General features: G+C 73.1%; 50 protein-coding genes and 2 tRNA genes. 16 read left to right on the top strand and 36 right to left on the bottom strand.

All coding sequences use genetic code 11. The features are described 5' to 3' along the window. The first annotated feature begins 218 nt into the window (after positions 1 to 218). The 3 genes from ACZ6SQ_RS33975 to pgfA all read left to right on the top strand — a co-directional run bounded on the left by ACZ6SQ_RS33975 (position 219) and on the right by pgfA (position 3,139). A complete protein-coding gene (locus tag ACZ6SQ_RS33975; protein WP_469569042.1) occupies positions 219 to 569 on the top strand; it encodes a cupin domain-containing protein in 351 nt (116 codons plus the stop codon). Between the two features lie 125 nt (positions 570 to 694). Further along, on the top strand, positions 695 to 1,855 hold the full coding sequence (locus ACZ6SQ_RS33970) for a Gfo/Idh/MocA family protein (protein ID WP_469569053.1): 1,161 nt from the start codon (positions 695 to 697) through the stop codon (positions 1,853 to 1,855). 297 nt (positions 1,856 to 2,152) lie between these two features. Continuing rightward, the gene (pgfA, locus tag ACZ6SQ_RS33965; protein WP_469569040.1) at positions 2,153 to 3,139 is read left to right on the top strand and encodes a cell envelope lipid trafficking protein PgfA; all 987 of its coding nucleotides are present in this window, start codon (positions 2,153 to 2,155) and stop codon (positions 3,137 to 3,139) included. A gap of 274 nt (positions 3,140 to 3,413) precedes the next feature. Here the strand turns inward: pgfA and ACZ6SQ_RS33960 are convergent, their stop codons facing one another. From ACZ6SQ_RS33960 to ACZ6SQ_RS33930, 7 genes are all read right to left on the bottom strand, one after another. Beyond that, positions 3,414 to 4,277 (bottom strand): ATP-binding cassette domain-containing protein, encoded by an 864-nt coding sequence (locus ACZ6SQ_RS33960; RefSeq protein WP_469569038.1) that lies wholly within the window; start codon positions 4,275 to 4,277, stop codon positions 3,414 to 3,416. Between the two features lie 19 nt (positions 4,278 to 4,296). Further along, positions 4,297 to 5,376: an ABC transporter permease gene (locus tag ACZ6SQ_RS33955; protein WP_469569036.1), complete on the bottom strand. Its 1,080-nt coding sequence runs from the start codon at positions 5,374 to 5,376 to the stop codon at positions 4,297 to 4,299. Further along, positions 5,376 to 6,410 (bottom strand): sugar ABC transporter substrate-binding protein, encoded by a 1,035-nt coding sequence (locus tag ACZ6SQ_RS33950; RefSeq protein WP_469569034.1) that lies wholly within the window; start codon positions 6,408 to 6,410, stop codon positions 5,376 to 5,378. Before ACZ6SQ_RS33950 ends, ACZ6SQ_RS33955 begins: the two co-directional genes overlap by 1 nt. A gap of 124 nt (positions 6,411 to 6,534) precedes the next feature. After that, positions 6,535 to 7,197 (bottom strand): NUDIX domain-containing protein, encoded by a 663-nt coding sequence (locus tag ACZ6SQ_RS33945; RefSeq protein ID WP_469569032.1) that lies wholly within the window; start codon positions 7,195 to 7,197, stop codon positions 6,535 to 6,537. Positions 7,198 to 7,291: 94 nt separating this feature from the next. Further along, positions 7,292 to 8,242 (bottom strand): UDP-glucuronic acid decarboxylase family protein, encoded by a 951-nt coding sequence (locus ACZ6SQ_RS33940; RefSeq protein WP_469569029.1) that lies wholly within the window; start codon positions 8,240 to 8,242, stop codon positions 7,292 to 7,294. A 17-nt stretch (positions 8,243 to 8,259) separates the two neighbouring features. After that, positions 8,260 to 9,561, bottom strand: coding sequence for a UDP-glucose dehydrogenase family protein (locus tag ACZ6SQ_RS33935; RefSeq protein ID WP_469569027.1), 1,302 nt, complete (start codon positions 9,559 to 9,561; stop codon positions 8,260 to 8,262). A gap of 17 nt (positions 9,562 to 9,578) precedes the next feature. Beyond that, positions 9,579 to 10,820, bottom strand: coding sequence for a glycosyltransferase family 4 protein (locus ACZ6SQ_RS33930; RefSeq protein ID WP_469569024.1), 1,242 nt, complete (start codon positions 10,818 to 10,820; stop codon positions 9,579 to 9,581). Positions 10,821 to 10,940: 120 nt separating this feature from the next. Here ACZ6SQ_RS33930 and ACZ6SQ_RS33925 point away from each other — a divergent pair, with 120 nt between their 5' ends. Further along, complete coding sequence (locus ACZ6SQ_RS33925) at positions 10,941 to 11,876, top strand: class I SAM-dependent methyltransferase (RefSeq protein ID WP_469569022.1); 936 nt, start codon at positions 10,941 to 10,943, stop codon at positions 11,874 to 11,876. Here ACZ6SQ_RS33925 and ACZ6SQ_RS33920 read toward each other — a convergent pair. The 9 genes from ACZ6SQ_RS33920 to ACZ6SQ_RS33880 form a co-directional block, all read right to left on the bottom strand. Next, positions 11,848 to 12,822 carry an NAD-dependent epimerase/dehydratase family protein gene (locus ACZ6SQ_RS33920; RefSeq protein WP_469569020.1) on the bottom strand — a complete coding sequence of 325 codons (975 nt, stop codon included), beginning with the start codon at positions 12,820 to 12,822 and terminating at the stop codon, positions 11,848 to 11,850. The two genes, ACZ6SQ_RS33925 and ACZ6SQ_RS33920, sit on opposite strands and share 29 nt — an antisense overlap. Next, entirely contained in the window at positions 12,822 to 13,496 is a 675-nt protein-coding gene (locus ACZ6SQ_RS33915) for a sugar transferase (protein WP_469569018.1), read from the bottom strand. The genes ACZ6SQ_RS33920 and ACZ6SQ_RS33915 overlap by 1 nt, the downstream gene beginning before the upstream one ends. Before the next feature lie 63 nt (positions 13,497 to 13,559). Further along, the gene (locus ACZ6SQ_RS33910; protein ID WP_469569015.1) at positions 13,560 to 14,558 is read right to left on the bottom strand and encodes a glycosyltransferase family 2 protein; all 999 of its coding nucleotides are present in this window, start codon (positions 14,556 to 14,558) and stop codon (positions 13,560 to 13,562) included. Continuing rightward, positions 14,555 to 15,619 (bottom strand): glycosyltransferase, encoded by a 1,065-nt coding sequence (locus tag ACZ6SQ_RS33905; protein WP_469569013.1) that lies wholly within the window; start codon positions 15,617 to 15,619, stop codon positions 14,555 to 14,557. The genes ACZ6SQ_RS33910 and ACZ6SQ_RS33905 overlap by 4 nt, the downstream gene beginning before the upstream one ends. A 5-nt stretch (positions 15,620 to 15,624) precedes the next feature. Next, positions 15,625 to 16,914: an O-antigen ligase family protein gene (locus tag ACZ6SQ_RS33900; protein ID WP_469569011.1), complete on the bottom strand. Its 1,290-nt coding sequence runs from the start codon at positions 16,912 to 16,914 to the stop codon at positions 15,625 to 15,627. Between the two features lie 39 nt (positions 16,915 to 16,953). Then, a complete protein-coding gene (locus ACZ6SQ_RS33895; RefSeq protein ID WP_469569009.1) occupies positions 16,954 to 18,426 on the bottom strand; it encodes a Wzz/FepE/Etk N-terminal domain-containing protein in 1,473 nt (490 codons plus the stop codon). Next, on the bottom strand, positions 18,417 to 19,568 hold the full coding sequence (locus ACZ6SQ_RS33890) for a hypothetical protein (RefSeq protein WP_469569007.1): 1,152 nt from the start codon (positions 19,566 to 19,568) through the stop codon (positions 18,417 to 18,419). The genes ACZ6SQ_RS33895 and ACZ6SQ_RS33890 overlap by 10 nt, the downstream gene beginning before the upstream one ends. Before the next feature lie 3 nt (positions 19,569 to 19,571). Then, positions 19,572 to 20,597, bottom strand: a complete 1,026-nt coding sequence (locus ACZ6SQ_RS33885; RefSeq protein WP_469569005.1) for an LCP family protein — start codon at positions 20,595 to 20,597, stop codon at positions 19,572 to 19,574. After that, entirely contained in the window at positions 20,597 to 23,203 is a 2,607-nt protein-coding gene (locus ACZ6SQ_RS33880) for a DegT/DnrJ/EryC1/StrS family aminotransferase (protein ID WP_469569003.1), read from the bottom strand. The genes ACZ6SQ_RS33885 and ACZ6SQ_RS33880 overlap by 1 nt, the downstream gene beginning before the upstream one ends. 131 nt (positions 23,204 to 23,334) lie before the next feature. Here ACZ6SQ_RS33880 and ACZ6SQ_RS33875 point away from each other — a divergent pair, with 131 nt between their 5' ends. The 3 genes from ACZ6SQ_RS33875 (at position 23,335) to ACZ6SQ_RS33865 (ending at position 28,183) form a co-directional block, all read left to right on the top strand. Then, positions 23,335 to 24,051: a TetR/AcrR family transcriptional regulator gene (locus tag ACZ6SQ_RS33875; protein ID WP_469569001.1), complete on the top strand. Its 717-nt coding sequence runs from the start codon at positions 23,335 to 23,337 to the stop codon at positions 24,049 to 24,051. A 753-nt stretch (positions 24,052 to 24,804) separates the two neighbouring features. Then, a complete protein-coding gene (locus tag ACZ6SQ_RS33870) occupies positions 24,805 to 26,961 on the top strand; it encodes an RICIN domain-containing protein (protein WP_469569050.1) in 2,157 nt (718 codons plus the stop codon). 106 nt (positions 26,962 to 27,067) lie between these two features. Beyond that, entirely contained in the window at positions 27,068 to 28,183 is a 1,116-nt protein-coding gene (locus ACZ6SQ_RS33865) for a glycoside hydrolase family 19 protein (protein WP_469568999.1), read from the top strand. 66 nt (positions 28,184 to 28,249) lie between these two features. Here the strand turns inward: ACZ6SQ_RS33865 and ACZ6SQ_RS33860 are convergent. Then, a tRNA-Pro gene (locus ACZ6SQ_RS33860) sits at positions 28,250 to 28,323 on the bottom strand. A gap of 102 nt (positions 28,324 to 28,425) precedes the next feature. Here ACZ6SQ_RS33860 and ACZ6SQ_RS33855 point away from each other — a divergent pair. From ACZ6SQ_RS33855 to ACZ6SQ_RS33845, 3 genes are all read left to right on the top strand, one after another. Continuing rightward, complete coding sequence (locus tag ACZ6SQ_RS33855; protein WP_469568997.1) at positions 28,426 to 28,941, top strand: DUF309 domain-containing protein; 516 nt, start codon at positions 28,426 to 28,428, stop codon at positions 28,939 to 28,941. Between the two features lie 58 nt (positions 28,942 to 28,999). Continuing rightward, complete coding sequence (gene cobF, locus ACZ6SQ_RS33850) at positions 29,000 to 29,773, top strand: precorrin-6A synthase (deacetylating) (protein ID WP_469568995.1); 774 nt, start codon at positions 29,000 to 29,002, stop codon at positions 29,771 to 29,773. A gap of 133 nt (positions 29,774 to 29,906) precedes the next feature. Next, positions 29,907 to 31,976, top strand: a complete 2,070-nt coding sequence (locus tag ACZ6SQ_RS33845) for an MDR family MFS transporter (protein WP_469568993.1) — start codon at positions 29,907 to 29,909, stop codon at positions 31,974 to 31,976. A gap of 7 nt (positions 31,977 to 31,983) precedes the next feature. Here the strand turns inward: ACZ6SQ_RS33845 and ACZ6SQ_RS33840 are convergent, their stop codons facing one another. The 3 genes from ACZ6SQ_RS33840 to ACZ6SQ_RS33830 form a co-directional block, all read right to left on the bottom strand. Then, the gene (locus tag ACZ6SQ_RS33840; protein WP_386378253.1) at positions 31,984 to 32,718 is read right to left on the bottom strand and encodes a cobalt-precorrin-6A reductase; all 735 of its coding nucleotides are present in this window, start codon (positions 32,716 to 32,718) and stop codon (positions 31,984 to 31,986) included. Between the two features lie 324 nt (positions 32,719 to 33,042). Then, complete coding sequence (locus tag ACZ6SQ_RS33835; protein ID WP_469568989.1) at positions 33,043 to 33,816, bottom strand: sulfite exporter TauE/SafE family protein; 774 nt, start codon at positions 33,814 to 33,816, stop codon at positions 33,043 to 33,045. Between the two features lie 398 nt (positions 33,817 to 34,214). After that, positions 34,215 to 35,402, bottom strand: coding sequence for a thiolase family protein (locus ACZ6SQ_RS33830; protein ID WP_469568986.1), 1,188 nt, complete (start codon positions 35,400 to 35,402; stop codon positions 34,215 to 34,217). 271 nt (positions 35,403 to 35,673) lie between these two features. On the opposite strand from ACZ6SQ_RS33830, the gene ACZ6SQ_RS33825 reads away from it, so the two are divergent. Continuing rightward, positions 35,674 to 36,486: an SAM-dependent methyltransferase gene (locus tag ACZ6SQ_RS33825; RefSeq protein WP_469568982.1), complete on the top strand. Its 813-nt coding sequence runs from the start codon at positions 35,674 to 35,676 to the stop codon at positions 36,484 to 36,486. A 76-nt stretch (positions 36,487 to 36,562) separates the two neighbouring features. Here ACZ6SQ_RS33825 and ACZ6SQ_RS33820 read toward each other — a convergent pair whose 3' ends face one another. Together ACZ6SQ_RS33820 and ACZ6SQ_RS33815 are read right to left on the bottom strand one after the other, a co-directional pair. Beyond that, a complete protein-coding gene (locus ACZ6SQ_RS33820; protein WP_469568980.1) occupies positions 36,563 to 37,810 on the bottom strand; it encodes an amidohydrolase in 1,248 nt (415 codons plus the stop codon). Between the two features lie 126 nt (positions 37,811 to 37,936). Beyond that, positions 37,937 to 38,836, bottom strand: a complete 900-nt coding sequence (locus tag ACZ6SQ_RS33815) for a Cof-type HAD-IIB family hydrolase (RefSeq protein WP_469568977.1) — start codon at positions 38,834 to 38,836, stop codon at positions 37,937 to 37,939. A 175-nt stretch (positions 38,837 to 39,011) separates the two neighbouring features. On the opposite strand from ACZ6SQ_RS33815, the gene ACZ6SQ_RS33810 reads away from it, so the two are divergent. The 5 genes from ACZ6SQ_RS33810 (at position 39,012) to ACZ6SQ_RS33790 (ending at position 43,387) form a co-directional block, all read left to right on the top strand. Then, positions 39,012 to 39,821, top strand: a complete 810-nt coding sequence (locus ACZ6SQ_RS33810) for an SAM-dependent methyltransferase (RefSeq protein ID WP_469568974.1) — start codon at positions 39,012 to 39,014, stop codon at positions 39,819 to 39,821. A gap of 74 nt (positions 39,822 to 39,895) precedes the next feature. Beyond that, the gene (locus ACZ6SQ_RS33805; RefSeq protein ID WP_469568971.1) at positions 39,896 to 41,299 is read left to right on the top strand and encodes a type I glutamate--ammonia ligase; all 1,404 of its coding nucleotides are present in this window, start codon (positions 39,896 to 39,898) and stop codon (positions 41,297 to 41,299) included. A gap of 1 nt (position 41,300) precedes the next feature. Next, on the top strand, positions 41,301 to 42,437 hold the full coding sequence (locus ACZ6SQ_RS33800; protein ID WP_469568968.1) for an amidohydrolase family protein: 1,137 nt from the start codon (positions 41,301 to 41,303) through the stop codon (positions 42,435 to 42,437). 15 nt (positions 42,438 to 42,452) lie between these two features. After that, positions 42,453 to 42,989 carry an NUDIX hydrolase family protein gene (locus tag ACZ6SQ_RS33795; protein WP_386378263.1) on the top strand — a complete coding sequence of 179 codons (537 nt, stop codon included), beginning with the start codon at positions 42,453 to 42,455 and terminating at the stop codon, positions 42,987 to 42,989. Beyond that, a complete protein-coding gene (locus tag ACZ6SQ_RS33790) occupies positions 42,986 to 43,387 on the top strand; it encodes a (2Fe-2S) ferredoxin domain-containing protein (protein WP_469568963.1) in 402 nt (133 codons plus the stop codon). Before ACZ6SQ_RS33795 ends, ACZ6SQ_RS33790 begins: the two co-directional genes overlap by 4 nt. 6 nt (positions 43,388 to 43,393) lie before the next feature. Here ACZ6SQ_RS33790 and ACZ6SQ_RS33785 read toward each other — a convergent pair whose 3' ends face one another. The 14 genes from ACZ6SQ_RS33785 to ACZ6SQ_RS33720 form a co-directional block, all read right to left on the bottom strand. Beyond that, positions 43,394 to 44,716 carry a cytochrome P450 gene (locus tag ACZ6SQ_RS33785; RefSeq protein ID WP_469568960.1) on the bottom strand — a complete coding sequence of 441 codons (1,323 nt, stop codon included), beginning with the start codon at positions 44,714 to 44,716 and terminating at the stop codon, positions 43,394 to 43,396. Positions 44,717 to 45,003: 287 nt separating this feature from the next. Beyond that, a tRNA-Pro gene (locus ACZ6SQ_RS33780) sits at positions 45,004 to 45,080 on the bottom strand. A gap of 107 nt (positions 45,081 to 45,187) precedes the next feature. After that, positions 45,188 to 46,543, bottom strand: a complete 1,356-nt coding sequence (locus ACZ6SQ_RS33775) for an MFS transporter (protein ID WP_469568957.1) — start codon at positions 46,541 to 46,543, stop codon at positions 45,188 to 45,190. 139 nt (positions 46,544 to 46,682) lie between these two features. Continuing rightward, a complete protein-coding gene (locus ACZ6SQ_RS33770) occupies positions 46,683 to 47,042 on the bottom strand; it encodes an MmcQ/YjbR family DNA-binding protein (protein ID WP_469568953.1) in 360 nt (119 codons plus the stop codon). Between the two features lie 30 nt (positions 47,043 to 47,072). Then, the gene (locus ACZ6SQ_RS33765) at positions 47,073 to 47,603 is read right to left on the bottom strand and encodes a GNAT family N-acetyltransferase (RefSeq protein WP_469568950.1); all 531 of its coding nucleotides are present in this window, start codon (positions 47,601 to 47,603) and stop codon (positions 47,073 to 47,075) included. Next, the gene (locus ACZ6SQ_RS33760; protein WP_469568947.1) at positions 47,600 to 48,178 is read right to left on the bottom strand and encodes a helix-turn-helix domain-containing protein; all 579 of its coding nucleotides are present in this window, start codon (positions 48,176 to 48,178) and stop codon (positions 47,600 to 47,602) included. The genes ACZ6SQ_RS33765 and ACZ6SQ_RS33760 overlap by 4 nt, the downstream gene beginning before the upstream one ends. Positions 48,179 to 48,323: 145 nt before the next feature. Then, positions 48,324 to 49,226 (bottom strand): LysR family transcriptional regulator, encoded by a 903-nt coding sequence (locus tag ACZ6SQ_RS33755; RefSeq protein ID WP_469568944.1) that lies wholly within the window; start codon positions 49,224 to 49,226, stop codon positions 48,324 to 48,326. Positions 49,227 to 49,384: 158 nt separating this feature from the next. Continuing rightward, a complete protein-coding gene (locus ACZ6SQ_RS33750) occupies positions 49,385 to 50,584 on the bottom strand; it encodes a glycine C-acetyltransferase (protein ID WP_469568941.1) in 1,200 nt (399 codons plus the stop codon). A gap of 33 nt (positions 50,585 to 50,617) precedes the next feature. Then, a complete protein-coding gene (gene tdh, locus ACZ6SQ_RS33745; protein ID WP_469568938.1) occupies positions 50,618 to 51,646 on the bottom strand; it encodes an L-threonine 3-dehydrogenase in 1,029 nt (342 codons plus the stop codon). 289 nt (positions 51,647 to 51,935) lie between these two features. Then, on the bottom strand, positions 51,936 to 52,511 hold the full coding sequence (locus ACZ6SQ_RS33740) for a GAF domain-containing protein (RefSeq protein WP_469568935.1): 576 nt from the start codon (positions 52,509 to 52,511) through the stop codon (positions 51,936 to 51,938). Positions 52,512 to 52,571: 60 nt separating this feature from the next. Beyond that, positions 52,572 to 53,192 carry a GTP-binding protein gene (locus tag ACZ6SQ_RS33735; RefSeq protein ID WP_469568932.1) on the bottom strand — a complete coding sequence of 207 codons (621 nt, stop codon included), beginning with the start codon at positions 53,190 to 53,192 and terminating at the stop codon, positions 52,572 to 52,574. After that, complete coding sequence (locus ACZ6SQ_RS33730; protein WP_386378383.1) at positions 53,170 to 53,541, bottom strand: DUF742 domain-containing protein; 372 nt, start codon at positions 53,539 to 53,541, stop codon at positions 53,170 to 53,172. The genes ACZ6SQ_RS33735 and ACZ6SQ_RS33730 overlap by 23 nt, the downstream gene beginning before the upstream one ends. Before the next feature lie 2 nt (positions 53,542 to 53,543). Continuing rightward, complete coding sequence (locus ACZ6SQ_RS33725; protein WP_389322838.1) at positions 53,544 to 53,978, bottom strand: roadblock/LC7 domain-containing protein; 435 nt, start codon at positions 53,976 to 53,978, stop codon at positions 53,544 to 53,546. An 83-nt stretch (positions 53,979 to 54,061) separates the two neighbouring features. Beyond that, positions 54,062 to 55,624 carry a sensor histidine kinase gene (locus tag ACZ6SQ_RS33720; protein WP_469568929.1) on the bottom strand — a complete coding sequence of 521 codons (1,563 nt, stop codon included), beginning with the start codon at positions 55,622 to 55,624 and terminating at the stop codon, positions 54,062 to 54,064. Between the last annotated feature and the right edge of the window lie 223 nt (positions 55,625 to 55,847).

Below are 55,847 nucleotides of genomic sequence, written 5' to 3'. Positions count from 1 at the left end.
GCCGAGCCGGCGCGACTCCGTCATGGTCACCGCCGCCCCTGTCCTGCCCTGCCGTGTCCTGCACAACACTGCACGCACTGTCCTCCACGATCGCCCGGACCGCCCGGCCCCGCCACCTCGGTCACCCGATCCGACGCGACGGACTGTCCTGTCGGCGGGGGTGACACCCCACACTCTGTCGGCGCCGGACGACCCCCTCCGGTGGCTAGGGTCGCCGCATGACGCACAGCGACAGCTTCGCCATCCACATCCCCGACGCCGAGCTCGAACCGGAGCCGCTCGACCCGGCGCAGATCGTCTCCGGCACGCCCGAGGTGACCGGGAAGGTGGTCTGGGAGTCGGCGGACGGCAGGCAGGTCCGGGGCGTCTGGCAGATCACCCCCGGCGTGGTGACCGACACCGAGGCGGACGAGCTGTTCGTGGTGATCAGCGGCTCGGCGACGATCGAGGTCGAGGGCGGGCCCACGCTGCGGGTGGGGCCCGGCGACCTGGCCGTGCTGCGCGAGGGCGACCGTACGACGTGGACGGTCCACGAGACGCTGCGCAAGGCGTACGCGATCAACCTCTGAGGCGGGGTGCCCGGGCGGCCGGGCGGCACGGATTGACACCTGTGAACACGGGCGCCCACGGTGGTCGGGGGCGGTTCGCCCCGGTCCGAAGAGGCGTCCGAGGACACAGAGGAGAGCTGGGCATGATGGTGCGCGCGCTCGGTGTCGCCGTCGTCGGGTTCGGCTGGATGGGCAGGGTGCACACCCGGGCGTACGCCCGGCTGCCACACCACTATCCGCTGCTCGGGCTGCGGCCCGAGCTGGTGACGGTCGCCGAGGAGGTGCCGGGGCGGGCCGAGCGGGCGGCCGGGCAGTTCGGGTTCGCGTCGGCGACACGGGACTGGCGCGAGGTGGCGGCCGACCCCCGCGTCGAGGCCGTCAGCGTCACCGCGCCGAACTTCCTGCACCGCGCGATCGGCACGGCGATGGCCGAGGCGGGCAAGCACCTCTGGATCGAGAAGCCGGTCGGCCTGACCGCCGCGGACGCCCGTGCCGTGGCCGACGCGGTCGCCGGTGCGGGTGTGCAGGGCGCGGTCGGCTTCAACTACCGCAACGCGCCCGCCGTCGAGACGGCACGCGCGCTGATCGCCGACGGGGAGATCGGCCGGGTCACCCATGCCCGCGTCCGGCTGTTCAGCGACTACGCCGCCCATCCCGACGCCGCGCTGACCTGGCGCTACGAGCGGGAGCGCGGGGGCAGCGGAGTGCTGGGCGATCTGGCCTCGCACGGCGTGGACCTGGCCCGGTATCTGCTGGGCGAGCCGGCCGAACTGACCGCCGACACGGCCGTGTTCGTGCCCGAGCGGCCCCGCCCGACGGCCGCCACGGCCGGTCACACCCGCGCGGCCGGCGGCGCGCCCGGGCCCGTCGGGAACGCGGACTACGTCAGCTGTCTGGTGCGCTTCGCCTCCGGCGCGCGGGGTGTCCTGGAGGCCTGCCGGGTGTCGGTCGGCGAGCAGAACGCGTACGGCTTCGAGGTGCACGGGACCCGGGGTGCGCTGTTCTGGGACTTCCGCCGGATGAACGAGCTCGGGGTCGGCCGTGGCTCCGCCTGTCAGGACCAGCCCGTGAGCACGGTGTACGTGGGTCCCGGTGACGGTGAGTTCGGGGCCTTCCAGCCGGGGGCGGCCAATGCCATGGGCTACGACGATCTGAAGGTCGTCGAGGCGTACCGGTTCCTGCGCTCGATCGAGGAGGGGCGGCCGTACGGGGCGACCCTCACGGACGCCGTGCGCAGTGCCGTGGTGCTGGAGGCCATGGAGCGGTCGGCGCGCGACGGGGGCTGGGTGCCGGTGCCCGTGTCGTAGCCGTGCGTGGTGAAGGGAGGCCGGGGGCGATACCCGAGCGTGAGGACTGCGTCGCCGCCGGCCCCCTCCTGCCTCAAATGTGGCACGCCCCGGGTCGTGTCACCCGCCCGGTGCGTCCGTCCGTGCCGGAGGTGTGCCGCAGGCCGATCGTGGCCGTTCGCGCAGTTCCCCGCGCCCCTTCGGGCGGGTGTCGGCCGGGGTGGGCAGGATCCTCGGGCTGTTTTGTCACGCAGGTGCGTAGACGCGCACCGGTCGCGGCTCCTACGGTCCGGGCAGTCGAACCTGTGGGAGTGCCGGATGCGCCGAAGTGCCTCACCGCTGTCCCTGACCCTGCTGGGCATCGGTGTCTTCCTGCTGGTCCTCGCCCCGATGCTGGCGTGGTACGTGAAGCCGCGCGCGGCGGTGAACCCGATCGACATCGACGCCGTCTCCGTGTCCGAGGGCATGGGCAGCTATTTCGATGTCGGGGAGGCCGAGACCCTCGACGACCGCCGGATCACCGCCACCCAGCGGGTGCGCGGGGACGTGGCGGCGAGCAAGGAGAGCGGGAAGGCCGTCTGGGACGTGGTGACCACGGTCGACACGGACAAGTCGCTGCCCGCCGCCGACCCGCACGACGCCCTGAAGTTCGACCAGGCCCGGTGGGTCACCGACCGGCGCACCAACCGGCCCGCGCACTGCTGCGAGGAGGAGCCCTACCACGAGGGCGAGGCGTACCTGAAGTTCCCGTTCGGCGTGGAGAAGCGGACCTACCAGTGGTGGGACGCCACGCTCGGCTCCACGGTCGCGCTGTCCTACGCGGGGCGGGAGAAGGTCCAGGGCTACGAGGGGTACGCCTTCACCGGCGCGGTCCCTCCGACCAAGGTCGGCACCCGGCAGGTGCCGGGAGTGCTGGTCGGGCTGCGCACGGCGCCTCAGGTGCTCGCCGAGGAGTGGTACTCCAACCGGGGGATCAGGCTGGTCGTCGACCAGGTCACCGGCCGTGTGCTGAAGGCCCGGATCGGCCCGCGCCAGGCGCTGCGCGCGCCGGACTCCACCAAGGACGCGGTGGTCCTGCTGGACGTGCCCGCGCTGACCCACACGACCGCCACGCAGAAGACGGCGGTGGAGAAGGCGAAGGCGGACGGTGCCAAGCTGCGGGCGCTCGGCACGACCGTGCCCGTCGGGGCCGGGGCCGTGGGCTTCCTGCTCGCGGCGGTGGGCGCGGCCCTGGTGGCACGGGGCCGGCGCCCTGAGGCCCCGGAGCCGGCGACCGAGACGCCCGTGCCTCAGATGGTCGGCTAGGTCCTGTCGTCAAACTCCCGTCGTCGCCCGGAGGGCGGCCCTGCGGCGTCAGGTGCGTGCTCTGGGGGTCCCCCCTCTGGGGGAGTGCCGGGTGCAAGCCCTCGTACTGGACGTACTTGGGCTGGTGCCCGGTGCGGCGAGTGGGGGCACCTCCCACGAAGTGGGGGAGCGTGCAGGGCGTCGCGGGGCAGGCGGGAGTTTGACGACAGGGCCTAGGGGCTGTCCGACGAAGCCCCCTCCTCCGCCCGGCAGTCGGGGATTCCTCGGACGGGCCTCAGGGGCTGTCGGGCGACGGCGGGGCCGTGACCTCCTCGGCCTCGGGCAGTTCGGCCACGTCGACGCCGCTGACCTGCGCCAGTTCGTGCTTGAGCGCGGCGAGTTCGGCGCCGCCCGCCATGTGGTTGGTCAGTTCCTCCAGGGTGATCCGGGAGCGGTCGGCGCTGAGTTCGAGGGTGCCCAGGCGCAGCACGCTGAAGTGGTCGCCGACCATGTAGGCGTGGTGGGGGTTGTGGGTGATGAAGATGACGCCGAGTCCGCGGTCGCGGGCGGCGGCGATGTACTTCAGGACCACACCGGACTGTTTGACGCCGAGGGCGGCGGTGGGCTCGTCGAGGATGAGGACGCGGGCGCCGAAGTGGACGGCGCGGGCGATGGCGACGCACTGCCGCTGACCGCCGGAGAGCGTGCCGACGGGCTGCTCCAGGTCGTCCAGGACGATGCCCATGGCGCGCAGTTCGGCGTCCGCGGTCCGCTTCATGCGGCCGATGTCGAGCCGGCGCAACGGCCAATGGCCGCGGGTGAGTTCGGAGCCGAGGAAGAAGTTGCGCCACACCGGCATCAGCGGCACGGTGGCCAGGTCCTGGTAGACCGTGGCGATGCCCCGGTCGAGGGCCTCGCGCGGGGTGCCGAAGCGCACGGGCGCGCCGTCGACGAGGAACTCGCCCTCGGTGTGCCGGTGCAGCCCCGAGACGATCTTGATGAGGGTGGACTTGCCGGCGCCGTTGTCGCCGAGCACGCAGGTCACCCGGCCGGGGTGGACCGCGAGGTCGACACCCTGCAGGGCCCGGATGTTGCCGTACGACTTTCCGGCCCTGCGCAGTTCGACGAGGGGCGTGGCGGGCGTGTGGGTGGTCGTCATGGGGCGGGTCACCTCCGGGTCACCTCCGGGTCGCCGTGCGGCTGACCCACAGATTGATCAGGACGGCGCCGAGCAGCATCACGCCGAGGAAGGCCTTGAACCAGTCGGGGTTCCAGCCGGCGTAGACGATGCCCTGCTGGACCATGCCGAACATGAAGGCGCCGAAGACCGGGCCGACGGCGGAGCCGTGTCCGCCGGTGAGCAGGCAGCCGCCGATCACGGCCGCGGCGATGTAGATCAGTTCCTGGCCGACGCCCTCGCCGGACTGCACGGTGTTGAAGGTGAACAGCTGGTGCATGCCGACGAACCAGGCGCCGAGGCCGACCAGCATGAACAGGGAGATCTTGGTGAAGGTCACCGGGACGCCGACCGCGCGGGCCGACTCCTTGTCGCCGCCGACGGCGAAGACCCAGTTGCCGTACCTGGTGCGCAGCAGCAGCCAGGTGGCCAGGGCGGCGAGGACCAGCCACCACACGACGGTGATCTTCACCTGGACGCCGCCGACGCCGAAGTCGGAGGCGAAGACCGCCCTGGCCTGGCCGAAGCCGTCCATGTCGCTGATGTCGTCGGTGGCGACGTTCCCGGTGACCCAGGTGGTGACGGCGAGGTTGACGCCCTGGAGGATCAGGAAGGTGCCGAGGGTGACGAGGAAGCTCGGCAGGCCGGTGCACACCAGCAGCCAGCCGTTGAGCAGGCCGACGGCGAGCGAGACGACGAGGGCGAGGAGCACCCCGGCCCAGACGTTCATGGTCAGTTGGTAGCTGACCATGCTCGCGGTGAGCGCGGAGGTGATGACGGCGACGCCGCAGGAGAGGTCGAACTCGCCGCCGATCATCAGCAGGGCCACCGGCAGCGCCATGATCCCGATGGTGGACGACTGGTAGAGGATGTTCGCCATCGAGTCGCCGTCGCGCACGGCGGGCGCGGCGACGAGGAAGAACACGAACACCGCGGCCGCGCCGAGCAGGACGCCGACCTCGGGGCGGGCCAGGAGTCTGCGGGCGAGGGGCCGTCGGGCGGCGCGCCCGTCGGCGGTGCTGCCGCGCCCGGGGGACGGCGGCGCGGCGGCCGCCGGTCCGGCGTGCGGGGCGGTGCTCATCACCGCGTGCCCTTCGCGGCGAACGCGTCGACGGCGGCGACGTTGGACTTGTCGACGAAGGCCGGGCCGGTGAGCACGGGCTGCTCGCCGCCGCCCAGGTAGTTGCCGTTGCTCCTGTAGAGCCACAGGGAGTCGATCGCCAGATAGCCCTGGAGGTAGGGCTGCTGGTCGACGGCGAACTCGACGCTGCCGTCGGCGATGGCCTTGGTGAGCTGCTTGTTGAGGTCGAAGGTGGCGACCTTCGCCTCGCTGCCCGCCTCGGAGACGGACTGGGTGGCGGTGAGGGCGATGGGGGCGCCGAGGGTGACGACGTGGTCGATGTCGCCGTCCTTCTTGAGCTTGGCGGTGACGGTCGACTTCACCGAGGGCATGTCGGTGCCGTTGACGTAGAGGTTCTCCAGGGTGCCGGAGTACGTCTTCTTCACGCCGTCGCAGCGCTGGGTGAGGCCGATGTTGCCCTGTTCCTGGACGACGCAGACGGCGCGCCGGGAGCCGAGCGTGTTCAGGCGCTTGCCGAGGGCCTCGCCGGCGACCGTCTCGTCCTGGCCGAAGAACTCCATGAGGCCGAGCCGCTGCCATTCGCTCACACCGGAGTTGAGGCCGACCACGGGGATGCCGGCCGCCTTCGCCCTGGCCACCACGTCCTTGAGGGCGTCCGGTTTGGCGAGGGTGACGGCGATGCCGTCGACCTTCTGGTCGATGGCGTTCTGGACGAGGTTCGCCTGGTTTCCGGCGTTCGGGTCGGCGGAGTAGACGAGTTTGACGTTGTCCTTGGCGGCGGCGGCCTCGGCGCCCTTGCGGACGATGTCCCAGAAGGTGTCGCCCGGCGACTGATGGGTGACCAGGGCGATCGTCATGCGCGGGGTGTCCGCCCTGCCCGCGGAGCCGCCCCCGCCCTGCGACTCCTCGGCCTTCTTGCCGCCCGAGTCGCTGGTGCAGCCGGCGAGGGCCAGTGCCGCCGCTGCGGCCACGGCCAGGGCGGGAACGATTCTGCGGGAGCGGGACCGGGAAAGGGGCCGGGAAGAGCGATCCATCTGTTCTGCACCTCACTGTGCGAGCAGGGGACGGGCGTGGGCGTTCCCTACCCCCGGCCGCGGCGGCCAACCGCGGCGCCCGCGCCGGCCCCGGGAGGGCCGGCGGGCGACCGGTCCCGGCGGGTCAGCGCGTGAACGGCCCTTCCAGCGCGGCCCATTGGAGCAGCATGATGGTCTTGGCGTCGGCGATCTCCCCGGAGCGGATCATCTCCAGGGCCCTGCGGAAGGGCAGTTCGAGGATCTCGATGTCCTCGCCCTCCTCGTCCAGGCCGCCGCCCTCGTGGGTGTGCGTGGAGGGGCCGTACTCGGCGGCGTAGAAGCTCACGCGTTCGGTGACCGAGCCGGGGCTCATATAGACGTCGAAGACGTGCCGGACCTCGCCGATGGTGTGACCGGTCTCCTCCACCACCTCGCGCCGCACGGCGAGTTCGGGCTGCTCGTCCTCGTCGTCGAGCAGTCCGCCGGGGGTCTCGATCAGCATCCCGTCCGGGTGGCCGTTGACGTACACCGGGTATCTGAACTGCCGGGTGAGCAGGACGGTCTCGCGCTCGGGGTCGTAGAGCAGCATGGTCGCGCCGTTGCCCCGGTCGTGCGTCTCGCGCTGCTGGGTGCTCCAGGTGCCGTCGCCGCGCTGGAGGTCATAGGTGGTGGCGCGCTCGACGTACCAGTGGCTGGACAGCAGCCGCACCTCCCGCACCTTCACCCGCGGGTTGCCGGTCAGGTCGAGTCCGGTGCGGTCGAGCCCCGTGCGGCCCCGGTGGTCCGGGGTGTCGGCTCCGGCGGTCATCGGCTGTACGGATGGGTCGAAGTGGTCATACGCCGCTTCTACCACACCTGTGCGAACCGGACCGGGCGCGGCCTCGGCCGGGCCGGGGCAGCGGTCAGGAGGGGACCGCGAGCGACTCCGGACGGTGGGCGAACCAGGCGACGGTGTGCCGCAGCCCCTCCTCCAGCGGCACCCGCGGCTGCCAGCCCAGTCCCTCGCGGGCGCGGGTGATGTCGGGGCGGCGGCGGGCCGGGTCGTCCTCGGGCAGCGGCAGCAGACGCAGTTCGCTGTGCGAGCCGGTGATCCGCAGGACCAGCTCGGCGAGCCGGCGCACGGTCCGCTCGTCGGGGCTGCCGAGGTTGACCGGGCCCGCCAGGTCGCTGTCCAGCATGGCGATCAGACCGCGGACCATGTCGTCGACGTAGCAGAAGCTGCGGGTCTGGCTGCCGTCGCCGTTTAGCGTGAGGGGTTCGGCGTCCAGGGCCTGACGGACGAAGGTGGAGACGACCCGTCCGTCGTGGGCCCGCATCCGGGGGCCGTAGGTGTTGAAGATCCGCGCGATGGCGGTGTCGGTGCCCTCGCTGCGCCGGTAGGCGGCGGTGACGGCCTCGGCGAACCGCTTGGCCTCGTCGTAGGCGCTGCGGGGGCCGATCGGGTTGACATGGCCCCAGTAGTCCTCGCGCTGGGGATGCACGGCGGCGTCGCCGTAGACCTCGCTGGTGGAGGCCAGCAGGAACCGGGCGCGGTGGCGGTGGGCGAGGCGGAGCAGGTTCTCGGTGCCCCGGCTGCCCGCGGCGAGGGTCTGCAGCGGCCGGCCGAGATAGTCGTGCGGGGACGCGGGGCTGGCGAGATGGATCACGGCGTCCATGCCGCCGGAGAAGGCGGGCTCGTCCGTGACGTCGCACAGGGTGAACTCGAAGCGCGGACTCTCCAGCAGCGCCGCGATGTTGGCGATCCGGCCGGAGGAGAAGTTGTCCAGGCAGCGGACGCTGTCACCCCTGCGCACCAGCGCCTCGCACAGGTGCGAACCCAGGAAGCCGCTTCCGCCGGACACCACGACACGCATCGCGCACCTTCCTCCGGTCAGGCGAGCCGCGGCCGGCCCGGCGCCCGCACCGTCCAGCCGGCCTCGCTCCAGCTCTCCGCGTCGAGCGTGTGGCGTGCGTCGACCAGCAGCGGGTCGCGCACCACGGTGGCGAGCGCGGCCGGGTCCAGCTCCTGGTACTGGGGCCACTCGGTGAGATGCAGGACGAGGTCGGCCTGTTCGCAGGTCTTGGTGACGTCCGGGGCGAACTGGAGGGCGGGGCAGGCGGCCCGGGCGTTGTCGACGGCCTCCGGGTCGTGCACCCGGACCTGGGCGCCCGCCTGCCGTACGGTCTCGGCGACGGCCAGCGCGGGCGAGTCGCGGACGTCGTCGCTGTGCGGCTTGAACGCGGCGCCCAGCACGGCGACGTTGCGCTCGATGAAGCCGCCGCCGAGGAGCCGCCGGGCCAGCTCCACCGTCCGGTCGCGCTGGCGGGAGTTGATGGCGTCGACCTCGCGCAGGAAGGCCACCGAACCGCCGAGGCCGAGTCCCTCGACGCTGGCGGCGAGGGCGCGGATGTCCTTGGGCAGGCAGCTGCCGCCGAAGCCCAGGCCGGGCGCGAGGAAGCGGGAGCCGATGCGGGTGTCCGCGCCCATCGCCCCGACCAGGGTGAGCACGTCGGCGCCGGTGGCGTCGCAGATCTCGGACATGGCGTTGACGAAGGAGACCTTGGTGGCGAGGAAGGAGTTCGAGGCGAGCTTGACCAGTTCGGCGGTGGCCGGGTCGGTGGCGATCAGCGGGGCGCCGGCGGCCAGCAGGGGCGCGTAGATCTCTCTGAGCCGTGCCTCGGCCGCGGGCGAGGACGTGCCCACGACGATGCGCTCCGGGCGCAGGGTGTCGCGCACCGCGCACCCCTCGCGCAGGAACTCGGGGTTCCAGGCGACCTCCGCGCCGGGCAGCCGCGCGGCCAGCCGGGCCGAGGTGCCGACGGGCACGGTGGACTTCCCGACGACCAGCGCGCCCGCGGTCAGATGCGGGGCCAGGCCGTCCGCGGCGGCCTCGACGTAGCGCAGGTCGGCGGCTCCCGAACCGGGCAGCGGCGGGGTGCCGACGCACAGGAAGTGGGTGTCGGCGAACCGGGCGGCCTCGGCCTGCGAGGTGCCGAAGCGCAGCCGTCCGGTGTCCACCCCCCGCTTCAGCAGCGTGCCGAGGCCCGGTTCGAAGAACGGCGGCCTTCCGGCGGCGAGTTCGGCGACCCGCTCGGCGTCGACGTCCACCCCGAGCACCTCGTGCCCCAGGTCGGCCAGACAGGCGGCGTGAACGGCTCCTACGCATCCGGTGCCGATGACGGTGAGGCGCATGGTGTCACTCCGTGGGGTCACGTCCCGAGCAGGTCGCGGTAACACGCGTCAACCGCCGCGCACATGGCCTGCGGGGCGAACGCGGCGCGCACCCGCAGACGGCCCTGTCGTCCCATCCGGGCGGCCTCCTGCGGGTGGTCCAGGAGCCAGCCGACGGCGTCGGCCGTGTCCTGAGGCACGGTGGGGGCGACGAGGAGTCCGGTGGCGCCGTGCTCGACCAGGTCGGGCACACCGTTGACGGCCGTCGCGACAACCGGGCGGGCGGCCGCCAAGGCCTCGGTGAGGGCGCGGCCGAGCCCCTCGTAGAGGGAGCTGACGACGAAGACGTCGAGGCCCGCCGCCAGCCGTGCCGCGTCCGGGCGGTGGCCGGTGAGGGTGACGCGGACGCCGAGGCGGTCGGCGAGCCGTCGCACGTCCTCGGCCAGGGGGCCGTCGCCGATCATGACGAAGGCGGTGTCCGGACGCCGCTCCGTGACGGCGGCGGCCATGCGGACGAAGTCCAGCGGCGCCTTCTGCGTGTCGATCCGGCCGACGGTCCCGACGAGCGGGGTCGCGCGGGGCACGCCGAGCATCCGGCGGGCGAGGGGATCGAACCGCTCGGGGATGTGCCCGAGATCCACCGCCGAGGGCACGACCCGGACCAGTCCCGGGGGCGCGAGGCGCTCCTCGACGGCCTGCCTGGCCACGCGAGGGGAGACGGCCAGGAAACGGTGTGCCCGGCGGCGGGTCACCCTCTCCAGGAAGCGGTAGGCCGTACGGCGGGGGCGGGACTGTCCCGGATGGAAGCTGAAGCCGTGGAAGGTGTGCACCACGACGGGCGTGCGGCACAGCCCGGCGGCGATCCGCCCGAGGAAGCCGCCCTTGGCGGAGTGGGTGTGCACGACCGTGAACCGCTCGCGCCGGATCAGCCGCGTCAGGCGCCACAGCACCAGGGCGTCAGTGGGGGTCAACGTGTGGCGGAATCCCCGCAGTTCGACCGTGTGAAGGCCGGCCTCGCGGGCGGGGGCCCACAGCTCGCCGCCCGGCGCTCCCGCGATCCAGACGTCGTAGCGGTCGCGGTCCATACCCAGGGCCGTGAGCAGGGTGTTGCCGCCGGCGCCCGCCTGGAAGCGGGTGATGACGTGCAGCACCTTCACTCGGCCGAGCACGGGCCGCGGCGGGAGCTCGGCGGCCGGCACCACCTGTGGGAGCGTCTCGGGCCAGCCGGGGGCCAGGGCCTGGGGGCGCTCCGGGCCGGGGACGAGGGTCCCGTTCCTCATCTTCGATCACCGCCGATATAGGCCGTACGTTTACGACGTACACGTACATCATCTCCCTTCAGGCAATTCCGGTCAACACGGATGAAAATGGAGGCCGGACCGGATGCTGGAGGAACGGCGATGCCCCTGGCCGCGCTGCACGATGTCAGAAGGCTGCTGGTGTGTCCGCGCTGCCGTGCCGGACTGGCGGCGGAGCCGGACGGCTTCTCCTGCACGGCCGCCGACTGCCCCCACCACCGGGCAGACGCGTTCCCGCTGGTCGGCCGGTGGCCCGTCCTGGTCGACTTCGAGGACAGCGTCGTGGACCGGGAGGCGGCGCTGACGTGGGGCGGCGGGGGCCGGGCCGAGCGGCTGCCCGCCCCGCTGCGCCGGCTGGTCAAGCCGGCCAACCGGGTCGCGGCCCGCAATGTCGCGCTGCTGCTGCGCGCCCTGACGGGCCCGGCGCCCCGGCTGCTCGTCGTCGGCGGGGCAACGGTCGGCAACGGCGTCGGCGCGGTCTACACGGATCCGCGGCTGGAGGTGATCGCCTTCGACATCGTCGGCAGCCCGTTCACCCAGTTCGTGGCCGACGCCCACCGGATCCCGCTGCCTTCGGGATGCGTCGACGCGGTGGTGGTGCAGGCTGTCCTGGAGCATGTGCTCGATCCGCCGCGGGTGGTCGCCGAGATCCACCGGGTGCTCGGGGAGGACGGGCTGGTCTACGCGGAGACGCCGTTCCTCCAGCAGGTCCACGCCGGGGCCCATGACTTCACCCGCTACACGGCGAGCGGACACCGTCTGCTGTTCGGCCGCTTCGAGGAGCTCGCGGCCGGTGCCGTCGCGGGACCCGGCACCCAACTGCTGTGGAGCGTCGACCACTTGACGCGCTCCCTGACCCGCTCCCCGGCCGCGGGCCGCGCAGTGCGGACCCTGCTGTTCTGGCTGCGCGCGCTGGACCGGCTCGCGGCACCGGACTTCGCGCAGGACGACGCCTCGGCGCTCTACTTCCTGGGTCGCCGGCGCGAGCAGGGGATGGCCCCCGAGGAGGTCATCCGGTACTACCCAGGGGCCCAGTAGCGGAACTTCCCACCGCGTCCCGGCTGACGGTGTCCGCCACCATGGCCGCCAGTCCGGCACGCAGGCCGGTCGCCGGACGGTAGCCGAAGGCCTGCCGCGCCAGGGTGATGTCGGCAGCGGTGCGCCGGGCGTCGCCGGGCCGGGCGGGACCTGGCACCACTCGCACCTGTGCCGTCAACTCAGCGAGAAGTGCGATTGCCTGACGGAGCGTCACCTCGGATCCGCCGCCGAGATTGGCGACCCCGGACCACCCGGACAGGGCCGCCGCGCGCATCGCCGCCACCACGTCCCCGACGTAGGTGAAGTCGCGGCTCTGCCCGCCGTCGCCGTACATCGGGAACGGGCGGCCCGCACAGGCGGCCGTGACCAGCCGCGCGAAGGCCATGTCGGGCCGCTGCCGGGGACCGTAGACGCTGAACAGCCGCAGCGAGGCCGCGGGCACGCCGAAGACCGTGCGGTAGGTCTCGCAGAGCTGCTCGGCGGCGAGCTTGGTCACGCCGTAGGGCGAGACGGGCCGGGGGCGCAGGGTCTCCGGGGTCGGGTAGGCCTCGGCGTCGCCGTAGACGGAGGAACTGGAGGCGAACACCAGCCTGGGCAGCCGGGCGTCCCGGGCGGCCTCCAGGACGTGCTGGGTGACCAGGACGTTGCGTTCGAGGTACACGGCGAACTCGCTGCCCCACGAGCCACGCACGCCCGGCTGGCCCGCGAGGTGGTAGACCACGTCCGCGGCACCGAACAGCGGTTCCAGGCGCAGCCGCAGCAGGTCGCCGCGGCGGAAGGCGAACCTGTCCCGGCCGAGCAGCGGGGCGAGGTTGCGGCGCTTGCGCACAGGATCGTAGAAGGCGGTCATGGCGTCGACACCGACGACCTCGTCCCCGCGGTCCAGCAGATGTGCGCACAGGTGCGAGCCGATGAATCCGGCCGCTCCGGTCACCACGGCACGCATCAGGAGCCGCCTCCCCGGCCCCACAGGGCGGACACCACGTACACCAGGGTGCGGGCGGTGAACCGTATGACGTTCCCGGCCGTGGCATGCGCGAGGAACTCCGCGTCCAGTGCCACGCGTTGGGGCACCTGCACGGTCAGGTAGTACTGCTCCGGGTCGGGGCGGCCGTCGAGGTCGGCGGCCCAGGCGCGCGAGCGGAGCTGGCAGGGGCCGGTGAGGCCGGGGCGGTGCCGGAAGACCCAGCGGTGCTCCGGGGCATAGCGCCGGGCGAGGCCGGGAACCTCGGGGCGGGGGCCGACCAGGGTCATGTCGCCGCGCAGCACGTTCCACAGCTGGGGCAGTTCGTCCAGTCCGAGGCGGCGCAGCACGCGCCCGGTGGGGGTCACACGGGCGTCGGTGTCGGCAGCCACGGGAGCACCCCCGCAACCGGTCCGCATGCTGCGGAACTTGTAGAGGGTGAACTCGGCCCCGCCTTCACCGATCCGCTGCTGCCGGAACAGCACCGGCCTGCCGCTCGTGACGCCGACCAGAAGGGCGAGGAACGCCAGTAGAGGGGCGAGCGCGGCCGACAGCGCGAGCGCGACGACGACATCCAGGGTCCGGCGCACCGGACCGGGCCGCACCGCGCTCGCGGCGAGCGGAGCCTGCTGAAGAGTGCGATCGACGGTGCTCATGGACTGCCCTTTATTACGTACATTTACACTGTAAACGCATTTTCCACCCAAATGGGTCCTTGGTCAAGCGGCCCTCGGGCGGTCTCCCTGGACCGGCCCCGGGGGCGGACCCAGTCCGTGCCCTTCGCGGAACCAGCGAAGAAAGCGCCAGTGGACGGCCAGGATCGGACCGAGCTCTCCCCACCGCCGCCGCAGGGCAGCCAGCACCAGCCGCGCCGCCGGTTCCACGGACACGCTGAGCGCAACGAGCAGCCACGCCCTGGGCCCGCTCCAGTGCCGGAAGGCGTAGCGGCTGCGGCTGCACAGCATCAGGTAGTGGCGCCAAGGGCCCAGCTGGGAGGAGCTCACCTGGCCGATGTGACAGACCCTCGCCTCGTTGACGTGGTACGACGGCCAGCCGGCACGGCGCGCCCGCAGGGCGAGGTCGACCTCTTCCAGATACAGGAAGTAGCCCTCGTCGAAGCCGTCCAGAGCGGCGAACACGGGCCGGCGCACCAGGAAGAACGCCCCGATGACCTGATCCACCGGTCCCGACCGGGTCAGGTCCCGGGGCCGGAGGTGGTGCGGCGGGAAGAGGGCGGGCAGCAGCCGGTCCAGGCCCGTCATCTTGCCGGTGTAGGCGCGCAGGCCGGGGAACCGCGAGCAGGACACCTGGGGACGGCCGTCCTGGTCCACCATGAGCGCCCCGAAGATCCCGAAACGGTCGGCGGCGGGCGAGCGCAGGACCCGGGCCATGACCCGCAAGGTGTCGTGACGCAGCCGAGTGTCCGGATTGAGGAAGAGCACGAAATCGCTCCGGCCCCGGGCCGCGCCCTGGTTGCAGGCCGCGGCGAATCCGACGTTGCGCCCGTTGCGCACCACGTCGAGACGGATGTCGGCCGCGCCCAGGGCGTCGGTCGAGTCGTCGGTGGAGGCGTTGTCGACGACGACGATCCGCGCCACACGGAACTGCGACCGGTCGGTGGCGACGATCGAGCGCAGGCACTCCCCCAGATGCCGGCCCGTGTTCCAGTTCACGATCACCACGTCGGCGGTGGGCACCGCCCGCGTCGCGTCCCTCACGGCGAGGCCCCTTCGAGTTCCAGGGCCGCCGTCCACCGGGGCAGCCAGACGTCGTACGAGTACCCGTCGGCGGTCACCCCCCGGGCGGTCCGTCCGAGGCCCTCCCGGGCGGCGGCCGACTGTCCCAGCAGACCGAGGATCGCGCCGGTCCACTCGTCCCGCGTCCGCGCCGCGGGCATGTTCAGCTCGTCCAGCAGAGCGGCGTTGACCCCGAGCGGGCTGGCCACCGCCGGAAGTCCGGCGGCGGTGTACTGGAGGAGCTTGTAGCCGCACTTGCCGAGGGCGTACGCGGTCGTGGGCAGCGGCATCAGGCCGACGTCCATGGCGGCGAGGGCCGTTCGCTGGCTGCCCGGGCTCCAGGGGACCCGGTCGATGAGTGCCTCCAGGCGGCCGAGTGACGGGGTGGCCGTCCCGACGAGGGTGAGCCGCGCGCCGGTCCTGCGATGCACCTCCTCGAGGGCCTGCGCGATCTCCAGCAGATACACCTCGTTGTGCCGCGAACCGATCCAGCCGAGCCGGGGCGGGTCGTGCAACTCGTAGGACGGCTTGGGCAGGTAGTCCTCCAGGGCCACACAGCTCGGGATGACGACGACGTCCCGCTGGTGGCTGCAGGCCCAGTCGGCCAGGACGGCGTTGCCGGCGATGACCCGGTCCGCGTGCCGCACCGCCACCAGCGCCTTGCCCGCCTTGGGAGCCAGCCGGCGTACGAGCCCGTCCCGGCCGCGGTCCCACTGCAGGGCGTCGTCGAAGTCGTACACCGCGAACTCGGCGCTCGCGAGCAGCCGCCGCTCCCACCAGCCCCGGCTGAGCGGGGAGGCCTCCCGGTGGAGCAACAGCCGTCGGGGCCGGGCCCCGGCGAGGGCGCCGAGCCGGAGTTCCGCGCGTGCGACGGACACGGGCCGGCGGGCGAGCCGGGAGACGGAGGCGTCGGGCAGCGACAGGTAGCTGCCGACGGTGACATCAGTGCCCAGGCGGTCCAGCCACTCGTACACGCGGACCCGCGAGCTCCCGGCGCCCCGCCCGTACGGCGTGACGGCACAGAGGTCCGGGCCGTGATCCACGCGGCTCACCGCCCACGCGTCGACGCGGAGGTACGGCCGACGGTTCCGGGCACGGGCGCCCGCTGCTCCTCGCAGGCGCGGACCAGCGCGGTGAGCAGGCCGAGGGACAGATGGAACAGCACACGCAGGACGGTGCCCTCGAAGCTGGACTCGACGGCGAAGACGACGAGTTGGGCGACCAGGGTGAAGCCGACGACCCGGGCCTCGGGAGAGGTGCGCCAGCGGGAGAAGAAGAACAGCGCCGTCGCGACCAGTGCCAGCGACACGGCGGCGCCCAGCAGAAGGCCGAAGCTCAGCGCCTGCTGGAGATACGTGTTGTGGACATGGGTCAGCTCCTGGACGCCGCCGGGCGCGGCTCCGGCGCCGTAGCCGAGGACCGGCCGATCGGCGATCCTGTCCGCCGCGTCGACCGCGAACTCCGTACGGATGAAGACGTTGGCAAGGCTGAACCGGGAGCCGAAGAACTCCCTCGTGTCCGAGTTCAGCTGGTACAGCAGCACGATGGCCGCGAACACGGCCAGCAGTCCGGCGACCGCCTTGCCGACCACCCGGTCGGCGACCTGCCGGTTCCTGACGACGCTCCCCAGTCCCGCAAGGACCAGGGCGATCAGCAGCGCGGCGATCACCCCGCGCGAGAGTGTGCACACGACGGCGACGAGTGCGACGTATCCGGCGACGGTGGTTCTGCGGTCGTGCCGTGTGTGTCCCCAGTACAGCAGGACCGGGACGAAGAGGGCGAGGACGCTGGCGAGGTTGTTGGAGGGGCCGAGCACGGGGTGCGACAGCCGGGTGTAGTACGACAGGTACCGGTCCGAGCCGGTCGGCAGCCCGGCCTCCTGGGGACCGAAGCCGGGCACCCGCAGCAACAGCAGCACGGCCGGGAGAATGAGCAGGTAGGTGAAGCGCCGGAGGTATCCGATCACGCGTTCCGGGGGCATCCCGGCCAGCTCACGCACGGCGAACAGATAGGCGATGACGCCCTCCGCACAGACGAGCGTGGCGCGCAGGGTCGCCGCCGGGTCCTGCGTCCACAGCACCGAGATCGCGCTGACGGCCAGGGGGACGCACAGCAGCGCGAACAGCTGGGGGTAGCCGATGTCCAACGGCCGGACCGTCCAGCCGAGGAGAAGGCTCACCGCCGCCACGCCCAGCATGATGTCCAGCAGGGACACCGAGGTGACCAGGGGCACGGCCACGTTCAGACGCACCGGCATCGCGGCGGCGATCAGGACCAGCCCGAGCAGGATCCGGGGCCGTGCCGCCGCCCTCCGGGAGCCGTAAGGGATCTCGGCCATGTCAGCCGTCCTCGACGGGTCCCTGAGGGGCACGCGGGGTCATGACTTCTCCCTCGGCCCGAACGGGGCGGGAGCACGCGCCGTCGAGGACCATGCCGTCGTGCGGGGCTGGGCCCCGCCCGGCTGACGATCGTGCCCGTCGAGATGCATCACGTGCGGGGAAGCCGTCGCCCAGGGCCGGTTCCGGTGCCTTTTGACCCCGGTCAGGACGGTCCCGAGAACCGTGACGCCGACGGAGCGCAGTCGCTGTACCGCCAGCGTGACGTCCGGGCCACGGGTGCCCTTGGCCTCGACCACCAGGACGGCTCGGCCCACGGCGCGGGACAGAATCGTCCCCGCGCTCCCCTCCAGCACGGCAGGCCCGGCGATGACGACGACGTCCGCCCGCCGCTCCAGTTGCTCGCGGAGCCAGGCCAGATCGGCCTGTTTGAGGACCGGTGTGTGCGCGGCGGGTTGCGGCGAGCCGCCGCTGAGCACCGACACGGGCAGTTCGCCGCGCAACGGCACCAGCGCGTCGTCGACAGAGGTCCGGTGCTCCAGCACGTCCCGCAGGCCCCACGACGTCGTCAGCCCGAGCAGCCGCGCCAGTTCCGTCCCGGACCGTCCGGCGTCGACCACGGCGACCCGGCTGCCGCTCTCGGCGACGGCCTCGGCGAGCCCGGCCGCGACACGCGCTGCCGTCGCCCCGGGAGTCGGCGTCGCCAGGACGAACGCGGGCGGCACCCGCCCGTGTCCGGCCGCCTCCAGGGCAAGAGCCAGCCACCGGTACGCCTCCGGGTCCCACGTCGGCCGCCCACCACCGGCCCGGAGCGCCGTGCCACGTGCCCGCTCCCGCGGCAGCAGGCCGAGAAGGCCGGCGTCGGTGGCATGTGCCAGGTCCTCGGGGTCACGGACGGGACCGACCGACAGCTCGCGGACCACGGCCCAGCCGATGCCCGCCACGAGGCCCACGAGCACGCCGAGCGTGATGTCGAACATCTTGTGCGGGGAGACGGGCTGATCCAGCAGCTCGGCGCCGTCGAGGGGCACCACGTCGATCGCGGGAGAGCTCACCCGCGAGCCTGGCCGGCCGGGATTCTCCGCGGCGGAGACGATGTCCGCGAGGGCGGGCGGCACGCCTTCGGCGATCCGCAGCGCACGGGCGCGCGACTGGTCCAGGGCGGTGATCTCGATGATCGCGGTGTCGGTCGGGTTGCTCGCCCTGACGTGCGACTTCATCTCCTCCACCGAGTAGGGCAGACGCAGGTCGTCCCGGATCTGCCGGAGCACCGCCTCGCTCGTCAGCATCGTCGTGTACGACCTGGCACGCTGCTGCGCCAGGAGGGCGGCCTGATAGGCCTCGCTCGAGGCCTGTCGCGGCGACGTAACGGTCACGACCATCTGGACCTTGGCCGCGTAGGTCGGGGACTGCGCCTCGGCCCAGGCGGCGCCGGCGGCCGCCCCGAGGGCCACACACAGCGCGATGGCCGTCCAGTGGAGACGAAGCAGGCGGAGGTAGGCCTTCAGGTCCATGTCGAGTCCTTCCGCGCCGCGGGGCGTCCGCCGAGCAGTCTCTCCAGCGGGCGCAGCGTCTCGTCCCAGCTCAGCCGTCCTGCCTGGGCGTACGCCTCGTCGCTGACCGCCTGCCACCGGGCCTCCTCGCCCATGGCGTCCACCACCGAGCGGAAGGACTCCTCCGTGTAGGTCACCGATCCGCGCAGCAGGTCCAGATGACGCCGCCAGGCGGGCACGAGGACGGGCAGGCCGTGTGCCAGGTAGTGGACGTGCTTCGACGAGAAGCCGTCCCTGCGCAGCGGGTCCTTCGTACAGGTGACCAGTCCGAGCTGGTACTCCCCCAGCACGTCCAGCGACGGCGCGTAGCCCCGGTAGCGGAGTCCGAGCCTCGGGTCGGGCGGGGGTCCCCCGTACACGTCGATGTGCGGATACCGCGCCGACAGCCGGGCGAGCAGGGCCGGGTCGTTGAAGCCCGCGCTCACGTTTCCGAGGTAGGCGATCCGTGGTGGATCGGCGAACTCGGCACGCTTCTGCGACGGGCTGCAGCCGAAGTTGAGCGGCATCAGGTTGCGGCCGCTGATGCCGTACCGCTCGACGGCGTAGCGCGCGTACGACTCCCAGTGCAGGGCCAGATGGTCGACCCCCTCGAAGATCTCTGTCTCCAGCCGGCGCAGTTTCGCGTGCTGGCGGTCGCTCAGTCTGCCGTCGAAGTAGACCTCGTCGGCCCAGGGCGCGGGGGCGTCGTAGAGCGTGCCGGCGGAAGTGGCATCGGCCAGCACTCCGGCGTCGTAGACGGTCTCGCAGATCACCAGGTCGTAGTCGTCCAGCGGCAGCGAGCGCTTCAGGATGGCGCGCCGCAGGCGGTGATCGGCGACCAGAAGGTAGTAGGACAGACGGCGCCGTCCGAACCGCCATCTCCGGGTGAGCAGGGCCGAGGCGGCTTCGGTGGCGTAGAGGGCCGCCTTCCTCGGGCTCGGCGCCGGGAGCCGACCGGCCAGCCGCCCCGGTCCTCGGGCGGAGCGGCTCAGGTGATAGGTGTCGACCAGACGCGCCTCGTGGCCCCGTTCCTCGAGGAAGCGCCGGATCTCGTACGGCTTCACACCGTTGGCGTAGGCGTCCAGCTGGCAGATGACCAGGACGCGCATGGTCTGTGGGGCCATCGCTCAGCCCTCCTCGGCGGACGTCCTGTCGCCCGACTCGACGGCGTGCCACTGCGCTCGCAGGGCGTCCTTGTCGAGGACCAGGACGTACTGCTTGTCGATCAGTTCCGACCGGACGATCGGCGCGATGGTGAAACGGGCGTCCGACGTGCTCAGACGACGCAGACCGAGCGCCAGATCACGCAGGTCGCCGTTGGACATCCGGTCGTCCACGCTCACCGTGCGGGTGATCGCATCGAGCACCTTCAGGGTGCCCCGCGGGTCGGTGGGCCCGACGTCGCCGCGGATCTCGCCCATGAGGCCGCGCAGGAACTGCTGCTGCCGTTCGATCCGGTCCAGCTCGCCGCCGGGCAGCCCGTGCCGCTGGCGCACATAGGCGAGGGCTTCATCGCCGTGCATGACGTGGGTGCCGGCCGTGAAGTGCTTGTCCTGCTCGGGGTCGTAGGCGTTCTTCTCGACGGTGACAGGGACGCCGCCGACGGCGTCGGTCAGGGAGCGGAAGCCGTGCCAGTCGATGACGGCGAAGTGGTCGACGCGGGTGCCGGTGAGTTGTTCGACCGTTCGGATGAGCAGGGGCGGACCGCCCCAGGAGTACGCCGCGTTGATCTTGGCGTGGCCGTGGCCCGGGACGGGGACCCAGCTGTCGCGGGGGATGGAGACCGTGTCGGCACTGCGCCGGTCGGCGCTGAGGTGGACCAGCATCAGGGTGTCGCTGCGCTGTGCGCCGTAGGTCCACGGCCTTCCCGTCGCGTCGTTCCCGGTCGTAGGTCGTTTCGAGCGGCTGTCGACGCCGACCAGCAGGAAGGTCGTACCGTCGTCGCCTGTGGGGCCGGTCGGCCGGGGGCCGGTCGGGAAGGCGTCGGGGATCCGGCTGACCTGGTCGCCGTAGTGGTTCGTGGCCCACCAGACGCCGCCCGCGGCCAGCCCCGTGAGGCCCAGCAGGCCGACGAGGACCAGCACCAGCGCGGTGCGCAGCCGATGGCGGCGGCGCGGTGGTCGCTGCCTCGGGGTCCACTGGGGCCAGCTCATCAGAAGTCGTCCGGATAGGGGCCCGCGAGGGCGGCGCGCGAGGGCCGCGGCTCGGCGGCCGGGAAGCCCGGCAGGAGCTTGGCGAGCACCCGGCGCACCTCGGCGGTGTCGTTGTGTTCCGTGGCCTCGTACAGAACGGCCAGCAGGCCGGGGTCGTGCGGGGCCGAGGAGGTGGCGGCCCGGATGCGGGGGTGGGCGGTCGGGGTGTGCCGTTCGTGGGCGGAGAACAGCGTCTCGTGGAGCTTCTCGCCGGGGCGCAGACCGGTGTAGCGGATGTCGACGTCCGGGATGTGGCGGGCGCGGGCGAACTTGCGGACCAGGTCGACGATCCGGACCGGGCTGCTCATGTCGAGCACGAACACCTCGCCGCCGCGGGCGATCCGGGCGGCCTCCAGGACCAGGCCGACGGCCTCCTCGACGGTCATGAAGAACCGGGTCACATCGGGGTGGGTGACGGTCACCGGGGTTCCGCTGCCGAGTTGTTCGGCGACGACCGAGAGCAGGGAGCCGCGGCTGCCGAGCACGTTGCCGAAGCGTACGGCGGCGAAGACGGTGCCGGGAGGGGCGCCGTGCTGGGCCTCGCGGACGATGAGTTCGGCGAGTCTCTTGGTCGCGCCGAGCACGGACACCGGATCGGCGGCCTTGTCGGTGGAGATCAGCACGAAGCGCGAGGCGTGCGCGGCGGCGGCGGCGCGGACCACGTTCTCGGTGCCGCGCACATTGGACTTCACGCCTTCGCACGGGTGCAGTTCGAGCAACGGCAGATGCTTGTGGGCGGCGGCGTGGAAGACGACGTCGGGGCGGAGTTCACGGAAGACCTGATCGATGCGGGGCCGGTCGCGGATGTCCGAGATCACGACGTCGTCGCCGCGCAGGGCGTCTCCGTACAGTTCGAGCTGGAGCCGGTGCAGGTTGGACTCGTCGTGGTCGAGCAGGAACAGCCGACTGGGACCGAAGGCGTGGAGCTGATGGCACAGTTCGCTGCCGATCGAGCCGCCCGCGCCGGTCACCAGGACGCGCCGGCCGGCCACGACGGAGCGGGCCTCGGGGCTCACGACATGCACCTCGGCACGGCCGATGAGCTCGTTCACGTCGAGTTCGCGCATGTCCCCGCCGACCACGTCACGGCGCAGCGCGGCGATGAACGAGGGCAGATAACGCACGCTGGCTCCCTCGGCCTCGGCGGCGCGGGCGACGGCGCGGAAGCGCTCGGGAGCGAGCCCGGGGATGGCGACGACGACCGCTTCGACCTGGTGGTCGCGCACGGTCTGCCGGGTGCTGTCCAGGCCGCCGAGGACGGACGGTTCTGCGCGCTTGGCGGGGTCGTCGTCGAGGAAGCCGACCGGGTCGAGGCCGTAGCCGGGGCTGCGCGCGAGGTCGCGGGCCAGGGCGCGGCCCGCCTCGCCCGCGCCGATCACCAGTGTGCGCAACCCGGTCGCCGGGCGGGCCGGAGCACGGCCGTGCCGGGCCAGCTCGGCGCAGACCCGGTCGACCTGCCGGTGGGTGAGGTCCGGGTACATCGGCAGGGAGAGCAGCCGGGAGTGGAGGGCGTCGGCGCCGGGGAGCCCGCCGGGCGGCAGCAGGGAGCGGTCGCGGAAGTAGGGCAGGTGGTGCAGCGGGACGAAGTGGACGGAGGTGGCGACGCCGGCGTCGGCCAGGCGGACGATCAGCTCGTCGCGGGCGGTGCCGTACTCGTCCTGGACGCGCACGGCGTACAGATGGCGGGCGTGCCGGCCCGGAGTGTCCGTCTCCAGCGGTTCGATACCGGGGATGTCGGCGAGTGCCTCGTCGTAGCGGGCGGCCAGCTCCCGGCGCCGCTGCTGCCAGGCGTCCAGGCGCCGCAGGTGGGCTCGTCCCACGGCGGCCTGGACGTCCGTCATGTTGGCCTTCAGGCCGGCCTCCTCGACGGTGTAGTCGGGTGTGCCCCCGGGCAGGTAGCGGCGCCAGGCGTCGGCGGACATGCCGTGCAGCCGGGTGCGCCGGATGCGGGCGGCGAGCTCGGCCTCGTCGGTGGTGACCATGCCGCCCTCGCCGATGGGCAGGTTCTTGGTGGCGTAGAAGCTGAAGCAGGTGGCGCGCGACAGGCTGCCGACGGGCCGGTCGCCGACCGTGGTGCCCAGGGCGTGCGCGGCGTCCTCGACCACATGGGTGAGCGGCACGTGGGCGGCGGCGGCGAGTTCGCCGACGGGGGCGGGGGCGCCCGCGTAGTGCAGCACGATCATGGCCTGGGGGCAGCCGCAGGCACGGGCCGCGCGGGCGACAGTGGCCGAGGTGGGGGCGGCGGTGCGCGGGTCGACGTCGACGAGCACGGGCCGGAGCCCGGCGTTGAGGACGGCGTGGGCGGCGCCGCAGAAGGTGATCGCGGGGACCAGGACCTTGCCGCCGGGGGGCAGCCGCAGGGCCCGCAGGGACAGTTCGAGGGCGGCCGTGCAGGAGCTCACGCCGATCGCGTGGTCGGCGCCGACGTAGTCCGCGAACTCCGCCTCGAACCGCTCCGTCTCGGGGCCGGTGGTCACCCATCCGGAGGCCAGGACCCTCTGGACCGCGCGCCGGGCGTCCGGGGTGATCCGGGTCCTGGCGAATGGGATGTCCGGTTCGCTCGTCATCGAGTACTCCCCGGTGGTGCGGGCGCTACGCCGTCGCGCGGCCCGTAAGGCGTACGTTTACGTCGTATACGTACACTTTGCCCCCCGGAGTGCTTAGAGTCAACAGCAACGGACCACCGGGGAGGTCGGGCATGACGGACGAGCACAGCCGGTCACGGGACACCGGAGCCGGACCGGCGCGGCGCGCCAGCGACCGGGGCCGTTACGGGCGGCTGAGCCGGGAGCGGGTGCTGGCGAGCGCGCTGGAACTGGTCGACCGGGAGGGCCTGTCCGCGCTGAGCATGCGCCGCCTGGGGGCCGAGCTGGGCGTGGAGGCCATGGCGCTGTACCGGTACGCGGCGGGCAAGGACGCCCTGCTGGACGGGCTCGTCGAAGCGCTCTATCTGGAGCTGGAGGAGCAGCTGCCGGACGTGGAGCCCGACTGGCGGGCCGCTCTGCACCGGATCGCTCGCGCGACGTACGACGTCTGCCTCGCCCATCCGCAGGTGGTGCCGCTGCTGTCCACCCGGATGCTGGCGGTGCCGCTGGCGCGGCGGCCGCTCGCCGTGCTGCGCGAGCACGAGCGGGTGCTCGGGCTGCTGCGCGAGGCCGGGTTCGACATGGCGGAGGCGGCCGCGGTGTTCCGCGCCTTCCAGGCCTGGATCCTCGGCTATGTCTCGGTGGAGCTGCGCCAGATGGTCGACAACCCCGACGAGTCCGACCCCGCGTTCCGCCTGGGCCTGCACAGGATGCCGGCCCACGAGCTCCCCCACCTCCGCGAAGCGACCACCACCCTGGCCACCCCCGGCGGCCCCGAAGGCCTCGCCTCCGGCCTCGACGCCCTCCTCACCCCCTTCACGGCCCCGTAAGCCGCGCGCACCCTTCACCTGCGGGCCGCGAGTGGCCGATCGCGCAGTTCCCCGCGCCCCCAGACATGGGCGCGACCCGCCACAACCCAACACCCAGACGGCAACCGCCCCAAGGGGCGCGGGGCTGTATCGGCATGCGGCTCCGCCGCGCGGGCGCGACCAGCCCATCACAACCCGCACCCGACCCCGGCCCTTCGCCTGCAGGCCGCACGCGGCTGGCCGCGCAGTTCCCCGCGCCCCCAAGAAGCGGCACGCAGCCACACCACCCCGACGAACAGCCGGCGCAAGCCTCCGCCCCGAAGGGCAGCTCCGCCGGGCGGGGCGCGATCCGCCAGAACAACCCCGACACCCAAGCGGCCAACTCCCCAAGGGGCGCGGGGCTGTATCGGCATGCGGCTCCGCCGCGCGGGCGCGACCAGCCCACCACAACCCGCACCCGACCCCCGGCCCCAAGACACGGCACGCGGCCGCAGTACGCCCCGAAGCACCGCCAGGGCACCGCGGCCAGATCGCGCGCACCCTCGGCGAGGCACTCACCCGCCCCCATCAATCCCGCACAGACCCAACCGCCTTCCTTCAAGCCTTACTTCAGCCCTTGACGCAAGTGGTCCATACCTTTAGGTTCACGGGTCAACCAAGCGCCCCTGCCGCACCGCCCGGCACGGGCACCGTCCCCCACCACCGGCCGAACCCGCTCGGCAAGGAGACTCCGTGCCCCCCACCCACCCCACCCGCGGCCGCCGCCGCAGAGCACTGACAGGCGCGCTGGTCACCGCGGCCGCCGCCTCCGTGCTCACCGCCGCCCCCGCACCCCCCGCGGCCGCCGCGCTGCCCACCGACTTCGCGACCCTGATGAACGCCGCGAGCGGCCGCTGCCTGGACGCCCGCGCCGCCGCCACCGCCAACGGCACCGCGGTCCAGCAGTACTCCTGCAACAACACCACCGCCCAGCAGTGGAGCTTCACCGCCACGAGCGACGGCTACGTACGGATCAACAACCGCAACAACACCGCGCAGGTCGTCGACGTCACCGACGTCTCCACGGCCGACAGCGCGCCCGTCCAGCTCTGGACGTACGGCGGCGGCGCCAACCAGCAGTGGCTCCCGGTCCACGAGGGCGGCGGCGCCTACCACTTCGTCAACCGCAACAGCGGCAAGTGCCTGGACGACCCGGGCGCCTCGACCGCCGACAGCGTGCAGTTCGTCCAGTACACCTGCAACGGCACCGCCGCGCAGCGCTTCCAGGTGGTGCCCGTGAACCAGTCGGCGACGAACCCGGATCTCGGGCCGAACGTCGTGGTCCTCGACCCCTCGATGCCGTCCTCGACCGTCCAGTCCCGGCTGAACACCATCTTCCAGCAGCAGGAGACGAACCAGTTCGGACCTCAGCGCCACGCCGTCCTGTTCAAGCCGGGCGCCTACAACGCGGACGTCAACGTCGGCTTCTACACCCAGGTCGCGGGCCTGGGCCTGACCCCGGACGCGGTCACGATCAACGGCGCGGTGCACGCGGAGGCCGACTGGTTCCCGCCGCACAACGCCACCCAGAACTTCTGGCGCGGCGCCGAGAACCTCTCGGTCAACCCGACCGGCGGCAGCGACCGTTGGGCCGTCTCGCAGGCGGCCTCGTACCGCAGGATGCATCTGCGCGGCAATCTCGCCCTGGACGACGGCGGCTGGTCCAGCGGCGGTCTGCTCGCCGACACCAGGATCGACGGCCGGGTCGACTCCGGCACCCAGCAGCAGTGGCTGACTCGAAACTCCCAGCTCGGCAGCTGGACCGGCTCCAACTGGAACATGGTCTTCGTCGGCAGCTCGGGCGTCCCCGGCACCAGCTTCCCCAACCCGCCGTACACCACGGTCGCACAGACCCCGGTCAGCCGTGAGAAGCCGTTCCTGTACGTCGACGACGCCGGCGCCTACAAGGTGTTCGTGCCGTCGCTGCGGTCCAACTCCACCGGCATCAGCTGGGTGGGCGGCAACCCGTCGGGCAGCTCGCTGTCCCTGGACAGCTTCTTCGTCGTGAAGCCCGGCGCGACCGCCGCGCAGATCAACTCCGCGCTGGCCGCGGGCAGGAACCTCCTCGTCACCCCAGGCGTCTACCACCTCGACCAGACGCTCCAGGTGAACCGCGCCGACACGGTGGTCCTGGGTCTCGGCCTCGCCACCTTCATCCCGGACAACGGTGTCACCGCGATGAAGGTGGCCGACGTGGACGGCGTGAAGATCGCGGGAGTCCTCTTCGACGCGGGCACCGTCAACTCGCCCACCCTGATGGAGGTCGGCCCGGACGGCTCCACCGCCACCCACACCGCCAACCCGACGTCCCTGCACGACGTGTACTTCCGCGTCGGCGGCGCCGCCGTCGGCAGGGCGACCACCAGCCTGGTGATCAACAGCGACAACGTCATCGGCGACCACATGTGGATCTGGCGCGCCGACCACGGCAGCGGCGTCGGCTGGAACACCAACACCGCCGACACCGGCCTGATCGTCAACGGCGACAACGTCACCGCGTACGGCCTGTTCGTCGAGCACTACCAGAAGTACCAGACCGTCTGGAACGGCAACGGCGGGCGGACGTACTTCTACCAGAACGAGATGCCCTACGACCCGCCCAGCCAGGCGGCCTGGATGAACGGTTCCACGCAGGGCTACGCCGCCTACAAGGTCGCCGACTCCGTCACCAGCCACCAGGCCTACGGGCTCGGCAGCTACTGCTACTTCAACGTCAACCCGGGCGTCGCCGCCGAGCGGGCCATCGAGGCGCCGAACCGCACAGGTGTCCGCTTCACCAGCATGGTGACGGTGTCGCTCGGCGGCACCGGCACCATCCGGCACGTGGTCAACGGCTCGGGCGGTCCGTCCAACTCCTCGACCAACGTGGCCAATCTGGCCAGTTATCCGTAGAGCGCGACCCCGCTGCCCCCTCGGCCGTCCCTCCCCCCGGAGGGACGGCCGCTCCCCCCGCACGTCCTCATCCCCCCAACTCCTCTCCCAAGGAGCGTCCTTCCCCATGCGCAGACGCCTTCTCCTCGGCCGGGCCACGGTCCTCGCCGCGCTCTCCGCCGTCCTCGGCACCCTGCTCACCGTCGCCCCGGCACAGGCCGCCGAGGGTTCGGTCAGCGGACTCGCCGGCAAGTGCGCCGACGTCGCGGGCGCGAACAGCGCCAACGGCACCGCCGTACAGCTCTACGACTGCAACGGCACCGGCGCCCAGCGCTGGAACAACGCCGGTGACGGCACCCTGCGCGCGCTCGGCAAGTGTCTGGACGTCGTCGACCGCTCCACCGCCGACGGAGCCTCGGTCCAGCTGTGGGACTGTTCCGGCGGCGCCAACCAGCAGTGGGTGGTCACCGCGGCGCGCGACATAGTCAACCCGGCCGCGAACAAGTGCCTCGACGTGCGCGGCAATTCCAGTGCCAACGGCACCCGGCTGCAGATCTGGACCTGCACCGGCGCGGCGAACCAGAAGTGGAACGCCCCCGCGAGCGGCGGCGGCACCGGCCCGTCCGGATTCGTGGTCGGCGAGGCCCAGTTCAACCAGATGTTCCCGGGCCGGAACTCCTTCTACACCTACGGCGGCCTGGTCGCAGCGCTGAACGCCTACCCCGGCTTCGCGAAGACCGGCAGTGACACCGTGAAGAAGCAGGAGGCCGCGGCGTTCCTCGCCAACGTCAACCACGAGACCGGCGGGCTCGTCCACATCGTCGAGCAGAACACCGCCAACTATCCCCACTACTGCGACTGGGGCCAGTCCTACGGCTGTCCGGCCGGCCAGGCCGCCTACTACGGACGCGGTCCGATCCAGCTCAGCTGGAACTTCAACTACAAGGCGGCCGGTGACGCGCTGGGCCTGGATCTGCTGGGCAACCCCTGGCTGGTGCAGAACGACGCGTCCGTGGCCTGGAAGACCGGGTTGTGGTACTGGAACACCCAGTCCGGCCCCGGCTCCATGACCCCGCACAACGCGATGGTCAACGGCGCGGGCTTCGGCCAGACCATCCGCTCCATCAACGGCTCCCTGGAGTGCGACGGCCGCAACCCGGCGCAGGTGCAGAGCCGCGTGGACGCCTACAACCGGTTCACATCGATCCTCGGTGTCTCCCCGGGCGGCAACCTCTACTGCTGACGACCGCCGGAACCCATCAGAAAAGGGCCCCCGCGGACTTCCGCCCGCGAGGGCCCTTTCGCACCGTCGGGACGACAGGATTTGAACCTGCGACCCCTTGACCCCCAGTCAAGTGCGCTACCAAGCTGCGCCACGTCCCGGTGCCGCGACCAGCGAAGATCCGCGTGATCGTGCGGACAGTACTTTACCGCACCCGACCGGCCCGTCCGAACCCGGCCGCCGCCGGGGCGGACAATGGCCGTATGGAACGTACGGCGGGCGGCGGACGGGACCGGGACGACGAGGGACGGGCGCGCAACGCCCGGCCACGGGACGGCCTGGGCCGGCCCCTGCCGTACGGCGAGCGGGGCGTGGCCCGGCAGCCGGAGGGCGTCGCGCGCACCCCCGACGAGACGGTCGCCGAGGCGCAGGCGCTGCTCGCCGAGGGCAAGCCGTTCCACGCGCACGAGGTGTTCGAGGACGCCTGGAAGTCCGGCCCCGAGGCGGAGCGTGCGCTGTGGCGCGCTCTCGCCCAGGTCGCCGTGGGGCTCACCCACGCCGCGCGCGGCAACACCACGGGCGGCGCGCGGCTGCTGCGGCGCGGGGCGGCCGGGGCCGAGGAGTGGGCGGCGCTGAGCGGGCGGCCGCGGCCGTACGGGATGGATCTCGCGGGCGTGGTGGCGTGGGCACGGGAGCTGGCGGACGGGGTGGAGGCCGGGGGCGGGCCGGTGGACGCGGTGGCGCGGGCACCCCGGCTGCGGGGCGGCCGGAGATTCTGAAAAGCCAGGTCACCCGGCCGGTGTACATCGGGCCGGTGGCGTACGGCAGACTCGGGGCGTGCGAAGCATTCATGTCATCGGTATCGGCGCGGGCGACCCCGACCAGCTGACTCTTCAGGCGGTCAGGGCGCTGCGGGACACGGACGTCTTCTTCGTCCTGGACAAGGGCGAGGTCAAGGCGGATCTCACCGACCTGCGCGAGGAGATGCTGCGCACGCACGTCCCGGAGGGCACGTACCGGGTCGTACGGGCCCAGGACCCCGAGCGGGACCGCGGAGCGGGCGGGGCGGCGTACTCCCCGGCGGTCGGGGACTGGCGCAGCGCGCGGGCCGGGATCTTCGAGCGGCTGATCCGCGAGGAGCTCGGCGAGGAGCAGACGGGCGCCTTCCTGGTGTGGGGCGACCCCGCGCTCTACGACAGCACGCTCGCGGTGCTGGAGGAGGTGCTGGAGCGCGGCGCGGTGACCTTCGCATACGACGTGATCCCGGGCATCAGCAGTGTTTCCGCGCTGGTGGCACGGCATCGCACGGGTCTGAACCGGGTGGCCCGGCCGGTGCAGATCACCACCGGGCGGCGGCTCTCCGAGGGCTTCCCGGAGGGCGTGGACGACGTCGTGGTCATGCTGGACGCGCACCAGGCCTTCCGGCGGTACGCGGACCAGGACATCGACATCTACTGGGGCGCGTACATCGGCACCCCGGACGAGATCCTGGCCTCCGGGCCGATCGCCGAGGCCGCGCCGCGCATCGAGCGGCTGCGGGCCGAGGCGCGCGAGCGCAAGGGCTGGATCATGGACACCTATCTGCTGCGCCGCCGCCCGAAGGAAGCGTGACAGGACGCGCGGGAGGAGGCCGGAGAGGCCCTTGACCGGCTCCTGAGCGGCACGTCTGCCGTCCGGTCCGGCTCTCCACCCGCGCGGGCCGCTCCCGCGTGCGGGGCCGGTCGGCCGGTGTGATCGTGGCCTCGTGACAGTCGCCGAGGAAACCGCACCGCCTGCCGCGCAGCCTCCCGTACTGGACCGCCGTCGGCGCAACGTCGTCTTCGTGACGATCATGCTGGGCATGCTGCTGGCGGCCCTCGACCAGACCATCGTGGGCACGGCTCTGCCGACGATCGTCTCGGACCTGGGCGGCGCCTCGCACATGTCGTGGGTGGTCACGTCGTATCTCCTCGCGGAGACCGTGGCGACAGTGCTGGTGGGCAAGTTCGGCGACCTGTTCGGCCGCAAGGTGGTCTTCCAGGTCTCGGCGATCGTGTTCATCACGGGCTCGTTCCTGTGCGGCCTGGCCTCCAACATGTCGCTGCTGATCGCCTGGCGGGCCATGCAGGGGGTCGGCGCGGGCGGTCTGATGGTGACGTCGATGGCGCTGATCGCCGATGTCATCCCGCTGCGCGAACGCGGCAAGTACCAGGGCGCGATCGGCGCCGTGTTCGGGGTGGCGACGGTCATCGGACCGCTGCTCGGCGGTCTGTTCACCGACCATCTGACCTGGCGCTGGGCGTTCTACGTCAATGTGCCCATCGCGATCGTGGTCGTCGCGGCGGCGGCCCGCACCATCCCGGTGGTGAAGTCGGCGACCCGGCCCGTCATCGACTACCTCGGCATCGCGCTGGTCGCGGTGGGCGCCAGCGCGCTGATCCTGGGGACGAGTTGGGGCGGCAACGAGTACGCGTGGGGCTCGGGCGTCATCATCGGCCTGTTCGTGGGCGGGGTGATCGCGCTCGGCCTGTTCTGCTGGGTGGAGACGCGCGCAGCCCAGCCGATGCTGCCCATGCGGCTGTTCCGCAATCCCGTCTTCACGGTGTGCTCCGTCCTCAGTTTCATCGTCGGCTTCGCGATGCTCGGCGCGATGACGTATCTGCCGAGCTATCTCCAGTACGTGGACGGCGACTCGGCGACGGTCTCGGGCGTGCGGACGCTGCCGATGGTGATCGGCCTGCTCATCGCCTCGGTGTTCAGCGGCAACGTGGTCAGCCAGACCGGCAGGTACCGGATCTTCCCGATCGTCGGTTCGCTGGTGATGGGTGTCGGCCTGTATCTGATGTCCCTGATGGGTCCGGAGACCGGGGCGTGGCTGGAGTCGCTGTACATGTTCGTGCTGGGCGTCGGGATCGGCCTGTGCATGCAGGTGCTGACGATCGCCGTGCAGAACACGGTCGACTACGCCGATCTCGGCACGGCGACCTCGGGTGTCACCTTCTTCCGGACGCTGGGCAGTTCGTTCGGCACGGCCGTGTTCGGCACGATCTACACCAACACCCTGACGCCCAATCTGCGCGAGGGGGTGGCGGAGGCGGCCGCGATCGGCGGGGCCGACCCGCAGGACGTCGCCCGGGCGGCGACCAGCCCCGAGGGGCTGCACGGGCTGCCCGACGCGACGGCGGCGCCCATCATCGACGCCTACGCCGACACGCTCCAGACGGTGTTCCTGTGGACGGTCCCGGTCGCCGCGCTCGGTTTCCTGGTCGCCCTGTTCCTCAAGCAGGTGCCGCTGCGCGACAGCGCCCGGATGGGGTCCACGGACATGGGCGAGGGCTTCGCCTCGCCGCACGGCGCGGACTCCCAGCGGCTGCTGGAGGCGGCGGTCGCGAAGATCATCGTGGGGACGGACCTGGACACGGCCCGCAAGCTGCTGCGCGACTCGCGGAGCCGGCTCGACATCGCGGGGGCGTGGGCGGTGATGCAGGTCGACCTGTTCACCCGCATGGTCGGGCACGCGAGCGTCAGCCTGATCGCCACCCGTAAGCATGTGCCGCCCGAGGTGCTGCTCCCGGTCTTCGACCGGATGGTCGCCGAGGGCTATCTCACCCGCACCGGCATGCTGGTCTCCCACACCGAGGCCGGGGCCCGTGAGGCGAACTTCCTCGGCGAGGCCTGGGCGGCCTGGCTGGAGGAGCGGGTCCGCCAGGACATCGGCCGTCCGCCCGGCGCCGACCTGCGCTCGGCGGTCGACACGATCGCCAAACGGCTGCTGGTGGAGGACCTCAACACGGGCCTGCCGGACCGCTCCCCGCAGCCGGTCTCCGCCGGGTAGCCACGCCTCACAGGCCCAGCCGGTCCAGTACGCCCCTCGTATCGGGCACAGTGGCCACTCCGTCCGGCAGGGGCGGGCGCCGTACGATCACGACGGGCAGGCCCAGTTCACGGGCGGCGGTGAGCTTGGCGGAGGTCGCGTCTCCCCCGCTGTCCTTGGTGACGACGACGTCGATACGGCGTTCCCGCAGCAGGTTCCTCTCGTCGGCCTCGGTGAACGGCCCCCGGGCCAGCAGGACTTCGGTGTGCGGTGGCATCGGCGGCGCGGGCGGCTCCACGGAGCGGGCGACGAACTCCAGGGCGGTCTGTCCGGCGAAGGCGGCGAGGCCGAGGCGGCCGGTGGTCAGCAGCACGCGGCGGCCCAGCGCGGGCAGCAGGGCGGCGGCGTCCTCCAGGGAGTCCGCCCAGTGCCAGCGGTCCCCCGGGCCGGGCTGCCAGCCGGGCCTGCGCAGCACGACCGCTCGTACGCCGGTCAGGGCCGCCGCCGCGGCCGCGTTCCTCGTGATCGCCTCGGCGAACGGGTGCGTGGCGTCGACCAGCGCGGTGACGCCGTGCTCGCGCATCCAGTCGGCCAGGCCCTCGGCTCCGCCGAACCCGCCGATCCGCAGCTCCCCCGCGACCGCGCCGGGCCGCGACACGCGCCCCGCGAGCGAGGTCGTCACCCGGACCCCACCCCGCGCCTCCAGCTCACCCGCCAGCCCCCGCGCCTCCCCGGTCCCCCCGAGCACCAACACGTGATCCATACACCGACAGTACTGCGCCACCCTTTCCCGCCGGCCACGGGTCGCGCCGAGCAGACCGCGCAGTTCCCCACGCCCCAACCGCCCCAAGGGGCGCGGGGAACTGCGCGAGCAACCCAACCCACCACAACCCGCACCCAACCCCATCTTTCGTCTGCAGGCCGCCCGTGGCCGTTCGCGCAGTTCCCCGCGGACCCAAGACGGCAGGCCCGCCCCGACGCCGCCGGAACAACCGCCCAGAAGGGGCGCGGGGAACTGCGCGACCGGCCACCCACGACCCGCAGCCGCCACCCGGGCAGAGCCACCGCCGTCAGGAGGCGCCCCCCGTCAGCGGAGCAGCAACTGCACCGCCCCCACCACCGTCGCCACGATCACGATCTGCTCGAAGAGCCGCTGGTTGATCCGCCGCACCGCCCACTTGCCGATGACCGCCCCCGGCACGACGAACACCACCAGCGCCGCGTCGAGCAGCAGAGACTGTCCGTCGATCAGCCCGAGCCCCGCGCTGAAGGGCACCTTCGCCACGTTGACGATGAGGAAGAAGAACGCCGACGTGCCGAGGAAGCCGAGCTTGCGGAAGCCGGCGGAGAGCAGATACATCGACATCACCGGACCGCCCGCGTTGGCGACCATCGTGGTGAAGCCGCCGAGGACGCCGTAGGAACGGGCCTTGATCCGCCCGGCGCGGGTCGTCACCGCGTCGGGGTCGTCCTCCTTGTCGACGGCGCGCCGCCGCCAGAGCGTGACCGCGGTCATCAGCAGCAGGGTGGCGCCGATGGAGACACGGACCACCTCGTCGTCGGCCCAGATCAGGAAGACCGTGCCGACGACCACACCCGCCGCGACGGCGGGAAACAGCCGCAGCAGGGTCGGCCAGTGGGCGTGCCGCCGGTAGGTGAGCACGGCGAGCACGTCCCCGGCGATCAGGAGCGGCAGCAGCACACCGGTGGAGGCACGGGCGGGCAGCACCGCCGCGAACACCGCCAGACTGATGGTGTTGGCCCCGCTCACGGCGGTCTTGGAGAAGCCTACGAGCAGGGCGGCGGCGGCCAGGGCGGCGAACTCCCAGCCTGATATGTGCCAGAGCGTCATCGTGTTCATGCGGAGACCGATGCTATGCGCACGCATGCGGCGCCCCTCAGGAGCGTCCCCTACATGGGGATCCCGCGGGGTTCTGTCGGTGAACGGGTGCAGGCGATCGCATGTTGCTCGCGCAGTTCCCCGCGCCCCCAGACCCACGACCGCCCCCAGGGGCGCGAGGAACGGCGCGACCAGCCACCCACAACCCGCACCCGCCACCCGGGCAGAGCCACCGCCTTCAGGGGCGCGGGGAACTGCGCAACCAGCCACCCACAACCCGCACCCGCCAACGGTCAGGCCCCATGCCTGCTCGCGAAGCCCCCGGGCACACCACCGCCCCAGGGGCGCGGGGAACTGCGCGACCAGCCACAGGCAACCCGCACCCGCCACCGCACAGCACAGCCCCCGCCGAACCGGACTCAGCCGCGCTCCACCAGCACCGCACTCCCCTGCCCCACCCCGACACACATCGTCGCAAGACCACGGGCCGCCCCCGTACGCCGCATGCGATGCAACAGCGTCGTGAGGATGCGCGCGCCGGAGCAGCCGAGCGGGTGGCCGAGGGCGATGGCACCGCCGCTCGGGTTCACCAGCTCCGGGTCGACGCCGAGCTGGTCCACGCAGGCCAGGGCCTGCGCGGCGAAGGCCTCGTTGAACTCGGCCTCCTGCACGTCCCCGATCTCCCAGCCGACCCGGGCGAGGGCCTTGCGGGTGGCCGGGACCGGGCCGATGCCCATCACGTCGGGGTGGACCCCGGCCGACGCGCCCGCGACATAGCGGCCGAGCGATTCGAGGCCGAGGTCGTTCAGGGCCTCCTCGCTGACCAGGAGCAGCCCGGCCGCGCCGTCGTTCATCGGCGAGGCGTTGCCCGCGGTGACACTGCCGTCCTTGCGGAAGACGGGCTTGAGCCGGCCGAGCTTCTCCAGCGAGGTGTCCTCGCGGACGCATTCGTCGGCGTCCACGACCACGCCGTCGGCCCGCTCGTAGGGCAGGAGTTCGTCGTCGAAGTGACCGTTCTTGCGGGCCAGCGCGGCCCGCTGGTGGCTGCGCAGCGCGAACGCGTCCTGCCGCTCGCGCGAGACGCCGTAGCGGGTGGCGACCTCCTCGGCGGTCTCGCCCATGGCGAGCAGGCCATGCAGGTCCTTCATCACCGGGTTGACCAGCCGCCAGCCAAGGCGGGTGTCGACGGTCTCCATCCGGTGCGGCAGCGCCTCGTCGGGGCGGGGCAGCACGAAGGGGGCGCGGCTCATGGACTCGGAACCGCCCGCCACCACGACGTCGGCCTCGCCCGCGGCGATCGTGCGCGCGGCCGTGGTGACCGCCTCCAGACCGGAGGCGCACAGCCGGTTGACCGTGGCGCCGGGCACGGACTCGGGCAGGCCCGCGAGGAGCACGGCCATCCTGGCGACGTTACGGTTGTCCTCGCCGGCCTGGTTGGCCGCGCCCCAGTACACGTCGTCGATCCGGGCGGGGTCGAGTGCGGGCACATCGGCGATCAGACCGCGGACCACGGCGGCGGCGAGATCGTCGGGCCGTACGGCGGACAGGGCGCCGCGCAGCTTGCCGATGGGCGTGCGGCGGGCGGCCGCGAAGTGGACGGGACGCAAGGGGAGGACTCCTGACCGACGACGCTGTGGACCAGAACAGTTAATTAGCACTGCTAGTTTCGGACTATAGACCGCGGAACGCCCCCTGGGAAGCGACCCCGGCACCCGCCCTCTGCCCGGCCCGCGGGCGGACCAGCCGCTTCCACTCGAACTCGGCGTCGGCGAGCGGTACTTGCCCCGCCCGCGGCTGGCCGAATGCCGACTCCGAGCGGCAGCAAGATCGTGTCACACTGCTCGCACGACGCCCCGCCCCGCGACCGAGGAGCTCCGTGTGACCGGGACCCAGCCGGCCCACCCGCAGATCGACACCACCAGACCGCACCCGGCCCGCGTCTACGACTGGTACCTCGGCGGCAAGGACAACTACCCGGTCGACGAGGAACTGGGCCGGCAGATCGCGGCGATCGACGACGGCGCCCCGAGGGCCGCGCGCGCCAACCGCTGGTTCATGCAGCGGGCCACCCGGCACCTCGCCCGGGAGACCGGAATCCGCCAGTTCCTGGACATCGGCACCGGCATACCCACCGAGCCCAACCTGCACCAGATCGCCCAGCGCGTCGCCCCCGCCACACGCGTGGTCTACGTCGACAACGACCCGATCGTCCTCGCCCACGCGGGTGCCCTGCTGCGCGGCACCCCGGAAGGGGCCACGGAGTACGTCCAGGCCGACGCGCGCGACCCGCGCGGCATCCTGGAACAGGCGGGCCGGGTCCTGGACCTCGACCGCCCGGTGGCCCTGTCGCTGATCGCGCTGCTGCACTTCATCGCGGACGAGGACGGCGCCCACGACCTGGTGGGCACGCTGGTGGAGGCGCTCGCGCCGGGCAGCTGCCTGGTGCTGTCAGCGATGACCGCCGACTTCGAGCCGGAGAACGTACGGCGGGGCATCGACCTCTACACCGCCCAGGGCGTGACCCTCGTGGCCCGCTCGCGGGCCGAGCTGGGCACGTTCTTCACCGGGCTCGACCTCATGGACCCCGGGATCGTGTCGGTGGCCGACTGGCGGACCGACCTCGCCGAGGACGAGTCCGACATCGGCCCGGAGCCCGTGTCGCTGTACGGGGCGGTCGGCGTCAAGCCCTGACACGTCCCCCTCCCCCGCCGGGCCGGTCGGCCGGTCCGCGGGACACGGCACGCCTCCCGCGCCGGGCCGGTCCGCGTCACCCGCCGAGGCGGCTCAGCGCGGCCGACACCAGCGTCAGCACCCCGGGCACGAGCACCGAGGGGTCGGGGGCGAACAGCGGGCTGTGGTTGCCGGGGACGGCGGCGAACTTCTCGAACAGGTCCTCCCCCGGCGCCGCCGCCCACACGTCCGGCGGCGTCGAGGTCACGTACCAGTAGTCGTACGGCACGCCCTCCGGCGCGAGCAGGGAGAAGTCCTCGCTGCCCATCGCCGGGCCGAAGTCGAACACGCTCTCGGGGCCGAACAGTTCGCGGTGCACGGCCGCGATCTCGCCGTCCAGGACGGCGTCGTTGACAGTGACCGGATACCCGCCCGGCCGCACCGTCACCTCCGGCGGCACCGGGCAGCCGGCCGCCGCGCACTCGCCCTCGACGATGCGCCGCACCGCCGCGAGGATCCGCTCGCGCACCCGGGGGTCCTGGCTGCGCAGGTTCAGCGCGAGCCGCGCCTCGGCGGGGATGATGTTGGGCTTCGTACCGGCGTGGAACTCGCCCACGGTCAGCACGGCCGAGTCCTTGGCGGCGATCTCGCGCGAGACGACGGTCTGGAGCCGGGTGACGATGTGCGCGGCGGTCACCACCGGGTCCACGGTCGACTCGGGACGCGATCCGTGGCCGCCCACGCCGTGCACCACGACGTCGATGTCGTCGGTGGCCGACATGGTCAGCCCGGGGGTGTGCGGGTAGAACCCGGCGAGGCCCGGCGCCACGTGCTGACCCAGCAGCACGTCCGGGCCCGGGAAGCGCGCGTGCAGCCCGTCGGCGACCATGGCGGCCGCGCCGCCGCCCGCCTCCTCGGCGGGCTGCCCGACCACCACGAGCGTGCCCGACCAGCCGCCGCGGCCCGCCGCGAGCGCCTCGGCGGCGGCCGCCAGCCAGGTGATGTGCAGATCGTGCCCGCAGGCGTGCATCACACCGTCCACCGCCGAGGCGTACGGCAGCCCGGTCTCCTCCCGCACGGGCAGCGCGTCCATGTCGCCGCGCAGCCACACCACCGGGCCGTCCCCGTTGCCGAGCACGCCGACCACGCCGGTGCGGGCGACGCCCTCGGTGACCGTGAACCCGGCCGCGCGCAGCCGCAGGGCGAGCTTCGCGGCGGTGCGGTGCTCGGCGAACGCGGTCTCGGGATGCCGGTGCAGGTCCTGGTAGAAGCCCTCCAGCTCCTCGTGCTCGAGGGCGGAGGCGAGCTCCCGGGTCAGGCGGGCGGCCACGGCGGGCTCGGTCATCTGGCTCCCTCTCGTCGGCAGGGCCCGGAAAGGGGAGGCCCCCGCCCCCACGGGCCGGGGCCGCCGAAGCCCCTTCGCGGGACACCCGCTCACCTTGGCACGGAACCGCGCGCCCGTCGCCGGTCCCTACAGCTCGGGCAGCCCCAGGACGCGGGCGACGGTCCGCAGGACGCCGTTGTCGGTGTTGGCCGGGGCCAGGTGGCGGGCCCGGCGTACGACCTCGGGGTGGGCGTTGGCCATGGCGAAGGACCACTCGGCGGTGTCGAGCATCTCCAGGTCGTTGAGGTAGTCGCCGAACGCCATGGTCTGCGCCGGGGTGATGCCCAGCTCGCGCTGGAGGCGGCGGATCGCTGCGCCCTTGTTCGCGGTGGTGTTCATGACGTCGACCCAGTGCTCACCGGAGACCACGACCTTGTGGGTGGCGTCGAGGTGGGCGAGGGCCGGGGCCGTGGTCCGCTCGACGGGACCGAAGTCGAACACGGCCACCTTGAGGATGTCGTCCTCGACGGCGGTGGCGTCGGCGACGACCCGGTTCTCCACGTAGTACTGGCGGACCTCCGCGAGGAAGGGCTCGTCCGCGCGCTCCACGTAGGCGGACCGCTTGCCGCAGACCACGGCGCCCACGTCCACGCCGTCCGCGTTCAGCCGCCGCACGGTCCCGAGGATCTCCGCGACGACACCGCCGTCCAGCGGGTCGGAGCTGAGCTCGACGCCGTCGCGCACGACGTAGGTGCCGTTCTCCGCGATGAACACCATGCCGTCGGACGCCCGGGAGAACTCATGTGCGAGGGTCGCGTACTGCCGGCCGCTCGCCGGGCTGAACAGCACCCCGCGCTCCCGCAGCAGGTCCAGCGTCGGCCAGAGCCCCTCCGGGACCTTCTTGTCGTCGTCGAGGAGCGTGCCGTCCATGTCGGTCACGATCAGCCGGATGTCGGCGAAGCCGGAGGCGGTGGCGGGAGCGGCGGGCCGGGCCGCGGGAACGGCGGCAGGAGCGTGCGGGGGCGCGGGCGACGGCGTGTACGGCATGGCTGCTTTCCTGGTTCGGCGGGTACGGACCTCCACGGCACCTCGTCGTTTCCGTGAACGACCGTCCACCCTACCGGGGGCGGACCGTGGGCCCCGGGCGGCCGAATCCCGGGACACCTGATCATGTGCGGGGCACAATGGCCGCGAAGGCCCCGCGGAGAGAAGGGCGAGCGACGTGAGCGACAGCGAGGGTCCCCAGGGGGCGGCCCGGCTGAACACCACCGTGGCGCACAACGCGCGGGTCTGGAACTACTGGATCGGCGGCAAGGACAACTACGAGGTCGACCAGCGGGTCGGCGCGCAGGTCGCCGGGATGTTCCCGGTGATCAGGGACGTCGCCCGGGCCGACCGCGACTTCCTGGGCCGCGCGGTGCGCTTCCTGGCCGAGGAGCGCGGGGTCCGGCAGTTCCTGGACATCGGCACCGGCCTGCCGACCGTCGACAACACCCATGAGATCGCCCAGCGGATCGCACCCGAATCGAAGATCGTGTACGTCGACAACGACCCGATCGTCCTGCTGCACGCACGCACCCTGCTGACCAGCACCCCCGAGGGCGTCACCGACTACCTCGACGCCGATGTGCACGACCCCGCGGCGATCGTGGCGCGGGCACGGGAGGTCCTGGACCTGGACCGGCCGGTCGCGGTGATGATGCTGGGCATCCTGAACTTCGTGCTGGACGACGACGAGGCACGGCTGATCGTGCGCCGGGTGATGGAGGCGGTGGCGCCGGGCAGCTTCCTGGTGCTGACCCATCCGACCTTCGACGCGGACGTCGGCGGCGAGGGCAACGCGGTGGCGATGGACTTCTGGAACGCCCACGCCACCCCGCCGATCACCGCCCGTTCCCGGGCGGAGACCGCCGCGTTCCTGGACGGCCTCGACCTGCTGGAACCCGGTCTGGTGCCCTGCTCGCAGTGGCGCGCGGAACTGCACGCGCCGGTCGTGGTGCCGCAGTTCGGCGCGGTCGCCGTGAAACCCTGACGCCGCGTGACCCGGTGGCACGGCCCCCGTGCCACCCCGACCCCCGGCCCCGCCCCGGCCGCCGAGGAGGACGCATGACCACCCTTGCCGACCCCGTCCCCGGCGGGCGCCCGGGCGACGTCGAGCGGGCCGCCGGACTGGCCGGTGAACTGGCCGGCCGGGGCGTGCACGGCATCGTCCTGTCCTACGTCGACACCGCGGGCGTCGGCCGGATCAAGACGGTCCCCACCGGCAGACTGGCGGAGGCCGCGGCCTGGGGCGTGGGCATGTCGCCGGTCTTCGACACCTTCCTCGCCGACGACGCGATCGTGACCAGCGGCGACCTCGGCTCCCCGGACGGCGACCTGCGGCTGTACCCGGACCTGGACGGACTGACCGTACTGGCCGGGCAGCCAGGCTGGGCGTGGGCGCCGGTGGACCGCATCACCCAGGACGGGCGCCCGCACCCGGGCTGCTCACGCACCTTCCTGCGGCATCTGCTCACCGGCGCGCGGTCCCGGCTCGGCCTGGAGTTCCGGGCGGCCGTGGAGGTCGAGTGGGCGGTGGGCCTGGACTCCGCGCCCGCCGGGGAGTTCGTGCCGGCCACCACGGGCCCTGCCTACGGCGCGACCCGCCAGGTGGACCTGAGCGACTTCGGCGCCGATCTGCTGGCCGTGTGCGCGGCACAGGGCATGGACGTCGACCAGTTCCATCCCGAGTACGCGCCCGGGCAGTTCGAGATCTCGGCGGGCGCGCTCGACCCGGTGGCCGCGGCCGACCGCAGTGTGCTGCTGCGGCAGACGATCCGCGCGGTGGCCCGGCGGCACGGCCTGCGCGTCTCCTTCTCTCCCGCCGTCACCGCCGTCGGCGCCGGCAACGGCGGCCACCTCCATCTCTCCCTGTGGCGGGCCGGCCTGAACCTGCACACCGGCGGTACCCGCCGCCACGGCATGACCGCCGAGGCGGAGGCGTTCGCGGCCGGGGTCCTGGACCGGCTGCCCGCCCTGACGGCGGTGACCGCGCCCAGCCCGGCCAGCTATCTGCGGCTGCGGCCCTCCCAGTGGGCGGGCGTCTTCACCGCCTGGGGCCTGGAGACCCGCGAGTGCGCGCTGCGGCTGATCACGGGCACGGCGGGGCTGCGCGACCGGGCCGCCAATCTGGAGGTGAAACCGGTGGACCTGGCCGCCAACCCCTACCTCGCGCTGGGCGCGGTGATCGCCGCCGGCCTGGACGGGGTGGACCGGGAGGCGACGCTGCCCGGCGAGACCACGGGCGACCCGGCCCGGCTCACCCCCGAGGAGGCCACGGCCCGCGCGGTGCGGCGGCTGCCGACCTGCCTGGCGGAGGCCGTCGGGGCGTTCCGCGCGGACGAGGTGCTCCGCGAGGCCCTCGGGGCCCGGCTCACGGACGCGGTGATCGCGGTGCGGGAGGGCGAGATCGCGGCCGTCGACGGCCTGGAGGACGCCCAGGTCGCCGCCGTCTACCGCTGGGTGTACTGACATGTCGCACGATGGAGCCGTGCACGAGGCGCTCGCCGAACTGCGCCTGGTCGACCACCACTGCCACGGCGTGACCGGCTCCGCCCCGGGTCCGGCCGAGTTCGAGTCCCTCCTCACGGAGGGCGAACCCTGGCCCGGCGTCTCGGCGTTCGACACCCCCGTCGGTACGGCCGTTCGCCGGTACTGCGCGCCCCTGCTGGACCTGCCGCGGCACGCCCCGGCCGCCGACTACCTGGCCCGCCGGGCCGAGTTGGGGCGGGCCGAGACCGACCGGCGGTTCCTGACCGGCGCCGGGACCGCCGTGTTCTGCGTCGACACCGGCTACGCGCCGCAGCGGCTCGGCACTCCCGCCCAACTCGCCGCCGCGGCAGGGGCGGTGGCCTACGAAGTGGTCCGGCTGGAGAGCGTGGCGGAGGACGTGGCGGCGCGGGGCGTCGAGCCGGACGAGTACGCCGACCGGTTCCGCGCGGCCGCGCTGGACGCCGTGCGCCGCCCGGGCGTGGTGGCGGTGAAGTCGGTCGCCGCCTATCGCACCGGCCTCGACCTGGACCCCGCCCGGCCCACCGACCAGCAGGTCACGGCCGCGGCCCGGCGCTGGCTGGCCCGCGGCGGCCGGCTCGACGACCCGGTCCTGACGCGTCATCTGCTGTGGACGGCCGTAGACCTGGGACTGCCGCTCCAGCTGCACACCGGGTTCGGCGACAACGACCTGCGTCTGCACCGCTCCGACCCGGCCCGGCTGACCGACTGGCTGCGGCTGGTCCCCGGCGGCCTGCCGGTGCTGCTCCTGCACTGCTGGCCCTACCACCGCCAAGCCGCCTATCTTTCAGCCGTGTTCGAGCAGGTGTACCTGGACGTGGGACTGACCCTGCACCAGGTGGGACCGGTCCGGGCACGGGCGGTGCTCGAGGAGGCGCTGGAGATCACCCCGTACCGCAAACTCCTGTACAGCTCGGACGCCTGCGGACTGGCCGAGTTCCACTGGCTGGGGGCGCTCGCCTTCCGCCGGGGACTCGGCGAGCTGCTCCAGGACCGGGTGGACACCGACGAGATGAGCCTGAAAGACGCCGTGCGCCACGCGCGGTGGGCGGGAGCGGACAACGCCCGCCGGGTCTATCGCCTTTCCCACGACTCCTGAAAGTATGATCAAGCAATGTCTGACTTGACCGAGACCACGCCAGGCTGGCTGACTCCCGACGAGCTCGAACTGGCACGCGCCCGCATGCCGATCCTGTACGTCGAGGCGGTGCCGGTGCGCGTCGACGACAGCGGCGAGGTCACCAGCATCGGACTCCTCCTGCGCATCGGACCGGACGGCACCGTGAGCCGCACCCTGGTCTCGGGCCGGGTGATGCATCACGAGCGGGTCCGCGACGCGCTGCTGCGCCATCTGGAGAAGGACCTCGGCCCGGTGGCGCTGCCCCGGATCCCGGCCTCCCCGCAGCCCTTCACGGTCGCGGAGTACTTCCCCACCCAGGGCATCACGCCGTACCACGACCCGCGTCAGCACGCGGTGTCCCTCGCCTACGTCGTCCCGGTCACCGGCGACTGCCGGCCCCGGCAGGACGCGCTGGACCTGGTGTGGTTCAGCCCGCACGAGGCGGCCTCGATGGCCGTCCTGAGCGAGATGCCGGGCGGGCACGGCGTCCTGCTGAAGCAGGCGCTGGCGCACGTCGGTCTGGCGTTTTGAGGGCGGTCGTCGCAGCCGCGCGGCGCCCCTGCACGCTGGTGGTGTGCCGGGGCTGCTGCTGCGGCGACGGAGGCAAGAACCCGGGTTTCGACCACGACGGGCAGCTGAGGGCGCTGCGTGCCGCCGCGGCGGACTCCGGCGGCCGGTTCGCCGTGCGCACCTCGGACTGCCTCGGGCCGTGCGGCCAGGCCAACGTGGTCGTGGTGCGGCCCTCCAGCACGGGCCGCGCGGCGGGCGGGCGGCCGGTGTGGGTGGGCTTCGCGACGGACGAGGACAGCACCGGGGAGCTGGTGCGCTGGGCGGCGGAGGGCGGTCCGGGGATCGCCGAGCCGCCCGCCGCGCTGGAGCTCCAGTTCGTGCCCGCGCCGAGGCCGGCCTCGGCGCGCTCCCGCCGGTGAGGACGCTCAGGCGTCCAGCGTCGCGAGGGCCGGGCCGTCCGGCCGGACCGTGATGGTGTACACGGCCCCCGTCGGCGCCGAGCGGAACCGTGGAGACGGGGCGGGCAGCAGGCGCTCCAGGAGGGCCACCGACTCCCGGAGCGCGAACTGGAGCCCCAGACAGGCCCGGGGCCCGACACCGAACGGGTAGTAGCTCCCGGCGTCGGCGGGCCGGCCGCCCGGGTCGCGGAAGCGCGCCGGGGCGAACCTCTCGGGCTCGGGCCAGATGCCGGGGTCGCGGTGGGTGAGGTAGGGGCAGACGACGATGTCGGTACCGGCCTCGATCGTGTACCCGGCGAGCACGTCGTCCTGGGCGGCGTGCCGCGGCATGATCCACGCGGGCGGATAGAGCCGGAGCGTCTCGTGGACCAGGGCCTGGACGGCCTGGCGCCGCTCCGGTGAGCCCTCGGGGCCCGCGGCGAGGGCCCGTTCCCGTTCCCCGGGGTGCCGGTCGAGGAGCAGGTGGAGCCAGGTCAGGGTGGTGGCCGTGGTCTCGTGCCCGGCGACCATCAGGGTGACCAGCTCGTCGCGGACCAGGCGTTCGGTGTACTCGGGGCGGGTCTCGGCGGCCTCCGTCAGCACATGCAGCAGGCCGGGTCCGTCGGGTCCGGCCGCGCCGGTGCGGGCGGCGGCGATGGCACGGGCCGCCACGGCGTCGATCCGGGCCAGATCCCCGGCGACGGCCCCCTCGGCGACGACGGTGTCCTCGGGCAGCCGGGGCAGCGCGGCCACCACCGCTGGCACGGAGGCGAGTTCGCCCTCCGTCACGGCGTCCAGGGCATGCCCGGTCAGGGACCGCCAGATGGTGTCCAGGGCGAAGCGCCGCATCTCCTCGCCCACGTCGAACTCCTCGCCGCTGTCGGCGAATCCGGCCCAGCGCGCGGCGGCCGTGTCGGCGGCGGCGCCGATCCGCTCCTCGTAGCGTCGCAGTCCGCGGCCGGTGAACTGGGCCTGGAGCAGCCGCCGTTGCCGCCGCCATGCCTCACCGGTCGCGGCCAGCACTCCGTCGCCGATGAGCAGCCGGGCGCGGTGCGAGCGCTTGACGTAGCGGTCGGGGTGGAGCGCGAGGACGTGCTGCACGGCGTGCGGGGCGGTGACCAGGACGGTCGGCCGGGGTCCGAGCCGTAACGCGGCCACTCCGCCCACCTGTTGACGTGCCAGAGTGAACAGTTCGATCGGTTCGCCGCCTCCGGCGCGCCACTCGGCGACGGCTTCGGGGGCGAGTTCGGGAAGCGGCCGCCCGGCCGGTGACCGGCCCGGGTCGGAGCCGGTACGGACTTCGGTGGCCACAGGTCTGCTCCTGTTCGGCGGCGCTGCGTCACTGGGACGGGGTGCGGTCATCACGCACTGTAGGCGATGGGCACAGCCGGACGACACCCCGCCGTGCGACGCGTCGACCGGGGTGCCGGGACCGGGCAGGGCCGGGGTCGCGTCGGGCCGAACCGCGAGTAAAAGGGCATCCCCGCTGTTCGGGGCGCGGGGAACTGCGCGAACGGCCACGGGCGGCCCGGACATCAAGGGCATACGAAAAGGCCGTTTCCCATAGTTGGGAAACGGCCTCCGACCTGCGTAGAAGCTGGTCGGGACGACAGGATTTGAACCTGCGACCCCTTGACCCCCAGTCAAGTGCGCTACCAAGCTGCGCCACGTCCCGGTGCCGTCTGACCTGGGCTTTCCCCTGGCCGAACGCGCAGAGCAACCATACCCCACTCGGGTCGGTGGTCGCGCACTCCTTTTGCGACGGCCGCGACGACCGCGAGGTCAGGGCGTCCGGGGCGCGGAGGCCGGTGCCGGGTCGACACGGACCAGGTCGCGGACGGCCGCGACGGAGAGCAGCGCCACCACGACGACGACGCTGACCGCCCCGCTGACGAGCAGGACCTCATGGGTGCCGAGGGCGGACGCGGCGGGTCCGGCGAGGGCCTGGCCGACGGGCATCATGGCGAGGGACCCGGCCACGTCGTAGGCGTGGATGCGGTTGAGGACGTCCGGCTGGACCTGGGTCTGGACGCTGGTCGCCCACATCACCGCCCAGAAGGACATGCCCGCCCCGGCGACCGCGGCTCCGGCCGCCATGGCGGGCACGTCCAGGCCGAGCCCGACGGCCGTCGGAAAGGCGGTGAAGCCGGTCAGGGCGAAGGCGCCGGCCCGCAGCATGCGGCGGGGGCGCAGCCGCAGGGCGACCAGGCCGCCGACGACCGTGCCCGCGCCGAGGGCGGAGTTGATCAGACCGTAGGCGCCGGGGCCGTGCCGCTGGACCACCTCGGTGGCGACGAGCGGCACGGTCGGGCCCCAGACGGCGATCATGTAGAGGCACCAGATGGCTATGACCGCCCACATCCAGGTGCGGGAGCGGAACTCGCGCCAGCCCTCGGCCAGGTCGGCCCGGAAGGCCTTCGCCCCGCGCCCCGGCGCGTGTCCGGAGCGGACCGGCGGGAGCGGGCGGAGCAGCAGCAGGCACAGGGCGCTGACCGCGTAGGTGACGGCGTGCACCGCGAAGACGCCGCCCGGCTCGGCGATGCCCACCAGCACGCCGGCCGTGGCGGGTCCGGCGAGCTGGGCGGCGGACTCGGCGATACGGATCGCGCCGTTCGCGCCCTGGACGTCGGAGGCGAGCCGGGGGACCGTGCTGGCGACGCCGGGCTGGAACACGGCACCGGCCACGCCGTTGAGCAGGCCGATGACGCAGATCTCCCAGAGCACCACATGGCCGGCGTAGAAGAGGACGGCGGTCAGGGCCTGGGTGGCGAGCCGGACGAGGTCGGCGCCGATCATGAGCTTGCGGGTGCTGAACCGGTCGGCGAGGACACCGCCGAAGACGACGAGTGCGGCGAAGGCCGCGACCGTCGCCGCCATCGCCAGTCCGACCGCGCCCGCCCCGTACCCGTGCTGGAGGAGTCCGGCCGCGAGGGCCACGGGGAGCATGGTGTCCCCGAGCCGGGCGACGGCCCGGGCGACGAAGAAGAGCCCGAAGTCGCGCGACCAGACGGGCGGCGGTCCTCCGGGGTGCTCGGCGCCCTCCGTCTCCGGCGGGCGTGGCCCGGCGGGCCCCCGTACCTCTGACGGACCGGGTCCTGCCGCCCGCTCCCCCGGTCCTCCCGGCGCCCTCCCCGACATCCGCGCGTCCCTCCCCGAGCACGACCGGGCCCGCACCCCCAGACCCGGTCTAGACCTATAGGCCTCGGATCATGCCACGGACCGCCGGTGGCGCCCGAGGGGTTTTCCGGGGCCGGCCGGCGCCGGTCCCCGGGCGGCGTCAGTCCCCGGCCTGCAGACCCAGTCCGGGGTGGGCGTCGAGCAGCCGGGACGGGGCCGCCTGGCGCCAGGAGTCCGCGAGGATGTCACGCAGTTCGCCCTCGTCCTCCAGGGCCGCCAGCCGTACGCGCACCCAGGCGAACTGCGCCTCGTGGCCGGCGATCCAGAACTTGTCGGGCTCGGCCAGCACCAGTTCGTCGCGCTCCTCCTTGGGGCAGCGCACCGCCATGGACGACTCGTCCTCCGGCAGCGTCGCGAACATCTTCCCCGCGACCCGGAACGTGGGCATGCTCCAGGCGACCTTCTCACTGGTGTCCGGCAGGGACAGGGCGACACGGCGTACGTCTTCGGCTTCCTGCATGCCACGCACCGTAGCGCCCGGCACTGACAATCACCGCGCGGCGGGGACGCCCAGGTGCCGGTAGTAGATCGTGGTCCCGCGCAGGACGCCCGCCGGGGTCGCCGCGTAGTCGGGGATCACGCCGGCCCTGGTCCAGCCGGCCGACCGGTACAGGTGCTCGGCGGGGCTGTCCGTCTCGGTGTCCAGGTGCAGCAGGGTGATGCCGGCGGCCGCCGCGGCCTCCTCGGCCGCGGTGAGCAGGGCGCGGCCGAGGCCACGGCCCCGGGCGTCGCGGTGGACCATCAGTTTGACGACCTCGGCGCGATGGCGGCTGTTGGGCTTGCCGGGGAAGGCGAGGCCGACGGTCCCGACGACCCGGTCCCCGTCGCGCGCGATCCACACGCCGAGTTGTCCGTCCGCCACCGCCGCCGCGCGTTCCCGCCACCAGGCGAGCGCCGTGCCCGGGTCCATCGGCGCGAGGAAGCCGATGGAGGCGCCGCCCTCGACGGTGTCGGTGAGCAGTCGTGCCAACTCGTCGGCGCAGGACAGTAGTTGTCCGGCGTCCAGTCGGGTCACGGTCATGGCAGCACCACCGCCAGGGCGTAGCGCGCGGGAGTTGGGCCCGGGCAGCGGAACCGGGTCGGCCCCCAGACCCGCAGCCGCAGACAGTCGCCCGCGCGCAGGGCGTGCGCGATGTCCTGCGCGGTCACCTCCAACTCCCCTTCCAGCAGCCAGATGTGCTGCTCCAGCCCCGGCACGGGCGGCCGGTCGTAGGCGATGTCGGCGCCGGCCGCGAGCCGCCCCTCGACCAGTTCGCCGCGCAGTCCCGTGTGCGGCGGCGACACGGAACGCCGTACGAAGCCGGAGGACGGGTCCTCCCAGACGGGCTGGTCGGCCGCCCGGACGACCGGGGCGGGTTCCGCCTCGACCTCGCTGAGCAACTGGGACATCGTGCGGCCGTAGACCGCGCACAGGCGGTTGAGCAGGGCGGCGGTGGGGCTGGTCTCGGCGCGCTCGGCACGCGACAGCGTCGAGCGGCTGACACCGCTGCGCTCCGCCAACTCACCCAGGGACCAGCCGCGTTCGGCCCGCAGCTCGGCCAGCCGGGCGCCGAGGAGCGCGTCGACACCACCCGACCCGACCTCGTCTCGTTTCATATCCGGGACGCTATCCCACATATGAAACAGCGCTGTTACGGCACCCTCACGCCCGCCGCTCGGCCTCGGGGGCGGGTGGCCGGGTTTTCCGTGCGTCGGGGCCGGTCGCGCCGTTCCCCGCGCCCCCAGGACGCCCGTCCGGGCGCTACCCCCGCGCCACCGCGCCCAGCGCGTCCAGCACCGGACTGATCAGCGGGTGCTCCTCCGCGCCCCGGCGTACGGCCGCGAAGACGCGGCGGGTCGGTGCCACCCCGTCCACCGGACGGACGACCACGCCCGCCAGATCCATGCCGCGCAGCGCCGAGCGCGGCACCAGGGCCACGCCCGCGTCGGCCGAGGCCAGGGCCACGACGGCGCGGAAGTCGTCGGAGGAGTGCTCCAGCCGGGGCTGGAACCCGGCGCCCTCGCAGGCCAGGACGACCACCTCGTGACAGGGGTTGCCGGGGTACGGCCCGATCCACGGGTCCTTGGCCAGCTCCGCCAGCGGTACCTCGCCCGCGTCGGCCAGCCGGTGACTCACCGGGACGACGGCGTCGAAGGGCTCGGCGTACAGCGGCACATGGGTCAGCCGTGGATCGTCGGCCGACGGCGCTCCGCGGTACTCCACGGCGACCGCCACGTCGACCTGCCGGTCCAGCACCATCGGCAGGCTGGCGTCGCCCTCGGCGTCCTGCACCCGGATGCGGATACCCGGCGCCGAGGCGGCCAGCCGGGCCACCGCCGGGGCCACGACCAGCGCGATACCGGTCGCGAAGGAGGCCACGGTGACCGTGCCGGCCTCGCCCGAGCCGTACGCCGCCAGCTCCGCCTCGGCCCGCTCCAGCTGGGCCAGGACGGCGTTGGTGTGGCTGAGCAGGATCTCGCCCGCCGGGGTGAGCCGTACGCCCTTGGCACCGCGTTCCACCAGCCGGTGCCCGGTCTCCTGCTCCAGCGCGGTGAGCTGCTGGGAGACCGCCGAGGGCGTGAGATACAGCGCGGCGGCAGCCGCCGTCAACGTGCGGTGGTCCGCCACCGCACGAAGGATATGGAGCCGCCGTGCCTCGATCACGAAGTCGATTCTCTCAGGCCGGAAGGGGTGCGAATGCCCCCGAACCCGGTCGTCGGACTCCCACCCGCCCCGCCCTCGGGGCGACGGCGGGAGTCCGACGCGGGGACCTGGGGCGCGACGCCGCCCGGCAGGCGGGAATCAGCCGGTGAGGCCCTGACTCAGCCGGCCAGCTCCGCGCGCGCGGCGATGAACGCGTCCACCGCGCGGTTCACGTCCTCGGTGGAGTGCGCGGCCGACAGCTGGACGCGGATACGGGCCGCGCCCTGCGGCACCACCGGGTACGAGAAGCCGATCACGTACACCCCGCGCTCCAGCAGCAGCTCGGCCATCCGGCCCGCCTCGGCCGCGTCGCCGATCATGACCGGGGCGATGGCGTGGTCGCCGGGGAGGACGTCGAAGCCCTCCTCGGTCATCCGCGAGCGGAACAGAGCCGTGTTGGCGTTGAGCCGCTCGCGCAGATCGCCGGCCGACTCCAGCAGGTCCAGGACCTTCAGCGAGGCCGCGGCGATCACCGGGGCGAGGGTGTTGGAGAACAGGTACGGACGCGAGCGCTGACGCAGCAGGGCGACGATCTCGGCGCGGGCCGCGACATAGCCGCCGGAGGCGCCGCCGAGGGCCTTGCCGAGGGTGCCGGTGATCACGTCGACGCGGTCCATCACGCCGTGCAGCTCGGGGGTGCCGCGGCCGCCGGGGCCGACGAAGCCGACCGCGTGCGAGTCGTCGACCATGACCATGGCGTCGTAACGGTCGGCCAGGTCGCAGATCTCGGCGAGCGGCGCCACGTAGCCGTCCATGGAGAAGACGCCGTCGGTGACGATCAGCTTGCGCCGGGCGCCCGCGGCCACGGCCTCCTTCAGCTGCGCCTCCAGGTCCGCCATGTCGCGGTTGGCGTAGCGGAAGCGGCGGGCCTTGGACAGGCGGATGCCGTCGATGATCGAGGCGTGGTTGAGGGCGTCGGAGATCACCGCGTCCTCGGCGCCGAGCAGGGTCTCGAAGACACCGCCGTTGGCGTCGAAGCAGGAGGAGTACAGGATCGTGTCCTCCTGGCCGAGGAACGCCGACAGGCGGGCCTCCAGCTCCTTGTGCACCTCCTGCGTGCCGCAGATGAAGCGCACGGAGGCCATGCCGTAGCCCCAGCGGTCCAGGGCGTCGTGGGCGGCGGCGACGACCTCGGGGTGGTCGGCGAGGCCGAGGTAGTTGTTGGCGCAGAAGTTGAGGACCTCGCCGGGACGGCCGCCGGCCGTGACGTTCACGGTCGCGGACTGCGGGGTGCCGATCACCCGCTCGGGCTTGTGCAGCCCGGCGGCGCGGATCTCGTCGAGGGTGGCACGCAGGTCGTCGCGCACGGAGTCGAACATCGAGAAGCTCCTAGAAGTACCCAGAGAGGTGGATTACGCGGACCAGTCGAGGATGACCTTGCCGCCGCGGCCGCTCGCGGCGTCGGCGAAGGCCGCCTCGAAGTCGCGGTAGCCGTACCGGCCGGTGACCACGGGGGCGAGGTCGAGGCCGGCCTCCAGCAGGACGGACATCGCGTACCAGGTCTCGAACATCTCCCGGCCGTAGATGCCCTTGATCGTGATCATCGAGGTGACGATGCGGGCCCAGTCGACCGGGAACTCCTGCGCGGGCAGGCCGAGCATGGCGATCTTGCCGCCGTGCGTCATGTTGGCGATCATGTCGCGCATCGCGACGGGGTTGCCGGACATCTCCAGGCCGACGTCGAAGCCCTCGCGCAGACCCAGCTCGCGCTGGCCCTCGGCGATCGTGGAGCGCGAGACGTCCAGCGCGAGGCTGACGCCGATCTTGCGGGCCAGCTCCAGGCGCTCCTCGCTGACGTCGGTGATCACGACGTTGCGGGCGCCGGCGTGCCGGGCCACCGCCGCGGCCATCAGGCCGATCGGACCGGCCCCGGTGATCAGGACGTCCTCGCCGACCAGCGGGAACGACAGCGCGGTGTGCACGGCGTTGCCGAACGGGTCGAAGATCGCGGCGATGTCGAGGTCGACGGCGACGCGGTGCACCCAGACGTTGGAGGCGGGCAGGGCGACGTACTCGGCGAAGGCTCCGTCGCGGCCCACGCCGAGGCCGACGGTGGCCCGGCACAGGTGGCGGCGGCCGGCCAGACAGTTGCGGCACTTGCCGCAGACCAGGTGACCCTCGCCGCTGACCCGGTCGCCGACCGCGATGTCGGTGACGTCCCGGCCGGTCTCGACGACCTCGCCGACGAACTCGTGGCCGACCACGAGGGGGGTGCGGATCGCCTGCTGCGCCCAGCCGTCCCAGGAGCGGATGTGCAGGTCGGTGCCGCAGATGCCGGTGCGCAGCACCTTGATGAGCACCTCGCCGTGACCGATCTGCGGCTCCGGGACGTCCCGCAGCCAGAGTCCGGGTTCCGCCTTGTCCTTGACCAGCGCCTTCACGCGACGGCTCCTGTGGGGTGTGATCCCGGCCGCGGGCACGCCGAATGGTCCCGTGGACGGGGGCAGATGGGGATGCGGTGAGAAATCTGCCGTATGGCGCGGCCGGGGTCCATCGAGGATTTCTTAAGCGCCGCCACAGCTTTCCTTCACACCCTGTGCCCCGGAGCACACTTCCGCCTCGGATCGCCAGCCGGACGGTCGCCGCCATCGCCCCGGCGGCCCGCAGGCCCGCACGCCACGGTCGCCTCCGCCGCCCCCGTCGGCCCGCCTGCGGGTGCCCTCTCCCGCCTCAGATCGGCAGTCCGTCGCCCGCCGGTCGCTCCAGCCGTACGACGAGCTCGGCGGCGGCCGACTTGATGGTCTCCAGCCCCTCCCGGCCCCAGGACCGGGGCATCACGTCGGCGACGCAGACCGTGCCGAGGGCCATACCGGTGCTGTCCAGGAGCGGGGCGCCGAGGTAGGCGCGGATGCCGAGGTCGTCGACGACCGCGTTGCCCGCGAAGCGCGGATAGTCGCGCACGTCCCCCAGGGCCAGCGCCCGGCGCCGGACCACCACATGGGGGCAGAAGCCGTGGTCGCGGGGCAGGAAGCGGCCGATCTCGGCGCGGGTGCCGTCCTCCCGGACCACCGGGGCGGTCTCGGGCGCGTGCAGGCCCGCGAAGAACTGCGCCTGCTCACCGATGAAGTTGACCATGGCGTACGTCGTCCCGGTCAGGCCCGCCAGCCGGGCCGCGAAGGAGTCGAGCGCGGGCTCGGGGCGTTCCCCGAGGCCCAGTCCGTGCAGCCGGCGGGCGCGCGCGGGGGCCTCGCTGTCCTGCGGGGTGAGCAGCAGCCGACCGGCCGGGCGGGGCGGGTCGTAGCTCATCACCGGGCTCCGTCGCTGTGGTCGTACGGCATGTGCGGCTCCGTCGGAAGGGGGCTGGGATCACCTGTGGGCGCCGTGGCTCGGCGCGGGGGCCACGGGCGCGTGGGCGATGAGGTGTTTGACGAGTGTGAGCAGGGTCTGCACACCGGAGCTGGAGATCCGGGCGTCGCAGCAGACGACGGGGACCTCGGGGTCCAGGTCGAGGGCGGCACGCACCTCCTCGGGGTGGTAGCGGTAGCCGCCGTCGAACTCGTTGACGGCGATGATGAAGCCGAGGCCGCGCTCCTCGAAGAAGTCGACGGCCGCGAAGCACTCCTCCAGCCGGCGGGTGTCCGCGAGGACGACCGCGCCGAGCGCGCCCTCGGACAGCTCGTCCCACATGAACCAGAACCGCTCCTGGCCCGGTGTGCCGAACAGGTACAGCACATGCTGCGGATCGAGGGTTATCCGGCCGAAGTCCATCGCGACGGTGGTCTCGACCTTGTTCTCGATGCCGTCGAGGTTGTCGGTGGCGGCGCTGACCGTGGTGAGGAGTTCCTCCGTGGAGAGGGGCTGGATCTCGCTCACCGCGCCGACGAACGTGGTCTTGCCGACCCCGAAGCCTCCCGCCACCAGGATCTTGAGCGCGGTGGGGAAGGGGTCCGTGGCGCCGTCGTAGTCAGAGCTGTCGTCGTAGTCCATCGAGCACTGCCTCCAGAAGGGCCCGGTCCGTCGGGTTGTGGTGGAACTCGGGGGGCTTGGTGGTGAGCGCCCCGCAGTCGACGAGGTCGGACAGCAGCACCTTGGTGACCGCCGCCGGCAGCTTCAGGTGCGCGGCCACCTCGGCGACCGAGATGGGTGCCCGGCACAGGTCGAGGGCCAGCGAGTGTTCCGGGCCCGGCTGGCCGAGGGGGGTGACCCCGGTGGCCATGACCTGCGACATGAGGTCGAAAGCCACGGAGGGGCGGGTGCGGCCGTTGCTGATCGTGAACGGGCGCACCAGCCGTCCCGCCGCGTCGTCGAGCCAGGGCCCGTCACCGGCCGCCGCCACGCTCAAGGCCTCATCACCGTGGGTTCGACGGCGTGCTGGCGGGGCGCGGTGACCAGATAGGGACGGACGCTCTTGACGAGCATGGCCATCTCGTAGCCGAGGACGGCGGCGTCCGCCTCCCGGCCGGCCATCACGGCGAGACAGGTCCCGGCGCCGGCGGTGGTCACGAACAGCAGGGCCGAGTCGAGTTCGACGACGACCTGGCGCACGTCCCCGCCGTCGCCGAACCGGGTGCCCGCGCTGCGGCCGAGCGAGTACAGGCCGGAGGCGAGCGCGGCCATGTGGTCGGCGCTGTCGGCGTCGAGGCCGTGCACGGACTTCACGAGGCCGTCGCAGGAGAGCAGAACCGCGCTGGACGTGTGCGGCACCCGCTGCACGAGGCCGCTCATCAGCCAGTCGAGGTCGGAAACATGACCGGTCGGCGCGTCGGTCGCCATGGTGGTTCGACTCCTTGGGATACGGGGGGCCGCGGCAGCGCCGGTGGGGTCTGCGGCTGCGGTGGGGGTGGGTGCGTGGACGGTCATCCGGCTGGTGCGCTCCCGTCGTGCCGTGCGGTGTGGTCGGTACCGGCTGCGGGCAGGGGCGCGACCGGTGACGCCGCGGAGTGCCGGTCGAGCACGTCCGCGGGGTGCGCCGTCGTACGGGACTCGGGGGCCGCCGGTACGACGTCGTAGGCCAGGTCGGGGTACGGCAGGGGCGGGTGGCCGCCGACCGGGCCCGAGCCGTCGTGCGTCGCCTCCAGGCCGTGCCGGGTCTCCGCGAGGCCGATGCCGCGCTGGAAGGCCGCCATCAGACCCGGGTCGTGGCCGACGTGCTCCTCGGCGTCCGGCCGGGGCGCCGGGCGTTCGCGGAGCTGGGGGACGATGTGCTCCTGCGCGCGGCGTCTGGGCAGCTGGGGCTTGCCCATGGTGCCGCGCACCGCCCCGTTGCGCGGGACCGGCGGGGCGGCGCCGTGCTCCTCCAGGACCGGCCGGTCGCCCGGCCGGATGCCGGGGGCGGCGTCGGCGGGGGTGCGCCGCTCCACGCGCGCGCCGCGCACGGGGAGGGGAACGTGCGGTGCGCCGGGCTGGGCGGGCGGCGGGGTGCTGTGCGGCAGGGGCCGGAAGGCCGGGGGTTCCGGCTGCGCCTGGGGGACGTAGGGCGCGGGTGTGGGGGGTTCCGGGTGCGCTGTGTGCGGGGTGTGGCCGCCGGGGGGCGCGGTGGCCGACGACGGCCGGCCCGCGGGGCCGGTGAGGTCGTGCGGGGCCGGGGAGCTGTCGGGGCCGCCGCCGTACGGGGCCGGGGTGGCGAGGGGGCCCTGTCCGGCTCCGGGCGCGCCGGGGCGCGGTCCGGACGGGGGCGGGCCGGCGGGCATGCGGGTCTCCCCGCCCTGCGGTGGCTGTCCCGTGAGAGCGGGTACGGGCGCGCCCGGCACGGCCGGCTGCCCCTGTCCCTCGGACCGGCCCGGTGCCGCGGCGGGGCCGGGCGCGCCGCCCAGCAGAGCCTGGGGTACGACGAGGACCGCCTGGACACCGCCGTAGATGTTGCTCTGGAGCCGGACGGTGATGCCGTGCCGCTTGGCGAGCTGGGAGACGACGAACAGTCCGATGCGCCCGTCGGCCAGCAGGCTGGCGACGTTGACCTGGTCGGGGTCGGCGAGCAGCTCGTTCATCCGGCTCTGCTCGCCGACCGGCATGCCGAGCCCGCGGTCCTCGACCTCGACGGCGAGTCCCGAGGTGACCAGGTTGGCGCGGAGCAGGACCTGGGTGTGCGGGGAGGAGAACACCGTGGCGTTCTCGACGAGTTCGGCGAGCAGATGGATGACGTCGGCGACGGCGTGTCCGCGCAGTTCGCCGTCGACCGGCGGCACCAGCTTGACCCGCGAGTACTGCTCGACCTCGGCGATGGCGGAGCGCAGCACCTCCGTCATGGACACCGGGTTGCTCCACTGCCGCCGGGAGACGGCGCCGCCGAGGACGGCGAGGTTCTCGGCGTGGCGGCGGATGCGGGTGGCGAGGTGGTCGACGTGGAAGAGGCCCTTGAGCAGGTCGGGGTCCTCGATCTCGTTCTCCAGCTCGTCGAGGATCGCGATCTCGCGGTGCACCAGGGACTGGAGGCGCCGGGCGAGGTTGACGAAGACCTCGAGCTTCTGCTCGCTGCCGGTCTGGCTGGACAGCTGTGCGGCGGGGGGGGGGGGGGGGGGGGGGGGGGGGGGGGGGGGGGGGGGGGGGGGGGGGGGGGGGGGGGGGGGAGGGGGGGGGGGGGGGGGGGGGGGGGTGGAGGGGGGGGGGGTGGGGGGGGGAGGGGGCGGCGACGGCCTCTTGGAC

It is taken from the genome of Streptomyces sp. NPDC048600 (assembly GCF_055587025.1).
This window is presented reverse-complemented; position numbering and strand designations above follow the sequence as displayed.

What these genes read in the sequence shown, in the direction of transcription:
- ACZ6SQ_RS33975 (WP_469569042.1), top strand. Translation starts at nt 219, where the DNA reads ATGACGCACAGCGACAGCTTCGCCATCCACATCCCCGACGCCGAGCTC.
- ACZ6SQ_RS33970 (WP_469569053.1), top strand. Translation starts at nt 695, where the DNA reads ATGGTGCGCGCGCTCGGTGTCGCCGTCGTCGGGTTCGGCTGGATGGGC.
- pgfA (WP_469569040.1), top strand. Translation starts at nt 2,153, where the DNA reads ATGCGCCGAAGTGCCTCACCGCTGTCCCTGACCCTGCTGGGCATCGGT.
- ACZ6SQ_RS33960 (WP_469569038.1), bottom strand. Translation starts at nt 4,277, where the DNA reads ATGACGACCACCCACACGCCCGCCACGCCCCTCGTCGAACTGCGCAGG.
- ACZ6SQ_RS33955 (WP_469569036.1), bottom strand. Translation starts at nt 5,376, where the DNA reads ATGAGCACCGCCCCGCACGCCGGACCGGCGGCCGCCGCGCCGCCGTCC.
- ACZ6SQ_RS33950 (WP_469569034.1), bottom strand. Translation starts at nt 6,410, where the DNA reads ATGGATCGCTCTTCCCGGCCCCTTTCCCGGTCCCGCTCCCGCAGAATC.
- ACZ6SQ_RS33945 (WP_469569032.1), bottom strand. Translation starts at nt 7,197, where the DNA reads ATGACCGCCGGAGCCGACACCCCGGACCACCGGGGCCGCACGGGGCTC.
- ACZ6SQ_RS33940 (WP_469569029.1), bottom strand. Translation starts at nt 8,242, where the DNA reads ATGCGTGTCGTGGTGTCCGGCGGAAGCGGCTTCCTGGGTTCGCACCTG.
- ACZ6SQ_RS33935 (WP_469569027.1), bottom strand. Translation starts at nt 9,561, where the DNA reads ATGCGCCTCACCGTCATCGGCACCGGATGCGTAGGAGCCGTTCACGCC.
- ACZ6SQ_RS33930 (WP_469569024.1), bottom strand. Translation starts at nt 10,820, where the DNA reads ATGAGGAACGGGACCCTCGTCCCCGGCCCGGAGCGCCCCCAGGCCCTG.
- ACZ6SQ_RS33925 (WP_469569022.1), top strand. Translation starts at nt 10,941, where the DNA reads ATGCCCCTGGCCGCGCTGCACGATGTCAGAAGGCTGCTGGTGTGTCCG.
- ACZ6SQ_RS33920 (WP_469569020.1), bottom strand. Translation starts at nt 12,822, where the DNA reads ATGCGTGCCGTGGTGACCGGAGCGGCCGGATTCATCGGCTCGCACCTG.
- ACZ6SQ_RS33915 (WP_469569018.1), bottom strand. Translation starts at nt 13,496, where the DNA reads ATGAGCACCGTCGATCGCACTCTTCAGCAGGCTCCGCTCGCCGCGAGC.
- ACZ6SQ_RS33900 (WP_469569011.1), bottom strand. Translation starts at nt 16,914, where the DNA reads ATGGCCGAGATCCCTTACGGCTCCCGGAGGGCGGCGGCACGGCCCCGG.
- ACZ6SQ_RS33895 (WP_469569009.1), bottom strand. Translation starts at nt 18,426, where the DNA reads ATGGACCTGAAGGCCTACCTCCGCCTGCTTCGTCTCCACTGGACGGCC.
- ACZ6SQ_RS33890 (WP_469569007.1), bottom strand. Translation starts at nt 19,568, where the DNA reads ATGGCCCCACAGACCATGCGCGTCCTGGTCATCTGCCAGCTGGACGCC.
- ACZ6SQ_RS33885 (WP_469569005.1), bottom strand. Translation starts at nt 20,597, where the DNA reads ATGAGCTGGCCCCAGTGGACCCCGAGGCAGCGACCACCGCGCCGCCGC.
- ACZ6SQ_RS33880 (WP_469569003.1), bottom strand. Translation starts at nt 23,203, where the DNA reads ATGACGAGCGAACCGGACATCCCATTCGCCAGGACCCGGATCACCCCG.
- ACZ6SQ_RS33875 (WP_469569001.1), top strand. Translation starts at nt 23,335, where the DNA reads ATGACGGACGAGCACAGCCGGTCACGGGACACCGGAGCCGGACCGGCG.
- ACZ6SQ_RS33865 (WP_469568999.1), top strand. Translation starts at nt 27,068, where the DNA reads ATGCGCAGACGCCTTCTCCTCGGCCGGGCCACGGTCCTCGCCGCGCTC.
- ACZ6SQ_RS33855 (WP_469568997.1), top strand. Translation starts at nt 28,426, where the DNA reads ATGGAACGTACGGCGGGCGGCGGACGGGACCGGGACGACGAGGGACGG.
- ACZ6SQ_RS33840 (WP_386378253.1), bottom strand. Translation starts at nt 32,718, where the DNA reads ATGGATCACGTGTTGGTGCTCGGGGGGACCGGGGAGGCGCGGGGGCTG.
- ACZ6SQ_RS33835 (WP_469568989.1), bottom strand. Translation starts at nt 33,816, where the DNA reads ATGAACACGATGACGCTCTGGCACATATCAGGCTGGGAGTTCGCCGCC.
- ACZ6SQ_RS33820 (WP_469568980.1), bottom strand. Translation starts at nt 37,810, where the DNA reads ATGACCGAGCCCGCCGTGGCCGCCCGCCTGACCCGGGAGCTCGCCTCC.
- ACZ6SQ_RS33815 (WP_469568977.1), bottom strand. Translation starts at nt 38,836, where the DNA reads ATGCCGTACACGCCGTCGCCCGCGCCCCCGCACGCTCCTGCCGCCGTT.
- ACZ6SQ_RS33805 (WP_469568971.1), top strand. Translation starts at nt 39,896, where the DNA reads ATGACCACCCTTGCCGACCCCGTCCCCGGCGGGCGCCCGGGCGACGTC.
- ACZ6SQ_RS33800 (WP_469568968.1), top strand. Translation starts at nt 41,301, where the DNA reads ATGTCGCACGATGGAGCCGTGCACGAGGCGCTCGCCGAACTGCGCCTG.
- ACZ6SQ_RS33795 (WP_386378263.1), top strand. Translation starts at nt 42,453, where the DNA reads ATGTCTGACTTGACCGAGACCACGCCAGGCTGGCTGACTCCCGACGAG.
- ACZ6SQ_RS33775 (WP_469568957.1), bottom strand. Translation starts at nt 46,543, where the DNA reads ATGTCGGGGAGGGCGCCGGGAGGACCGGGGGAGCGGGCGGCAGGACCC.
- ACZ6SQ_RS33770 (WP_469568953.1), bottom strand. Translation starts at nt 47,042, where the DNA reads ATGCAGGAAGCCGAAGACGTACGCCGTGTCGCCCTGTCCCTGCCGGAC.
- ACZ6SQ_RS33765 (WP_469568950.1), bottom strand. Translation starts at nt 47,603, where the DNA reads ATGACCGTGACCCGACTGGACGCCGGACAACTACTGTCCTGCGCCGAC.
- ACZ6SQ_RS33760 (WP_469568947.1), bottom strand. Translation starts at nt 48,178, where the DNA reads ATGAAACGAGACGAGGTCGGGTCGGGTGGTGTCGACGCGCTCCTCGGC.
- ACZ6SQ_RS33750 (WP_469568941.1), bottom strand. Translation starts at nt 50,584, where the DNA reads ATGTTCGACTCCGTGCGCGACGACCTGCGTGCCACCCTCGACGAGATC.
- ACZ6SQ_RS33740 (WP_469568935.1), bottom strand. Translation starts at nt 52,511, where the DNA reads ATGAGCTACGACCCGCCCCGCCCGGCCGGTCGGCTGCTGCTCACCCCG.
- ACZ6SQ_RS33735 (WP_469568932.1), bottom strand. Translation starts at nt 53,192, where the DNA reads ATGGACTACGACGACAGCTCTGACTACGACGGCGCCACGGACCCCTTC.
- ACZ6SQ_RS33725 (WP_389322838.1), bottom strand. Translation starts at nt 53,978, where the DNA reads ATGGCGACCGACGCGCCGACCGGTCATGTTTCCGACCTCGACTGGCTG.